Genomic DNA, 56,498 nt, shown 5'->3' with positions numbered 1-56,498 from the left:
GGGCAGGCGTTCATTTCCTATCCGATCTACGAAAACCTGGCGCAGCCGATCAGCAGTGCCGACGTGTACTACCAGATGAAGCTGTCCTACACCGGCCCTGCGCGCCGGGCCGGCGAAGCGGTGATGCTCAAGGACGCCGCCAACCCGTTGCAGCAGCCGCGCCGTGGCTGGCAGTACTTGCCTGGCCAGCGTCGGGTAAAACTGGCACCGAACCTGGCCTACGACACGCCTAATCCAGGCACTGCCGGTGCGGGCACCTACGACGATGTCTTTGTGTTCAACGGTGCGCTGGACCGCTACGACTGGAAGCTGGTGGGCAAGCAGGAAATGATCGTGCCCTACAACACCTACAAGTTGACCTACGCCCAGGACCCCAAGTTACTGACCACCGCCAATCACCTGGCCCCCGACTACGTGCGTTGGGAAAAACACCGGGTCTGGGTGGTGGAGGGCAACCTCAAGGCCGGTGCGCGGCACATCTATCAGAAGCGTCGTTTCTATCTGGATGAAGACAGCTGGACCGCTCTGGCCTCCGATCAGTACGACGCCCGTGGTCAGCTGTACCGAGGCTCCTTCGCGTTCCTCAGCCAAAGCTATGACAAGCAGATCCCGGATTCCACGCCCTTCATGATCTACGACCTGGTCGGTGGCTCCTACAACATCAACGGTGTGGTGGGGCCTTACGGCGGCATCAAGTACATCGATCCGCTCTCCAAGGCGCAGTGGTCGCCGGAGTCCCTGGCGGGGTCCGGCATTCGCTAAGCGAACACCTGGTTTGAACGTCGGGCTGCACGGTTGTGTGTCCCGGCGCGGCTATCCGAAGAGGACGCGGTATGTGTTCGTACAAAAGGTACCTGCAGTGGGCGCTGGGCATCTTGTTTGCAATGTTGCAGGGCCTGACCCAGGCGGCCGGTTATGTCGATGTGCTGGATCTGCCGGCCAGGGCCAGCGCCCTGGCGGTCAGCAGCCCGTTGTCAGGCATGGCACGCGCAGGCGACCGACTGGTCGCGGTCGGGCAACGTGGCCACATTCTCTATTCCGATGATTCCGGCAAACACTGGCAGCAAGCCGTGGTGCCGGTGAGTGCCGATCTCACGGCGGTGAATTTCCCTTCTGCCATGCAGGGCTGGGCGGTCGGCAACGACGGCGTGGTGTTGCACAGCAGCGACGCCGGGGCGACCTGGCGCAAGCAACTGGACGGCCGCCAGATCGGTGCCTTGCTGGTCCAGCGTTATGGGGCGTTGGCCAGTGCAGAACCCGGCAACGAACAATGGCCACTGCTGGCTGCCGAAGGCCAGCGACTGGTCGAGCAGGGCGCGGATAAACCCTTGCTCGACGTCTGGTTCGCCAACGACCACCTCGGCTATGTGGTCGGTGTGTTCAACCTGATCCTGCGTACCGAGGACGGTGGCCAGAACTGGACAGCGTTTCAGGACCGCACCGACAACCCGCAGGGCTTCCACCTCAACGCCATCGCCTCGACTGGCGATGGGGTGTACATCGCCGGCGAGCAGGGCCTGTTGCTCAAATGGGATGAGGCTCAGCAGCGATTCGCCGCCGTGCAGACACCCTATCAGGGCAGTTTTTTCGGTGTGCTCGGCAAGCCCGGCGAAGTGATTGCCTACGGCTTGCGCGGCAATGTACTGCGCAGTGCGGACGGCGGCCTCAGCTGGACTGCGCTCGACAGTGGCCTGCACGTCAGCATCACCGCCGGCATCGTCGACGCCAACGGCCATTACCGCTTGTTCACCCAGGGCGGGCAGAGGCTGGTCAGTCAGGGGGCTGGCGCAGACATGCGCCTGGTGCGGCAACCCGAACCGTCACCGGTGGCCGGCGCTGCTCAGGCCGCCGATGGCGCGTTGGTGGTGGTTGGCAGTCGTGGTGCACAGGCACTGCCCAATAAATAAGACCTCGAACCCTTAGAGCGAGAACCCAGACATGGGCAATATCAAGCAAGACACCATGCCGGTGATCCGCGACGTGCGTGACTTCGACCGCCACTCCGGTAACCGGATGGAGCGGCTGGTGTTCAACTATCGCCCGCTGTTCATGCTGCTGATGGCGCTGGCCACTGTGGTGCTGGGCTACATGGCCGCAACGCGCCTGGAACTGCGCCCCAGCTTCGAGAAAATGATTCCGCAGAGCCAGCCGTATATCCAGAATTTCCTGGAGAACCGTCAGTCACTGCGCGGTTTGGGTAACTCGGTGCGCGTGGTGGTCGAGAACACCCGGGGCGATATCTTCGATCCCGCCTACCTGGACGTGCTCAAACAGGTCAACGATCAGTTGTTCCTCACCGAAGGCGTTGATCGCGCCTGGATGAAGTCGTTGTGGAGCCCGGCGGTGCGCTGGACCGAAGTCACCGAACAAGGCTTCCAGGGTGGCCCGGTGATGCCCGATACCTATGAGGGCAAGACTGAACAAATAGAACAGTTGCGTCAGAACATTTCCCGCGCCGGACTCGTCGGCAACCTGGTGGCCAGTGACTTCAAGTCGAGCATGCTGATCGTCCCGTTACAGGACAAGGCCGCGACCGGTGGTCAGCGCATCGACTACCACGGGTTCTCGCAGATGCTTGAAGAGCAGTTGCGCGACAGGATCGAGTTCGCCGGCGACAGTGCCGCCCGCAAATCTGGGGAGGAGGGCAAGGGCCAGTACAAGGTCCGGGTGATCGGTTTCGCCAAACTGATGGGCGACCTGATCGACGGCCTGATTCAGGTGATGATGTTCTTCGGCCTGGCCGTGATCACCTCGCTGGTGATTATTTTTCTCTACACCCGCTGCGTGTGCAGCACCTTGCTGGTGGTCGGCTGTTCGCTGGTCGCAGTGATCTGGCAACTGGGCATCGTTGCCTGGCTGGGCTATGCCATCGACCCGTACTCGGTGCTGGTGCCTTTTTTAGTCTTCGCCATCGGTGTGTCCCACGCGGCGCAGAAGATGAACGGGATCATGCAGGACATCGCCCGGGGCACCCACAAACTGATCGCCGCACGCTACACCTTTCGCCGTCTGTTCATCGCCGGCGTCACCGCGCTACTGGCCGACGCCGTGGGTTTCGCCGTGCTGATGCTGATCGACATACCGGTGATCAAGGACCTGGCCATCACTGCCAGCATCGGTGTCGCGGTGCTGATCTTTACCTCGCTGTTGCTGATGCCCGTGGCGCTTTCCTATGTCGGCGTCGGTGCCAAGGCTGCTGAGCGCGCCTTGAACATCGACACCCGGGCGGATGGCCACAAAGGCTTTGGCAAATTGTGGGACTGGCTCGACCGTTTCACCACGGTCAAGTGGGCCACGGGTGCCGTACTGATCGCACTGCTGATGGGTATCGGCGGCTTCGTGATCAGCCAGCACCTGAAGATCGGCGACCTCGAGAGTGGTGCACCGGAGTTGCGTGCCGATTCTCGCTATAACCGTGACAACGCCTACATCACCCGACACTACGCGTTATCCAGCGACCTGTTCGCGGTAATGATCAAGACGCCTCCGGAAGGCTGCCTGAACTACAAGACGCTGGTTCTCGCCGACCGTCTGGCCTGGGAACTTCAGCAGTATCCGGGCGTGCAGGCGACCGCCTCGCTGGTCAATGCCGTGCGCCAGATCACGGCCGGGACCTATGAAGGCAACCCCAAGCTCAACAGCATCCAGCGCAATCAGGACGTCTTGAACTATGCCGCGCAGCAAGCCTCGGTCAACTCTCCAGAGTTGTTCAATACCGACTGCTCGCTGATGCCGGTGATTGCCTTTCTCAAGGACCACAAGGCCGAGACTCTGGATGCGGTGGTCGGGATCGCCGAGACCTTTGCCCGGGAAAACAGCAGCGATGACCGCCAGTTCCTGCTGGCTGCCGGCACCGCCGGTATTGAGGCCGCGACCAACATCGTGGTGCGCGAGGCCAATCGCACCATGCTGCTTTACGTCTACGCGGCGGTGACGCTGTTCTGCCTGATGACCTTCCGCAGCTGGCGCGCCACGTTGGTTGCGCTGTTGCCGCTGGTGCTGACTTCGATCCTCTGCGAGGCGTTGATGGTGGTCATGGGCATCGGGGTGAAAGTGGCGACCCTGCCGGTGATCGCATTGGGCGTGGGGATCGGTGTCGACTACGCCTTGTATCTGCTCAGTGTGCAGTTGCATTACCAGCGTCAGGGCTTGCCGCTGGCCCAGGCCTACCGCAACGCCGTGTCGTTTACCGGTCGGGTGGTGGGTTTGGTAGGCATCACCCTGGCGGCCGGCGTGGTGTGCTGGGTCTGGTCGCCGATCAAGTTTCAGGCGGACATGGGCATCCTGCTGACCTTCATGTTCCTGTGGAACATGCTCGGCGCGCTGATTCTGATTCCTGCCCTGTCGTATTTCCTGCTGCGGGGGGCGTCGCTTGATCGTCGCCCTGTTCCGGAGGCCCCTCATGGGCACGCCGATGCAACCGCGCCAACCCAACCTTCGGGCATGCGTCACGCCCGGACTCTTGCGGAGTAAGCCAACGATGTCTGATTACAAAGCCCCTTTGCGTGACATGCACTTCGTCCTCAACGAGGTCTTCGAGGTGTCCAGGCTATGGGCCCGACTGCCCGGCCTGGCCGAGGTGATCGATGAAGAAACAGCCGCCGCGATCCTTGAAGAGGCCGGCAAGATCAGCGCCGAAGTGATCGCGCCGCTGAACCGCAGCAGCGACGAACAAGGCTGCACATGGAGCAACGGCACGGTGACCGCCCCGGACGGTTTTGTCGCGGCGTACCAGGCGTTCGCCGAAGGCGGTTGGGTCGGTGTGGGCGGCGATCCGCAATTCGGTGGCATGGGCATGCCCAAGGCCATTTCGGCCCAGGTCGAGGAGATGGTCAATTGCGCCAGTCTGTCGTTTGGCCTGTACCCGATGCTGACCGCCGGTGCGTGTCTGTCGATCAATGCCCATGCCAGCCAGACGCTCAAGGAACGTTACCTGCCGAACATGTACGCCGGCACCTGGACCGGTTCGATGTGCCTGACCGAGGCCCATGCGGGCACCGATCTTGGCTTGATTCGCACCCGAGCCGAACCTCAGGCCGACGGCAGTTTCAAGGTCAGCGGCAGCAAGATTTTCATTACCGGTGGCGAACACGACCTGAGCGAAAACATCATTCACCTGGTGCTGGCCAGACTGCCGGATGCGCCTGCCGGCCCTAAAGGTATTTCGCTGTTTCTGGTGCCCAAGATACTGGTCAATGCCGATGGCTCGCTGGGCGAGCACAACGCGCTGTCCTGCGGTTCAATCGAGCACAAGATGGGCATCAAGGCATCCGCCACCTGCGTGATGAACTTTGACGGCGCGACCGGCTGGATCGTCGATGCGCCGAACAAAGGCCTGGCCGCGATGTTCACCATGATGAATTACGAACGTCTGGGCGTGGGCATCCAGGGGGTGGCGTTGGGTGAGCGTTCGTATCAGAACGCGGTCGAATACGCCCGTGACCGTCTGCAAAGTCGTTCGCCGACGGGCGCACAGAACACGGACAAGGCTGCCGATCCGATCATCGTGCACCCGGATGTACGGCGCATGCTGTTGACCATGAAGGCCTTGAACGAAGGCGGGCGGGCGTTTTCCAGCTACGTGGCCCTGCAACTGGATACCGCCAAATACAGCGACGATGCACCAACCCGCACCCGTGCCCAGGAACTGGTGTCGTTGCTGACCCCGGTGGCCAAGGCATTTCTTACCGACATGGGGCTGGAAACCACGGTACATGGCCAGCAGATCTTCGGTGGTCACGGTTACATCCGCGAGTGGGGGCAGGAGCAATTGGTTCGCGATGTGCGGATCACTCAGATCTACGAAGGCACCAACGGCATCCAGTCACTGGACCTCGCCGGGCGCAAGATCGTTGGCAGCGGCGGGGCGCTCTACCGTTTGTTCGCCGCCGAGATTCGCCACTTCATCGCCAACGCCAGCACTGACCTCGGCGAGTTCTGCAAGCCGTTGAGCGCCGCCGTGGACACCCTCGACGAGTTGACCGCGTGGCTGCTGGATCGGGCACAGAACAACCCGAACGAAATCGGTGCCGCCTCGGTCGAGTACCTGCAGGTGTTTGGCTACACCGCCTATGCCTACATGTGGGCCCTGATGGCCAAGGCGGCCATGGGCAAACAGGCCGACGATGATTTCTACGCCAGCAAGCTGGGCACCGCACGTTTCTACTTTGCCCGTCTGCTGCCGCGCATCCACTCGTTGAGCGCTGCGGTCAAGGCCGGTAGCGAATGCCTCTACGCGCTGGACGCCGTGCAGTTCTGAGCACTATGCAAATGACTTCCGATGCTGCATCGGGAGTCGTTTGCACACGTGTGTGGCGGGAGCATCGAACGTGTCGAGGGAACGTCTTGACGGTGTCTTCAGGCTTCTTGGGAGCGCTTGACCGGGAACGACACGAACGGCTTGATCTCCTTGAGCACGAACATGCTTTGCATCTCCTTGATGCCGGGTAACTGACGGATGACCGACATCGCGAAGTCGGCAAACGAGTCGAGATCGCGTGCCACTACCTGCAACAGGAAGTCAGCATCGCCACCGATGCTGTAGCACGCCACCACATCCTCCAGCTGCATCACTTCCTGCTCGAACTTCCGGGCCTCGGCTGCGCTGTGATGGTCGATGCTCACCCGAATGAACACCATCACTCCCAACCCGATCCTGCGTCGGTCAAGCACCGCCCTGTAACCCTGAATAAAGCGATGTTCTTCCAGCTGTCGGACCCTGCGCCAGCAGGGCGAGGCAGACATGCCGATCTGGTCGGCCAAGGTCTGGTTGGTGATCCTGCCGTCCTGTTGCAAGGCTGTAAGGATTTTGACATCTGTCAGATTCAGCGTCTGATCGGTCATAAATTCCGCGTCCCTGTGGTAAAGAGGTAGATCCTACCAGAAGTCATCTTTCCAGCAATTAAAATAGAAAATTTTTCTCCTGCTAAAGGGGATAAGATTTTTTCAACTTCTGATGTTGGAGTTGCCACGCTTTAGCCTCTACGTACAAACCGATGCCGGACGCGTCGTTGAATAAATAAACCACAGTTGATCGCTTCCTTTTCCGGAGGGCGCGATCCCAAGGTGATAAATGATTCTTCATCTGGTTTTTTTCAAGTTTGATGAACCCTTTCAATGGTGCGACGACGAAGTCATCGATGCAGAAGCATCGACACGTCAGCACCCACTTCATATTAACGAAATAGTCGGCTGGGCGTGTGGCAGGAATATTAGTCCGCGCAAACAGGCCATGGACTTTGTGGTGATGGGGTTATTTGAAACTCAAGAGACGCTCTCCGCGTTTCTGACGCACCCCAATCATCTGCAGGGTGTAATGAAGTGGCAAAAAATTGCCAGTTGGCAGGTGGTTGATGTTGATATTGGTAGTGACACTACGAAGTTTGTCGGGTTGCTCGATGGTTGGGCTGACTTCGGTGTGACAACACTCGAAAAACTGAAGGTTTATTGACAGTCGTGGAGGATTCAATGAATTTCGATGCTGCCGTTCACAAATGCGTGATTGTCGTCGACAAAGCGCTGGGGCTGGGGCATGCAGCCAATGCCGTCAGCGTTATCGGTGTCAGTCTGGGGCGCTCGGTAGAAGGTTTGGTCGGACCTGACATGCAAAGCCGTGACAATGTTAATTACCCCGGCGTCATCTACGCACCGTTACCGATTCTGCTATCCACCAATGAGTATTTGCAGGAGCTTCAAGAGAAAGCGCTGGCGGATGATGAAATCCACATCATGCCATTCAGCGCCTTGGCGCAATCCTGCAAAACCTATCAGGAGTATGAGGCGCGTATCTCCGAAGCCGACAGTTCAGCCATAGAGTTGGTTGCCATCGGCTTGATCGGACCAAAGAAAACAATCAGTAAGTTGACCGGTAATCTTTCGCTGTTCAAATGACAAGGAGGTTGTAGTGTACGCTTTATTCAAGCCTGAGCTTCTGGAGTTGGCACGTACCGTTCATCAGCAACATGCAGTATTTGAGAGGGATGGTATCTCGGTCGGGGAGTTGAATGATATTCAGCTTGGGCGTATTAAAAATATACTGCGTCATGTCAAAGCGTATTCGCCTTTTTACCAGGATAGATTGTCTGTTTTATCGGACAGTTCGATAGATGAACTTGACTGGAATGCGTTCCGGAAACTGCCGTTCACCACCAAGAACGATTTGCGCGAGGCGGGCCATGGCATGGCGTCGGCGCCATTGACGGACGCCTGGATCTACTACGAAACCACAGGTACTACCGGAGCGGCGACACCCTGTCCGCGCAACGAGCATGATTCGATATTCAATAACACGCCCCTGATCCTTCGTTACAGCGAGCTGTTTCGTGCCCACGGTCAGCACCATATTGTCGGCGTGATGGGGCCTACGGAGTTGCACTCGACCGGCGATACGTTTGAAGACGTCTGTCGCAGTCTTGGCCACACCGTCGTGAAAATGTGGCCGCGATCGCCCGTCGTCGGGCTGGATCGTGCAGTCACGCTGATCAGGGAGCTGAAGATCACAGCCTTGGTCTGTACACCGGCAGTCGCCATCAGCCTGGCCCGGCATCTGATCAAAAAGGGCCAGCGCCCCTCGGATCTGGGCGTAAAGCTGATCTTCACCCTGGGTGAACTGACCACCCCTGCGTTGCTGCGCAATATCGGCGATGTTTGGGGCAGTGCCGTGTACAACTGCATGTATGCCTCGCAAGAGTCGTCGATCCTGGCCGCCTGCGACAAGGACGGCAATCTCTGCACAGTTCCCTTGAACGTGGTCTATGAGGTGGTCAACCCGCTGACGGGGAAAGTGCTGGAGCCTGAGAACTCGAGAATGACCGGCGAATTGGTCATTACCCATCTTTACCAAGGGCAAAAGCCGCTGATTCGCTATCGCACCGGGGATATGGTCAGGGCTCAGGTGATGGGCAAGGGGCATTGGCAGATCATTCCTATCGGTCGGGTCAGGGATACGTTGGTCATCAACGGCCACAATCACTGCGCCTACGACGTTGAGGCTGCACTATTCGAGCATCTCAAAGGCTGCCTGGATTACCACATCCAGGTGGAAACCGTGGGCGGTGACGATCAGTTGAGCGTCACGTTGGAGTTGCAGCAGAACACCGCGTTCGACAACGATCTGGAGGCTGTTGCCAGCTCCATGGCGGCCAGGCTCGGCGCCCGTGTCCACATCGCCGTTGGCCCCACCGATGCCGTTACCGGCACTGCGGCGATGGTCAGTTGGAAGGCTGCAAGGCTCCATGACAAGCGCAGCGGTAGCGACAACAACGAGCGCGAAACCGCATTGAACATTGCCGCGCGGAGGGCCTGATCATGACTGATGTGTCCGGCAATACTCCCGTTGCTCAGCGCAAGCCTCATCCTTGGGTGTATTTTGACGGTCAGGTTGTCGCCGCTGCAGAAGCGCTGATACCGGTAACGACCCAGGCATTCAATTACGGCACCGCTGTCTTCGAGGGCATTCGTGCCTATGTCGCCAGTAACGGTGAGTTGAATGTCTTCAGGCTGGATGATCACCTGAAGCGGCTGGAGAATTCAGCCAGGTTGCTGCAGTTGGAAAACCTGCCGCGTCGCGCCGAGATGAAGGCAATCATCCTCGATTTACTGCGACGTAACGAGGCCTCGACCGAGAGCTATATCCGGCCCCTGGCCTACAAGAAAGCGTTGCTGCCTGGGGTTGGTTTTGGTGTGAAACTCTCCGGGGTCAGCACTGGCCTGGTGATCAATACCCTGGGCATGGGCGCCTACATGCCTGCCGGCGGAATTCGCTGCGCCATCTCGAGTTGGCGGCGTATTCCTGATGTTTCGCTTCCCGCGCGGGCCAAAATTACCGGCAGCTATGCCAATTCGGCGTTGGCCATGGAGTCGGCGCAACGCAATGGTTTTGACGATGCGTTGATGTTGAACGTGCACGGCAATCTGGCCGAGTCGACGACCTCCAATGTCTTCGTCGTGAAAGACGGTTGTCTTATCACGCCGCCGTTGAGTGCCCATATTCTTGAGGGCATTACCCGCGATTCGGTGATTACCCTGGCCAGGGAAGAATTGGGATTGAAAGTCGTCGAGCGAGATATTTCGTTTTCCGAACTGTTTTCAGTCGACGAGTGTTTCCTGGCCGGTACCGGCGTCGAGATCGTACCTGTGACGCAAATCGATCACTACGTGCTGCAAGAGAGCGGGGTGGGTGAAATAAGCGCTGCGATCAGGAGCCTCTACCAGGAAACGGTAAGAGGTCGGAATAGCAAATACGCCCATTGGTTGAGCCCGGTATCCAATTGATCGCTCTGGAGAGTCATGACTATGGACAGTAAATTCTTGAATTTGGGCGTTGGCGATTGGCGCGATGTGATGATTCACACCCTGGGTCCCCGCGGGACCAGCAGTGAAGCAGCCGCCGGCTTTTTCAGTGACTGGTTTGGGCGTCGATATCCAGGCTCACGCGTACAGGTCAATCTCAGCGACTCTTACGAGCATGCCCGCTCCAGCATGGACGAGCATGTTCCAAGGGTGATGATCGTGGCCAATGCCTACCCGCAGATTCATAACTTCTACATGGACCCGCGGTTAAGCCTGGTGGCGACTTTCGTGTTCGATACGCCGCTGTATGGATTGGCGAGCAAGGGGCCGCTGACGACTGCAAAACTGACGGTCGCCACCCATCCCGCGCCGCTTCTCCTGATCAAGGAGCTCTTGCCTCAGGGGCTGGAGGTCGACTCAGTGATCCTTGCACTTTCCACCAGCGCCGCCGCGGCAGCCGCAGCCAGGGGCGAGGTCGATGTAGCACTGACCACGGAAGTGGCTGCCAACATCCACGGATTGCAATTTATCTCGAGCACCCGTCCGATCCGGATGCTCTGGTCTGTCTTCGCGCTTACTCGCTGGAGCGCACTGCCGACTGAAGCCAATTTGTACTGCAGTTGATCGAAAAGCCCTGCCTGACCCGGTTCGGAGGCAGGGTGACCCTTGGACTATTCGAATACACGTTGAGGTCATGATGACTGTCTTGAAGCTTCACACCATCGATTCGACCCCTGAAAAAAGCAAAGCGCTGCTTCAGAGCTCCATCGACAACTTTGGCTGGATCCCCAATCAGAGCGCCTACATGTCGGAGTCTCCTTCGTTACTGGCTGCCTATCAGCGCGCGCATGATCTGTTTATCGACAGTTCGTTGAACGAAGAAGAGAAAGCCGTGGTGTGGATCACCACCGGTGTGGAAAACCGCTGTGACTACACGGTCCAGGCCCACGCCTTCATTGCCCTTTCCAAAGGCGTGGATGAGCACGTCGTCGACGCCATCGCCCATGAGCCAACCCGCCTCAATGCGCGATTGATGGCGTTGCGCAGTTTTACCCTGGAAGTGATTCATTGCCGCGGTTGCCTGAGCAGACAGGCCATTGATGCTGTCTTGCAGGCGGGCTTCAGCAAACAAAACATGCTGGATGTGGTTCTCGGTGTTTCACAGAAAAACATGTCGACCATCTTGAACGCTATCGCCAGCACCGAAATCGATGAGCGCTTCAAATGGGATGCCTTTCAAGGGTTCAAGCAAACGGCCGAGGCGTAAACGATGCTTCATCTGGACAGCGATTCAGTCAAAGGACTGTTGAGTTTCGAGTTGTGCCTGCGGCTCAGCGAGGAAGCCTTCAGATTGCACTCTTCAGGCCAGGTGGAGCAGCCGTTGCGTACGATCGTCAAGGGCGGCGAGAACGAGTTGATGGGGGTCATGCCCGCTTACATCAAGTCCGGACCCTATCAGGGGTTCGGCTTGAAGTCGGTGGTGGTCCGGTTGGGGGCTGAAGTCCGCGGTCCCTCGCATATGGGGAGCGTGTTGATCTATGACGAGGCTGGAGTATCCCCGGTCGTCGCGGTAGATGCCGGGGCGATCACTGAAATCCGCACGGCCGCGGCGTCGGCACACGCGACCCGCATGCTTGCGGCGCCTGACGCCAGCCGTGTGGCCATTCTGGGCACTGGCTTGCAAGCCCGGGCTCATCTGCTGGCAATGCGCGCCGTCAGGCCGGTCAGGCACGTTTCTGTATGGGGGCGTAGCGAGGCGGCGTGTCGTGAGTTTGCGTCCTGGAGCGAGCGCCACTGTGATTTGCAGGTAGCGATTTGCGCCACGGTTGCCGAGGCGGTGCGCGACAGCGACATCATCTGTACCACCACGGCAGCTCGCGCGCCCATTCTGGTCCGTGCCGACCTACCGGAACGCTGCCATATCAACGCAATCGGCTCTTCGGCTCTGGGGTTTCAGGAGTTGCACGAAGATGTGTACCAGGGTGCCGCGTTATTTACGGACTGCAACCGATCGGTTTTTGCGGCGTCCGAGTGTGTGATGAAGGCCGTTAACAAAGGCCTGTTGAAAGGCCAGGAGGCGGGCACAGAGATCGGCACTGTCAGCGCCGATCGCGTGTTGGTTCATAAGGAGGGTGTGACGATTTTCAAGTCGGTCGGATTGGCTGTGCAGGACCTGGTCTTTTCCCGGGAAGTCGTCAGGCAGTGGGTTGCTTCATCCAGTTGAAACCGTTGATAACCTTGCTTGCCGGAAGCGGAAACCGTCGAGCAAAACAATAATAAATGACCTGAGGAACGCGACATGCTCGATATGACACAAGTACTTACCTATTCGGCAGCTCTGGGTATCGCTGCCGCCATTCCCGGTCCCGGCATGGCGGCGCTGGTGGCGCGGAGCGTCAGCGGTGGCGCGTTATCGGGTTTTTGTCTGCTGTTTGGGCTGATCCTCGGCGATCTGACTTACCTGTCATTTGCCGTATTTGGCCTGGCGATGATCGCCGAGCACTTCAATGCCTTGTTCCAGTTGGTACGCTGGGCGGCGGCTCTGTACCTGTGCTATCTGGCCTGGCAGTTCTGGTTCGCCAACCATCAGGAGATTGAAGTCGGCAAGCCGGTGAAGAAGAAGGAGCTGTTGTCGGCGGCGATATCCGGCTTGACCATTACCCTGGGCAACCCGAAGACCATTGCCTTCTATCTGGCGTTGTTGCCGCTGGTGATCAACCTCGAGACGGTCTCGTTGCAGACCTGGGGGCTGATGCTGGTGCCACTGACCATTCTGGTTCTGCTGGGCGTTGGCGCGCTGTTCATAGTTGGCGCGGTGCGCATCCGGCACCTGCTGTCGAGCCTGCGAGCGCAACAGCGGCTGTTTCGCGGCGCGGCGGCGATCATGGTGGCGGCTGCAGCAGCGATGCTGATTCGTTGAGGCGCTGAGTGGCCGTGGCTGCACCCCGCAGGGAAGTGTTTCGCCTGCGGCGCGGTCACGGCGCTACTCATTGTCGGCGCTTCAGCTCAGAGCTTGTAACCGATCTGTCGCAACAGGTTTTTGCGCCACAGGATGTCTTCGTCGCCTTCAATGTCCTTGGCGCAAAAACCATCCACCACACCGAGGATCGCTCGCCCTTGTTCCGTTTCAGCGAGAATGACTTCCGTTGGGTTGGCCGTCGCACAAAAGATACGGCACACCTCTGGAACCATTTTGAGGGTGTTCAACACGTTGAGCGGATAGAAACCGTCGCCGAGGAACACGATGAAACTATGGCCTGCGGCGATGGCTTTCGCGTTTTTTTGCGCCAGTTCGATCATGGCGCTGTCGGTGCCGGACCAGCGCACCAGGCATTTGCCGGAGGCTTCACAAAAGGCCAGGCCAAACGTGATGCCCGGCACGCAATTGACTAATGCTTCATGAATGTCCTCGACGGACTTGATGAAGTGCGTCTGCCCAAAAATGAAGTTCGTCGCTTCCGGCTTATCGATTTTCAACGTGATGAGTTGCATCTCAAGCGCCTCCTTCCACGATGCGTTAATCAGAGCCTGACTACAGACCAAGCATAGTGACTGATTTGCAGCGGCGCCGTTTGCTGTCGATCGCGGCGTCTCATTCGGGTCGACGAACTGCTCTGACCTTGCCGCTGTTTCCGCCTCCGCAGAAGAACTGATCGGCACCATCCGATTCGAGCCCCGATACGCCGACGCCAGAAGGCATTTTTAGGCTCTCCAGAACCTCACCCGTTCGAGGATCGACGTGCCTCAATTCGCTTTCGTCACCCTCCCAGGTGCCGTGCCAGAGTTCTCCGTCGACCCAGGTGACGCCAGTGACGAAACGGTTGGACTCGATGGTGCGCAGAATCGCCCCGGTCTGGGGATCGATCTGATGAATTTTCCGGTCCCGATACTCGCCTACCCAGAGCGTCCCTTCGGCCCATGTGAGCCCTGAGTCACTGCAGCCGGGCGCCGGGATGGTGGCGAGCACGCGACCGGTTTTCGGGTCGATCTTCTGGATGCGATCCTCGGCGATCTGAAACAGGTGTTGACCGTCGAAGGCCGTGCCGGCATGCGCGGCGACATCGATTGAGCGCAGGGTATTCCCGCTTGCGGGATCGAGGGCGTTCAGTTTGTCTCCGGAAGCGAACCAGACCTGTTGGCCGTCATAGGTGACCCCATGCACATGGTCGACGCCCGGAAAGGGTCCATATTCGCGGATAATTTCGGCTGCTGAGTGTTTCATGTCTTCCACCCTGGTGGTTTGGTCGTGGAGTGATCCTAGTCACTTGGAAGTGGAGCGGGGAGTAACAATGACGTCGCGAAACCCGGCACCGACGGCGTCATCCAGCGACGCGCTCGCCCGCGACCAAACCACTGGACCTTGCCGGCCGCCGCCAGCGAGTCGAGTGCTCGCTGCACGGTGCGCTGGCTGGCGCCAAGCGCCAGCGCCAGGGCTGAACTCGACCACGACTCACCGTCGGCGAGGAAGGCGAGCACCGCCGCCTGTTTCTCCTCGACGGGCCGTGCCAGCACGACGACTTCCGGTGCGCCGCGCGGCACCAGCGCAAACCCGCGCTTTGTAGCGGTCACGCCAGCGACTGTCCGCAGCGCCGCGCGAAGTCGCCCGACCTCGACGCGTAATCGCGCGCGATGCGACTCATCGTCAAGCTTCAATCGGAAGGCTCGGGCGATAAGCGTTTCCCTCGGCACGTCGGCGGGCCACGCTTCGCCCAGTGCCCGGACGAGCGCGAACAGCACCGGGCGCCTTGCGAGCGAGACCAGTGTGTGTGCGTCACGCACGAGATGACGGCAGGCGTCCACGACGAGCGCCTTTGACGCCAGTAGCGCTTCAACGTCCTCAAGCAGCAGGAGCCGCTCCTCGCCACCGGTAATCAGGCGCGCCGCAGGCGTATCGAGGAGCAGGCGTGCGCTGTCGACCTCGGCTGTCAGCGCAGGGATATTAGCGTGGCGTGCAGCATGCTCGGCCCGAGTGAGCGCTGCCCGTGCCGCCTTCGCTTGAAGGCGGCGCATCGCGATCCCCGCGACGACCAACTCGTGGGCAGCCCTCGATGCAGGCGGTAAAGGCGTGGGATCGAGTTCGGCGAGCCTGTGCTCTGCTTCGTCGAGGTGACCGATCAGGAGCAAGCGCCGGATCTCGAGATACCGGGCATGCGCGGCATTCACCCGATCACCGTGTTCTTCGAGTGTCGTCCGTGCTGCATCGAGTGCCTTGGCAGGCCAGCCAAGGTCGCGCGAAGCGAGCGCAATCTCGGCCTCGGCGACCACGCACCGAGCACGGGCCAAAGCCTCTTTCGGACCGAAGGCCCGTGCCGCACTGCGCAACAGAGCCTTCGCGCGAACCAGCTCACCGAGCTGCGCCATGGCGATGCCGCGTAACGCGAGTGCCGGCGCATCGTCGCGCAAGGCCACCCGGTTCAGTGCGCCGAGGGGATCACCCGCCGCGAGCGCACGCGCCGCGGCCGTTATCAGCGAATCCATCAGAATCGCGCCACAGCTGTCACTCCTACCCTCCGATACCCGCTGCTTAGTCTATCTCACGACTACCAAACAGCCTGGAGGGTAAAACAAGCGCTGAGTCAGGTTCTGCCTTCGCAGGAAGGCATTCAGAGCGTGCTGACGCCTGCCAGAGGCAGGCTGAATCGCTGTTCACAGGTGCAGCACCCTGGAACTGCTGCGGTATAGGCAGGCCGAAGGAGGTTATTGGCGCCGCCCAGGTGGTGTTCCCGGTGCCAGCGTGAGCTCCGCGCAAAGGCCACCGCCTTCGCGGTTGCTCAAGGTCAGCGAACCGCCGATAGCCAGCGCCAGTTGCTGGGCGATGGCCAGCCCCAGTCCGGTACCACCGGTGGTGCGGTTGCGCGAGCTTTCCACCCGATAGAACGGCTTCATGACCTCGGCCAACTCGTCCTCGGCGATCCCCGGTCCGCGATCCAGCACTTTGATCGACAGGTTGCCAGCGCTCGATTGCACCACCAACTCTGCTGCGCCGGCGAACTTCAAGGCGTTGTCCAGCAGGTTGACCAGCACCCGCCGCAGGGCGTGAGGGCGGGTATCGATCACAGCGGCGTTTCTGTCGGTCAGTTGCACCTGTTTGCCCATGTCCTGATAGTCAAAGACCAGGCTGACGAGAAAGGAATCAAGATCAATGCGACAACTGGCTTCGGTGGCACCATGCACGCTGCGGGCATAGGCCACGCCTTCGCGCACCAGGTGCTCGATTTCTTCCAGGTCCTGCCAGAGCTTGTCCTTTTCGGCTGAATCGTCCATGAATTCCGCCCGAAGTTTCATCCGGGTGATGGGCGTTTGCAGGTCATGGGAAATGGCGGCGAGCAGTTGCATTCGTTCCTTGAGATAGGCCGCGATGCGCTCCTGCATGGCATTGAAGGCCACGGCAGCGTAGGCAACTTCGGTCGGGCCGGTTTCATCCAGGTGAATTTGGTGGGTGTTGGGGTCGAGGGTCTCCACGGCGTGGGACAAACGCGTCAAAGGGCGGATGGCAATTCTCACGGCCAGCCAGGTACAGCCGATCAACAGCAGCAACTGGCCGAGCAGGACCACCGGCAGCCACGGCGAGAGCGGCATGATCGAGGGCCGGACGTCGATTGTCAGGGGGGTGCCATCGGACAGCCGCAGGTGCGCCTGATAATGTTTCTGCGGGCCTGGGATGTCACGGAATGTCAGTGAAAAGTCATGGCCGACGGCATCTTCGATGGAGCCCACGGAGACTGGAACGTCGTCCTGTTGCATCGGTACACCGGGCTCACCTTCGCTCAGCAGGTAGCCATAGTTGCGCCGTTCCAGACGTTGCAACCAACTGGCGCGCTCCTCGGCCGGCAAGCGGTCAAGGATCGCAACCGAGGTGGCCACGTCGTTGACCAGGTTGCCAAGCATCGTCGATTTTGCGCTCTGGTAGCGTTCGTAGTACTGGGCGCCGAAGGACAGACCCTGAGCCAGAATCAGGCCGATCAGAAAAATCAGCGAGAGCCGTGACGCCAGCGTGCGCGGCCAGTGCAGCGAGAAATTCATGACGGTGCACCGAGGATTTCCACCGGCAGCGAGAACACGTAGCCTTCGCTGCGCACGGTCTTGATGTAGGCCGGTTCGCGGGCATCATCCAGCAGGCGTTGGCGCAGGCGGCTCACCAGCAAATCAATGGAGCGATCGAACAGATCGGCATCGCGGCCCTGGGTCAGGTTGAGCAACTGGTCGCGGTTGAGCACGCGCTGCGGGTGGTCGAGGAAGACCCTCAGCAGGCGGTATTCGGCGCCACTCAAGGCGACCATGGTGCCGTCCTCATCGAGCAAGTGGCGGGCCGAGGTATCCAGGCGCCAACGACCGAAACCCAGCAGTCGACCACTTTCGGTGACCATCAGGTTCGGCGGCAGCATCCGCGTGCGTCGCAGTACCGCATTGATGCGGGCCAGCAGTTCGCGGGCGGCGAACGGTTTGACCAGGTAATCGTCGGCGCCCATCTCAAGGCCGATGATGCGGTCGGTTTCGTCGTTGCGGGCGGTGAGCATCAGTACCGGTGTGGCTTTGTGTTTGCCGGCACGCAGCTCGCGGCACAGCAGCAGGCCGTCGTCGCCGGGCATCATGATGTCGAGCACAATCAGGTCGACCGGTGTGGTCTCGAGGAAGGAACGCATCTGGCGCCCATCGGCGACCACTGTGGTGCGCAAACCATTCTTCTTCAGGTAGTTGCCTACCAGCTCTCTGATCTCGCGATCGTCATCGACAATCAGAATGTGATCGACATGATCCATTGCCTCAACCTCTGTGTGTATGCGGTTTTCGTGCAGTCTATCGAGCCTGGATGAGCTTGCCCAAAGGCCTTTGTATTGCAGTGTATCTGGCGCGGGCTGGATACACAGCGACGCAAAAACTCCGATTTTGCAGACGTATGTATCGCTGTGTATCGCATGCAGGCATTGATACGTGCCGATTCACAGGCGGCTGTTTGCAACACAGACGGGATACCTCCAGGGCGTTCAATAGGTTCGATCGAGGCACTGCCACACGCCTTGGAACATTGAACGATTGACCCATTGCGGCGATGAGTAAAGCCCATCAACACCAAAACCCTCTACATCGCGCGCCAACCCTTTGCAGGTGATCCCATGTTTCTCATTGCATTTCTGGGCGGGATTTTGACAGTCCTCAGCCCCTGTATCCTTCCGGTTGTGCCTTTTCTGTTCGCTCGGGCGGACCGTTCGCAGTCTTCGGTGTTGCTCACCTTGAGTGGCATGGTACTGACCTTCGCCTTGATCTCAAGCCTTGCGGTGCTCAGCAGCGAGTGGGTAGTGCAAGCCAGTAACACCGGACGCTACCTGGCCTTGATCGTCATGGCGCTGTTCGCTCTGTCGCTGATTTTCGCCAGGGTCGGGAGTTGGTTGGCGCGGCCGTTCGTGAGGCTCGGTAACCGCCTCGATCCCGCCTCGCGCAAAATGACCGGGCCGCTGGCGTCGGTGCTGGTCGGCGTGGCAACCGGATTGCTCTGGGCTCCGTGCGCGGGGCCGATCCTCGGCGTGATTCTGACCGGTGCGATGGTGCAAGGCGTGAACGTGCACACCAGCCTGTTGTTGCTGGCTTACGGTCTGGGGAGTGCATTGTCGCTGGGAACGCTGATTTTCGCCGGCCGTGGCCTGGTCAATCGTTTGAAAGCTTCGATACCGGTTACCGCCTGGTTGAGGCGTGGCGCGGGGTGTGCTGCGCTGCTGGCGGTGGTGGTGATTGCCAGTGGCATTGATAGCCGATTGCTGGCCGGCACCTCATCGCGCAGCGTCACTGCCGTGGAGCAAGGCTTGTTGGAAAGCGTGCCCAGGCTCGTCGATTACATCGTCAGCAAAGTCAGTGCACAGTCATCCCGGGAGCCAGGGAGTAAAGGTCCCATGCCTTCATTGGCAGGTGCGGTGGAGTGGTTGAACTCGACACCATTAAGCAGTGAGTCACTGCGTGGCAAAGTGGTATTGGTGGATTTCTGGACCTATGACTGCATCAACTGCCAGCACACTTTGCCCTATGTCAATCAATGGGCGAAGCAGTACGCAAAGGACGGACTGGTCGTGATCGGTGTGCACACGCCGGAATACGGCTATGAAAAAATCATCAGTAACGTCCGTCAGCAGGTCAGGCAACTGGGTATTGGCTACCCGGTCGCCGTCGACAACAACTACACAATCTGGCGCGCATTCGATAATCAGTACTGGCCGGCCCATTACCTGATCGACGCCAAGGGGCAGGTGCGCTACAGCCATTTCGGGGAAGGTAACTACGCCGAGCAGGAACAAGTGATTCAGGGATTATTGGAGGAGGCGAAAGTGGCTGGCGGGGCGCAGTAATAACCCCTGATGGGTGCTGTGACCGTTGAAATGCGTGACCCGGCAAATGCCGGGTCTTTTTGCCTGAAGGTTTGGCCGCTTTGTTCTATCCTGAAAATTGAACACAAACCTCAGGAGGAGGGCCCTATGGCAATCGAAAAGAAACGTGAACAGTACGAAGATGTCGACGAGGAAAAACCGGATGAAGCAACCCCGGAAGAGAATCCGCCAGATCCAACCTGGAAGCATCCGGACGACGGCAAAAGCCTTTCAGATCTCGACCAGGAATGGCCTCTGAAACCCTGAGCCATTTGCAACCCTGAGTCATCTGCCTTTTGCACAATGCCCGCGGCCAGTCCCGGGCATTGTGCTGTCATCGTTGTGCTAGTCCAATGCCGTCGTGGTCGCTGCGGGTCGTGTGCGTACCAGCACGTTATAGCAAACCCGTGGAATGCCCGGCAGGCGGTTGTCGAGCAACTTGCTCAAGGACTCACCCTGATACAGATAGGCGTCGCCAAAGTCGCTGCCGAGCATCGTCGGATGGGCAACGATTTCCAGCAGTCCGTCTGCCGGTGGCCTGGTGTTGCGCAAGTCCATCGGGGTACAGACGTAGTCCGCCGTGGCACCGGCGAGGCGGTGTAAACGCCGGTTGAGCAAGCTCTTGAATACTCGCTTGGCCAGGCTGAGGTTGTGCCCCAGATTGCGCGCCAGGCGAACGGGGACTCCTTGGCGGGCAGCAAAACGCGCGACGATCTCACCGATCGGCCAGATAGTGTGAACATGCTGGTGGGAATCGAGATGGCTGGGCTGCAGGCCATTGTCCAGGCAGTGCTGCCATTGCGCTTCGAGCTCCTTCAGCACTGCATCGTGTTGCTGGCGGCTGAGCCACAGGCGGTGGCGGGGCAGGTTCAGGTCGAACTCGCCAGCCGTGTCGCAAAAGCTTGGCAGCTCGAGAATCGCCCGGCTCAGGGGCCGGCCGTACGTGAGGTTGAAGTGCAGGCCGACGCGGCCCTTGAGCAGTGGCTGTTGCGCCAGCTCACAGGCCGCTGCGAAGGCCGGCATGTTGGCCATGACGGTAGCGGAGCTGATCACCCCGGCCTGGAAGGCCCGCAGGATGACTGCGTTTTCGTTCAGGCTGAGACCGAAATCGTCAGCGTTGACTATGACTTGGCGAGGCATGTTCATCCTCCATGGGGTGTGCAGTGGGCGCGATTTTTTTATCGACGCCGGTCACGACGGGGGAGCGGGTTAAACGTGCGACAGCTGCCGCACGTTTGGCTCGCCACTGTTGCAGCCTCGGTTTGATGTGCTGCCAGCCCTCGTCCAGACCCCAGCGAATCCACTCATCAAGCAGCACTCGGCCGCTGCCCGGACCGGCATATTGCGGCAGGAACACCAGGTTGTAGTCGTAGAGCCGCCCCTGTTCCAGCAAGCCTAGACGATAGCTGATGCAACGTCCGTCAAGTTCCTTGGCGGCGAGGGTGGTAAATCTGGTTCTCGAGCCTAGGCGTGGTGCCGTTCACGCTGTTGCTGCCTCATGTGGACCTGTTCCGGACCCGTGTGCTGAGCGTGGTGATCGGCTTCATCCTGGCTTCGGCGTTCTCGGCCATCGTGGTCTACGCTCAAGAACAAGTACCGGCGACGTCGGGATGATTGCCGGGATGTTCTTCGGTCTGATGTTTGGTTTCGGCGGAAATTGGCCGCCAGGAAGCTCGAGGCGATTGCTGTTTGATCGTTTCTTTGGCGTGAAAGGAGGGGAGTGTTTTCGCCCCGTTTTTATGTGAATCTCTGTGCATGCTACTTGGTCGGAGGGATCCTTATGTTGCGTTTGTTATTGCCTGTGCTCTGCGCGCTGGTGGTCTGGCCCAGCATTACCAGTGCCGACGAAAAAGCCGCGGCTTATCTGCTAAGTCCGGGTGACGTCATTTCGGTTTCCGTTTGGGGCGAAGATAAGCTGAAGCAGGAGGTGCATGTACTTCCTGATGGCAGCATTACCTTCCCGCTGGCAGGACGAGTCGATGTTGCGGGGCTTGATGCCACTGCAGTCGCAAAGAAAGTCGCTGCCAGGCTCAAGGAGTTCATACCCGATCCGAACGTGAGCGTTGTCGTCACGAGCACCACAGGCAATCTCGTCTATGTGCAGGGTAAGGTGCTGAAGCCCGGCACCGTACAGATGTCAGGTCCAACTGCAGTGCTGCAAGCATTGAGCATGTCGGGCGGGCTCGACAAATTCGCCGACAAGGATGACATCAAGGTCGTGCGCCGCAATGGGGCTAAACAAGAGATCCTGCCCGTCCATTACAGCGATTTGATGTCCGGGCGTGACATGTCCACCAATATTCAACTCCAGGCCGGCGATACGCTGGTCGTGCCTTAGCCTTGCGCGATGCACTAAGGATTATCTTGCCCGTGCTGCGAACGGCCGGAGTTGCGACGGCTATCCTGATCTTGCCGTGCTCCAGTGTGGCGTTTGCTGCTACTTGGCAATCAGCAATCGTTGTGCCTTCGACTGTCGAGTACGACAGCAACCCGCTGCTTGTTACAGAAAACAAGAAGGGTGTGACTCGTACGATCATCGCCCCCGATTACACGCTTGTCGGTACTTCAGACCGGGATCAGTGGCGGTTCGGTCTTGGTATGAATCTGGTGCGTTCGTCTGATACCTCCATCGTTTCGGACCGCGAAGACCCCAACGTGCAGTTAGGGTGGCTGCGCGAGACCGAGACGGGTGGTTTTGGACTCACGGCGAAGTATGTCGAGAGCTCAACGCTCTCCACTGCGGTTCAAGCAACCGGCGTGATTGCCCCCGATGGTACGCAAAAGCTAACCTCGTTCGGCGGCAACTGGCGTACCGCTCTCAGTGAGCGAACGACCTTGGTTAACGAAACCGACTACACACATGTCACTTACGACATCAATACACTGACCAACTATAACGAGCTTTCGAACCGCCTGAGCTTTAACTACGCATGGAGCGAGCGTGTGGAGCTATTCACGCGTTTTGGCGTGAAGCGTTATGAGCCGCAGCAGGGATCTGCGGTGTCTTCCTCAAACAGTTACACCCCCACTGCCGGCTTGAACTTTGAGATCTCCGAGCGGCTCAAGGGGTCGCTTTACGCAGGTGTCAATCAAGTCTCTGGCTCGAACAGCCGCCCCCGTGGCCAAGGCGGTTTTTCGTTGCACTATACCGGTGAGCGTGTTGATACAAGTATCGACGCCAGTCGTAGTACTGTCGCCAGCGGCGACGGCGGTTTTGTCGAGGCTGATATCCTGAGCGGTACATGGAGTTATGCCCTCGACGACACCAGCCGTACCGGTTTTGATACCTCATGGCAAAAAACCAAAGGGCCAACGCCTAATACCCTGCGCAATGTCGGTGTCTGGTTTAGCCGGGAACTCTCGCCTTTTTGGGTGGCGCGCCTATCCTTCATGTACAAAGAACGCCAGCAAAATGGCTTGCCGGATGCCACCGCAAACGTCGTCGGGTTGACCTTGACCTATAGTCACCCCAACTTCTGAAATTCAGCTGGGTGATAAATATGACCTCTGAATACGAAATGTCGGTCAACGACTACATTGCTGTCATCAAGCACCATGCCTTGCTGTTGATCCTGAGTTTCGCGGTAATACTCGGCCTGAGCGTAGTGGTCGCGATCTCTATCCCGCCCATCTTCGAGTCATCTGGCACTATTCTGGTCGAGTCTCAGCAGATTTCGCCAGACCTGGTGGCGGCGAACAACAATACCTTTGCCGATGAGCGCATCGAAGTCATTCGCCAGCGCGTGATGACCCGTGAGCATCTGGAAGCGATCATCGACAAGTACAATCTTTTTAATTCGCAAAGCAGGCAGTTGAGCGTTTCCGAGAAAATCGATGAAATGCGCAATGCGATTACCGTCTCCTTGGTCAGTGCTGTCGTTAAGGGGCGCGGAGAAGTGACGATTGCTTTCCGTCTTTCCTTTGAGCACCGGCAGCCAGAGATTGCCAACAAAGTGGCCAACGAACTGGTGACGCTGTTTCTGGATGAAAACATCAAGCAGCGCACCGAGCGCGCCAGTGAAACAACAGAGTTTCTGACGCAGGAGGCGGACAAGCTCAGGGTCGAACTGGAAGCCCTGGAAAACCGCTTGGCAGACTTCAAGCAAGCGCACAGCAACGCGCTTCCCGAGCATCAGGAGTTGCGCATGAATATGTTGTCACGCGCCGAAACCGAGCTCAAAGAGGTCGACCGTGACTACAAAACTGCCCGTGAGGAGTTGCGCTTCAATGAGTTGGAGCTTTCCGCAGCAGCGACCAAGCATGCAGTGCCCGGCGCGGCGGGTGATAAACAGCAAGATCTGGGTAGCCTCAAGGCGGAGTACACCCGGTTACTGTCGCTGTATACCGAAGCCCACCCCGATGTGCGTGCCGTCAAACGCAAAATTGCTGCACTTGAGGCTACCAAAGGTGTTGGTGCTGGTGGTGCAGCGGCTCCAGTCAATCTGGACTTTGCCAAGGCTCAGGCCCGGATCGCTGCCGCAGAAACACGTATCAAGTCGCTGGCCGATCAAAAGCAGGAAGTACTCAAAAAAATAGCCGACTACGAGGCGCAAATTCTTGAGACGCCGCAAGTCGAGCGCGGCTTGGTCACACTGATGCGTGACTATGAAAACGCTAAAAAGAAATACGAGGAAATACGCACCAAGGAAATGAGTGCGAAAATTTCCGAAAGCCTGGAGCAGGAAAACAAAGCCGAGCGTTTTGTTCTTCTGGAATCGCCATTGATGCCTGAAAAGCCGATACGGCCGAATCGTAAAAAAGTGGTTGCCATGGGCTTTGTTCTCGCTCCGGTGGGCGCTGGCGCATTGGTGATGCTCCTTGAGATGCTGAACCAGCGCGTGCGCGGAGCTGAAGCCTTGGCCAGTGTGCTGGGTCGACGCATATTGGTTGCGATTCCCTACATATACACCAGAGCGGAATTGGCACGCCGTAAGCAGTGGCGAACGCGATTGATCGTCAGTGGAGTGGTGATGATCGTGCTCTTTTTGGTGCTCCTGCACTTCTTCTACATGCCTCTGGACCTCCTGATGTTTAAAGCTCTGGGCCGGTTTGCATAAGGAATATAGCCATGGAAATAATCAAGCCCGATACCGAGAATTCCGAGCAACAGCCTTCGTCAAGTCTCGTGACAATACCAAAAGCCATGACAGTGACCGGGCAGTCTGCAAGTCTGAATGCGCTGAGCTATGTGCAAACCAGAGTTGTACCGCTGCGGCCAGATCATCTCGAGCGCAATCGCATTGTGGCGTACAACAAGAATTCGAATATGGGGGGGGCTTTCGATCTGCTGCGTACGCAAGTTCTGAAAGTCATGGAAGAAAATGGCTGGCGCACGCTTGCTATCACCTCGCCAACTCCGGAGGCAGGCAAGACGGTATTGGCTATCAACTTGGCAATGAGCATCGCCCATCACACCACCAAGACGGCGCTACTGGTGGATTTCGACTTGCGTCGTCCGATGGTGGGTGCCTGCCTGGGTCTGCCGATGGAGAAATCGCTCAATGAATTGCTGGATGATGAAGCGGAACTGCAAGAGGTTCTGGTCAACCCGACCTTGCCGCGTTTTGTAGTCCTGCCGACGCGAGAGCCGATCCCGCTCTCCACCGAGGTGCTGTCATCGCCCACAGTGAGCCATTTGATTACTGATCTGCGCGAGCGCTACGACTCGCGTATCGTGATTTTCGACTTGCCGCCGTTGTTGAGTTCGGACGATGTTATTACCGTCTTGCCTAAATTCGACTGCGTCCTGCTGGTGGTCGCCAACGGTATGAACAGCAAGAAAGAGATCGAGGAAAGCCTTTATCATCTGGGGACAGCCAATCTGATTGGCACGGTACTGAACAAAGCCGAGCGCCCAAGCCGCTCTTATTACTAGAGCGTCACCCTCAGGTGTTCGGCGTTATGCGCCAGCGCCGACTTTCAGTGCCAAGGGTACTTCTGCTCCCAGCTCCAGGCGTGCGCCACGATCTGTTCAAGTGAGGCAAATTGCGGTTGCCAGCCAAGTAATGTGTTGGCCATGCGGGGATCGGCCACAAGGCGTGGCGGATCGCCGGCGCGGCGTGGCGCTTCGCTCACGGAGATATTCTGGCCGGTCACGGCGCGTACCATGTCTATTACTTGCTGTACTGAGAAACCTTGACCGCTTCCGAGGTTGAAAGCCGTGCTTGCACCACCTGCCAGTAAATAATCCACGGCAAGTGCATGAGCTGCAACGAGGTCGACAACGTGGATGTAGTCGCGAATGCAAGTGCCGTCAGGTGTGTCGTAGTCACGGCCATAGACGGTGATGGTTGTGCGCCGACCGGAGGCAGCTTGCAGTATCAGTGGCAGCAGGTGGGTTTCCGGTTCACGGCGTTCGCCTAACTGTCCTTCTGGGTCTGCTCCGGCGGCGTTGAAGTAGCGCAGGCAGACCGATTTGAGCCCGTATGCACGGTCGAAATCTTCAAGCATCTGCTCAACCATCCACTTGCTGCGACCATAAGGGTTGATCGCGGCCTTGGGATGCTCTTCGTCGATAGGTACATACACCGGGTCGCCATAGATGGCTGCGCTCGAGGAAAAAATGAAGTTTTTAACCCCGGCACGAACCACGGCTTGTAGCAGCGTAAGGGTTCCAGCCAGGTTATTTTGGTAATACTTGGCAGGTTCAGTGACGGATTCGCCCACCTGCGTAAATGAGGCGAAGTGGAACACGGCGTGAAAGTGCTGTCCCGCAAACAAGACGTTCAGGGCTTGTGCGTCGGCGATGTCCAGTTCGACCAATCTCCCGCCCATCAATGCGCCGCGATGGCCTGTTGAAAAGTTGTCTGCCACCACCGGTTCGTGACCTGCACGCAGTAGTTGCTTAACCATATGCGAGCCGATATAGCCTGCGCCACCAACAACCAAAAATTTCATCCTGATCTCCTGGAAACTGTTGCTGTGCAAGCACAGATTGGTACGCCAGTTCGATCCACCTGATCATTACGTTAAGAGACAGGTTAGCTATTGATTCGCCATCGTGCTGGATGATGCTGTATTGACAGGGCCTGGCTGTGCGTTGCCTGAGGTTGTAGCTTGCGTGACGCCTTTTTTCAAAAACAACCAGTTCGACGCCTGCAAGCCGTCGAACTTGATCGTGTAGCGTCCATCAAGGTAGGTGGCGGGTAGCTTCTTCATTTGTCCAGGGATGCCGTGGCTGAACAGCGTCAAGCCTTGCGGCGCCTGGATTGTCAGGGTGCCTTCGAGGGGCTCGACATAAAAAGGTGTTTTGCTGTCGTCTTTGGGGACGGCACGGGTACCCAGCGAAATCAGTAAATCCTGCGATCGGCCGACAGGCGCGTCGTCCAGGCTTTGCACCACCACACTGGCATTAGCGGTCTTCACTTGAACCTGGATGTTGCCAAGGCTGATCGACTCGCCGCCTATCCAGCCGGTTGCTGCTTGGGTGCGTGGCGTATTGATGGTGTAGATGCCTAGTTTCCAGTTGCGCTTCAACTCGCCAGTGTCTGTCGTCGACTCGCTGGCATTGGCGTCCAGCAGCGACTGGTTGGGGTCATGAAACACCTGTGCATTGCTCGGGATAGCACTCTGTTGCAACCAGGGCAATTGCGGCGTCTGTGGCATGGCGATTTCCAGCTTGCCTTTTTCCATGGCTGTGCGCAGTAGAGCCGCGTTGGCGGGTGTGATGCGTTGGTTGAATAGAGTGCTTGGCGTCGGCGCGAAGACATAGGTCGTTGTTGCTTCGCGAACGTCTGCACGGCGATAAAGCAAGGCGGCGGCGGGCAGGGTGGCCAGCATTGCAGGGTCGTTATAGGCGTGCCAGTTGTCGGCAGTTATCCATTCGCCGGTTAGCGGCTCCTGGCTGTAGGCATATTGCATCAGCGCATCCCAGCCTTGGTGGCTGGCGGTGCCGGCCATATAGAGTGGCAGCGAGTGACGGTCAGGTGTCGGGAAAGGTTCAGTGTTCCACTCGGTGACGGTCAGGGGTTTGCCTATGACCTGGCCGGCGGCAATCCAGTTCAGTAAACCGTCGCTGGTGAGCGGGTTTTTCTCTAGCTGCCCAGAGCCACCGTAGCTATGGACGTCGATCAGGTCGCCGGCGGTAAGGGCCGGTAAGGAGCTTAGGCTGTCGCCGCCCCAGCTACTGGTCGTGGCGATGGGTACCTTCACTCCTGATTCACGTAGGTGCTGAATCATGTCTACGTCGAAACGTCGCTCCAAATCGTTAAGGAACAGCTTGGCGGGGCCTGGTTCCCAGGAGCGCCAGGTCTGGCTTGCAGATAGATTGTGCTGGTTCGCAAAGGCCTCGGCCTCGGCCATGTAGATCTTGTTGTGCTTTGGCACTCGTTTGTCTGGTAACAGGGCGTTGCCAAAGTGCTGGGTGACATCGTTTTCGTTGGTAATCAGTACGGCGGCGATCGCCGGATCGTCTTTGTAAGCGAGTCCGGTGTAGGTGTTTACATGGGTCAAATAGGCTTGGGCAAAGCGCTTCATTGCCTGCTGAATGCTGATGTTTACATAGGCATAGCCCTTCAGATCGGCGTTGTTCTGGCCATTCTTTGGCATTTCATCGAAGCCATAGATGTTGTCGTTTGCAGTCAAGGCTCGCTCGACGTGCATATCGAGCCATACATAAATGCCCTCGTCTTTGAGGCACTTGATCCACCAGTCGATTTTTTTCAGTGAGTCCGGGCTTAGCTGCTGAGTGTCATGCGTGAGATTGCTGTCGCGAAAGATGTTTGGGCTGACCCACGGGGAGTCATGGTGGTGCAGTCGTACGAGATTGAAACCGAGTGCCGACAGACGTTTGGCCTGCAGCTTGATTGCATCGTCTGGCGTACGAAACAGCGCATAGGCCGTCAGGTTAGTGCCCCAGAAGCGCGCTGGGGTGTTGTCTGCGAATAACAGTTGCTCGCCGGATACTTTGACGAAGCCGCGCTTGCCTGCAGGTTTTTCGTGAGCGTTAAGAAAGGACAGATCGACCGGCGAGGTTTTCCAGTCGAGCGTGTCACTCGGCCAGTTCCTTGTGTCCGCCAGCCCGAAGCGCTCGGTTGTGGTCGGACCGAGTACCACATCGCCAGATAGGCTCAAGGTGGCTTTGAAATTTTGGCGGCCGGGTTTGATCGTGTTCTTGTAAAAAAAAGCACGCACCTGAGATTTATCACCCGGTTCAAAGTACACACTTGCCAGTGCAGGCTCAAAACGCATCTCGATGCGTCGGCTTTGTGTATTCCCCCAGGACCAGCCGCGGTTGTCGGGTAGCAAAGCCGGCTCACCCATTTCTCCATCGTAAAGGGCAGGATCGAACTTGAAGACGATGCCTCCGCCCATCACGTCCGGCATCATGCGGTGTGCATCCAGGGCAATGTTCCAGGTCAACTTCTGCTCGTCTTCCTTCTGAATTTGCGCAGTCAGGTCGAAATCCAGGTTTTTGTTCTTGCCTGCAAGGGAGTAGCTATAAGGGGTGTTCACCTTGAACGCGGTCGGCAAATCCGTCCATTCCCAGTTGCTCCCCCAGAAGGCGAATGAAGAAGAAACTACAGGGTTGCCACTGCGCGCCAGCATTGGCAGACCGCTGCGCTCATCAACGCTGGAGACCCAGTCCGACGCCCAGGTGCTAAACGGCCAAACAGCAAGGAGAACCACTAGCAGCCTATGGGCGCGGTGAACAAAAGAGGTCATGAGCGTTACCAGGTTTGAAGGTTGGCGCTCGCAGTGCTTGCGGTCTCGGTGCGCTTGAGCCTGCGCACCATCTGAGCATAGGCCACACCCAGTCCGGCCACCGACCAATACACCACGGGGATCACCGTGATACTGCTAACGGTAAAGATGGTCACCAGTATCCCGGCCAGTACCGCCAACAGTGCACGTCCGAGTCGGCGCGCCTCATCGTCTTTGTTGGGGACCGAACGCATTGCTCTGCGGATGCTGAGCAGCACAGTGGCGAAAAAAACCACGAATAGCGTCAATCCGATCAGGCCGATGTCCAGCGCCAGGGCGATGTAGGTATTCACAATATCAATGATACCTTCGCCCTGAATCATGGACTGCATCTCAGGCGCGTTGCGGTAATCGAAAGAGCCCAGCCAAGGGTTGCGCTGGATGACGATCACTGAGTTATCAATCAAGCGCTGCCGGTATGTGATGTTCTCTGCGTCTACCGTACCGATGAACGGTAGCAGATCCAGGAATTTCTGCCCGCCAGGCACGATGGCCAGCAGCAGAAGGGCGAGCACTCCGGCGATTGCAAGAAGCATCAGGCGTTTGACAGCTTTACGGCCGGTGGCGATGAACACGGTGATCATGATGGCAGCACCGATCCAGGGGCCACGCGACAGCGATGCAAACAGACCGCCAGCCAGCAAGAGCGCGCCGAGGCATTGCTGCAATCGGCTGCGTACGCTCTCGCGCAAGAACAGGTAAAAGCCGATGGCCACGCTAATGACGTAACCCAGTGCGATCGCCTGGCCGGTGGTGGCGCTGGCGCGTAATGAATCACCACGACTCAAGTAGTTGGACAATTCCCAGTGTATGTCCAGGGCAACAATCAGCGCGTTGTACAGCAGCCAATGGCGGGCAAATTCGACGAGACCAATAAGCGCCAGCACCATGGCGGCGAGTACAAATCCCAACAGGGCATCCTTGAAGTCGCTGAGTTCCTTCAGTGCCCTGCTGGCAACGTAGTAAGGCAAAAAAACGTCTATGAACAGGTAGAGCGTCTGGCGCAAGGTGTCGGTCAGCGTGGTCTCACGCAGGTAAAGCAAGCTCGTCAGCAGGAGGTAGGCCGCTAGCAGTTTGTCAGGCCAGATGCGTCCGAACCTCAGTGTGCTTGCTTGCCTGCGTAGCATGAAAAAAGCCGGCAACCACAGACACAATGCGAGCAGTTTGTCAGGCCAGGTGCGTCCGAAGCTCAGTGTGCTTGCTTGCCCGCGTAGCATGAAAAAAGCCGGCAACAACAGACACAATGCGAGCAGACGAATATGGTTAAGTGCAAAAAAATAGTTGATCAGGCCGAAGCCGGGAATCTGTGCCGGGGCCGGCGGGATGAGAAACAGCAGAAGGAAAAACAGTGCCAGAGGATTGCGTTCGCGTTGTCGTGCGACGGTCAAAATGACAGCGGCAATTCCCGCGTACACCCAGAAACTGTGCGAGACAAAGGCCAGTAGCGTCAATGCGAACCACAGATTGCGGCGACGAGTGAAGTCGTGGAGTGGGATCAGGTCTACTGCTGGTCGACGCGCCAAGGCAAAGACGATGCCAGCTAAAACTAGAATGACGATTAACGCGCGAAAGTGCTCAGGCATGGATTATTGAACTCATGGATTGGTGAGCAACGGCTAGTGAGATGACCAATTGTAGCTATAGTAACGTGCGTACCATTTGAGTTCGGGGTCGATGTCATGCCTCCAGTTGATTTATCGCCATCGTTGAGCCTTCGCAGGCGAGCGATATCTGCTGGGGCATGGAATCTGGGTGCGCTTGTTGCCTCTCAAGCATTTCGCTTGGGCGGCAACCTTGTAATGGCCCGTCTGCTGATGCCGGAAATTTTCGGCGTAATGCTCATCGCCACCACCGTTTCGATGGTTCTGCACTTGCTTGCCGATGTCGGTTTGCGCCAGAACATTATCCAGAGCCCGCGTGGCGACGATCCCGTGTTTCTCAATACCGCCTGGACAGTGCAGATCCTGCGTGGCGTTGTCCTTTTTGCTGCGACACTGCTAATCGCGGGCTTCACCTGGTTTGCGCAAGTCATCAATCTGTGGCCGGCCAATTCCATCTATGCCGCACCGGAGTTGCCGCTGGTGTTGGCCTTTACCGGCTTTACCGCGATCATCTTTGGGCTCCAGTCGACGAAATTCGACTTGGCCGTTCGCGATTTCCAGCAAAAGAAAGTGGTGCTCCTCGAGTTTGCGGCCCAGCTGGCGGGGCTGCTGGTGATGCTGGTCATCGGTTACTTCACCAGGTCCATCTGGTCGCTGGTGATTGCAGGTCTGGTCTCCGCCATGGTCGGCACTGTTATTGGTCATCTATGGTTTCAGGGCCCGCCTAACCGTCTGCAGTGGGACCGCTCTGCGCTTAAAGAGTTAGTCGTCTTCGGCCGTTGGATTCTGTTGTCTTCGGCAGTGGGAGTATTGGCCATGTATGGTGATCGCATCTGGTTCGGCGGCGCCATGTCGGCCACTGAACTGGGCGTCTACTCCATTGCGGTGCTGATTTTGGGCACTCTTCAAACCGGAGTGCTCAGGTTGGTCGGGGCCGTGGCCCTGCCGGCCTTCAGTGAAGCCTCAAGAAGTAATGACAGCACCCGGCTCCGCGTTTTGTATTACCGCTTCAGATTGATTTTCGATCTTGCTTTGCTGTTTGTCTGTGGACTGTTCTTGACCGTCAGTCCGCTCATCGTTGGTTGGTTATACGATGAGCGTTATGCCGCTGCCGGCACCATGATGGCCGTTCTTTCACTTTCTTTTTTCACATTGCGCTACACGGTGGCGCATCAAGTTTGGCTTGCCTTGGGACTCACAAAGTACCAAGCCATGGATAACATTATTCGCATTGTCTCGTTATGGGGGCTACTGCCGCTGCTGCTGGCGATTGGCGGGGTAAAATATGCGATTTGGGGCGTTGCCCTGCATACGTTCCCTACGCTTGTCCTGATTGTTTATGTCAATTGTCAGGTGGGGCTGTTCGATCTCAAGCGTGAACTGGTGGTGCTGCCAATGCTGGCAGTGGGGGCTTTGTGTGGAGAGTTAGTGTTGGGCGTTGCTAAATGGCTTTGATTTGATCTATGTCTTTTGCTGTTTTCAATGCTGTGACAGACCGTCTTCAAACGCAACCTCGATGGCGTGGAGATTTGAACCATGAGTAAACTTGATTTGGATGGAAAATTGCTTGACTGGAAGTGCATTGAATTTGAATAGGCACCTCTTGTTTTCAGCGGTTTTGGAGGCGATCTAATGAAAGTGACTTTTGTGTTGCCGGTGGTGAACATGTCGGGTGGAATTCGCGTCGTTGCAATTTACGCTAAGGCATTAGATGAGTTGGGGGGGCAATCTAATGATTAGTGCCCCTCTTGATGTGTTAGTAGTTAACTACAATACAGCGACGCTGCTGCAACCCATGTTTAATGCGTTGCGCGAGTCAAATAGTGCGGATCGAACGCGCTATTTAGTGGTGGACAATGCCTCTGCCGATAATTCACTGGAGTGCCTGGCAACTATTTGCCCAGAGGCATTGCTGCTGGCCAATGAAGATAATGTTGGCTTTGGTCGTGCCAACAATCAATTGGTTGAGCACCTGCAGGGCAAGTACGCGTTGCTCCTCAATACCGATGCCTTCGTTGCTGCTGATACCCTGAGCAAGACCCTCGATTACATGGAGGCTCACCCTGATTGCGGAGTCCTCGGCGTTCGGTTGGTTGGGCGAGAGGGTGATTTGCAGCCCTCCTGTCGCTATTTTCCGACGCCGTTGAATGTCTTCCTCTCACGTACAGGGCTTGAGCGCTTTTTCCCTGTGGTGAAGAGGGTCGACGACATGGACTGGGATCATGCCTCGGTCCGTGAGTGCGACTGGGTACCCGGCTGCTATTACTTGATCCGCCGTGAAGTCATCGATCAGGTTGGCTTGTTCGACCCGCGCTACTTTCTTTACTACGAGGAGGTCGATCACTGCAAACGCGTTAAACAGGCCGGTTGGAAGGTGGTTTATTACCCGCATACCACGGTGGTGCATATCGGTGGTGAAAGTGCCAAATCGGTTGTCAAACTCAATGTGGTCAGTCGACAGATACCCAGGTTACAAATCGAAAGCGAGCTTTTGTACTTTCGCAAGCACCACGGTCTACTGGGGTTGGCCTCACATATGTTGCTGGTGAGCCTGGGGGATCTGATTCTGGCGCTCAAGGCTCTATTGAAAGGCCGCGGCCGGGCGGCCATAGGGGCGTGTTGGCAGCATGCTCGTGAGACTTGGGCGTTGCTGCGCGATACCCGGTTTGCTAGCCAACCAACACGGTAGATCAACTTATGTTCGAGAATATACGTGCGGACTTGCGTGCATACGCTGGTGATTGGGCTGCTCAGGGGTTCTGGGTGATGCTGGTTTATCGCTTTGGGCGCTGGCGCTACGGAGTGCGCCCAGCATTCTTGCGTAAGTTTTTCTCCTTTATATACAAAGTGCTCTTCAAATTGGTGCAGATCGTGACGGGTGTCGAGCTGCCGTGTGAGGTGGTGATCGGGCGCAACTTCGTCATCGATCATTTCGGCGGAATCGTGATCAGTGGTTATGCTCAGTTCGGCGATGATTGCCGCATCCGCAATGGCGTGGTCGTGGGGCTCAAGAATGTGGAAGAGCCGATTGCCCCGGTGATGGGTAACAATGTTGATATTGGTGCCGGGGCCAAGGTGCTGGGCAATATCCGCATTGGTAACAACGTCGTGATTGGTGCCAATGCCGTGGTGCTGACAGATGTACCGGACGACTCGGTGGCAGTGGGCGTGCCTGCGACTATCAAGAAAAGGCAGCGCGCAGAAGCAAGGGAATGCTTATGAGCCCTCCGGTGGACGATATCGGGCAGTTTTACATCGCTGAGTGAACTCAATGGCTACTGGTATTGGTGTCGTTGTTATCGGTCGCAATGAAGGCCTACGGCTTGAGCGTTGCCTGGCTTCGCTGGGCGGTGCGGCGCAGAAGGTTATTTATGTCGACTCTGGATCAACGGATGGTTCAGTCCAGATGGCACGGCGGCTTGGGGTCGAGGTGGTTGAGTTGGATATGTCGATTCCCTTTACGGCTGCGCGCGCGCGCAATGAAGGATTTGCCTGCGTGCAACGTTTATTGCCGGCGATGCGTTATGTGCAGTTTGTCGATGGTGATTGTGAGGTTGTCGGTGGCTGGCTGCCCCGGGCGCAGGCCTTTCTTGATGCACAGCCTGAGGTTGCGGTGGTCTGTGGACGGCGTCGTGAACGTTTTCCACAGCGTTCGATTTACAACTTGTTGTGTGATCTTGAATGGGATACCCCGATAGGTGAGGCCAAGGCGTGTGGTGGCGATGCGCTGATACGGGCTGACGCCTTCGCCGCAGTGTCTGGTTTTCGAGCGGATCTTATTGCCGGGGAAGAGCCTGAGTTGTGTGTGCGTCTGCGTGCGAATGGATGGAAGGTCTGGCGCCTGGCTGACGAAATGACCTTGCACGATGCGGCCATGACCCGCTTCGGCCAATGGTGGCGGCGTACCCTGCGTGGTGGTTATGCCTTTGCCGAGGGCGCATTTTTGCATGGGGCCGCACCGGAGCAACATTGGCAGCGTGAGTCGCGCCGGGCCTGGCTCTGGGGCTTGGGTGTCCCGCTGGCGACTATGATCGCGAGTTTGATGCTGGGATGGTTTGGGCTGCTTGTGCTGCTGGTCTATCCACTGCAGGTGGTGCGCTTGGCTCGCCGGGGCGATAGATCAGCGCGCGAAAACTGGCTGCAGGCCTTCTTTCTGGTGCTGAGCAAATTTCCCGAGATGCTCGGCCAAATCAAGTTTCTGTTGCACAGATTTGGCGCTGGCAAGACGGCGTTGATCGAATACAAGTGAGACGGCTATGAATGATTGGCTGATACTAAAAAGCGTGTTTTCTTTACATGCAGGGTATTCCTTCAGGGCGTTGAAAAATAAGCTTGTATTACTGATTTTAGTTGGAAAAAACTGGTCCGAGCTGAAGTTGTTTTTGTGGCGTATGTCGAATGCCCTGGGCAAGACTGGTTTTGAGAAGTTGGGAGGTGATTGTGTCGGTGTTGTTCATTGGCCGTACATCAGTAGATGCTGGCGATCTCAGGATAGACTTAGTGTATTGGCCTCGCATTACGAAGTCGTCACAAAACGCTGTCCACAGCTATTGCTTCTGGGACGAAATGACAGCTTGATGTTGAGTGACTTGTCGGAGTGCTCTGTGGGTTGTTCCTTGGTTCTAGATCGTCCGGTATGGTTTATGCGTGAAGGGGAGTTGGTGCTGAATTTGTTTCAGGGTGATTTGCGTATTGCATCAATAGCGTTCACCTTGTGTCGCACGGAAGTTGAATTATGTATTTTTATCGGTGCCGTTCAAGGGATACACAAAGGCGTAGAGAGTGATAGGTCTTTGGAAATTTATAGAACACTGACAAAAGATTTTGAAGGCCTTCGCCCAAGAAGTCTTCTGATCGAAGCCATTAAGTATATTGCAAACAGTGTTGGTGTTGAAAAGATTTATGCGATAGGGGATGGCTATCGTCATCATCGTCATCCGTATTTTGGGGCTGAAAAAGCTCAAGAGCTGGCGGCTAATTATGATGTCATATGGTTGGAACATGGAGCGATTCCGTCCGGGCGCGAAGACTTTTTTGAAATTCCCATGGTGTTGTCCAAAAAAGCGCTTGATTGTATTCCTTCAAAAAAACGTGCCATGTACCGCAGACGTTATGAGCTTCTAGATGATATTTTTGCAAGGATAGATAGTGTGTTAATAGGCAGCTGTGCAACTAGCATGAGCGCTAATTAGTTCGATGCTTTACTGTGGGGTCTGGTGGCATGAAACTGCAGTAGTCACTCTTGGTCAGTTGGCGGGCGGCACTGTTTCAACTATTGATTTCGAAGTGTATATAAGGTGTCGGAGCGAAAATTCCAGGTGGGGTATTGCTCGGAGAAAATGCAAGGACCGGAATAAACGCCGTGGTGCTTGTTGACGTTCTTGATAATTGTACTACTGTAAAAGTACCTGTAGTAATAGTTCACTGCAACGACATCTAAGCTGGTTCTTATGCGTATCGCTTATTTGATCAATCAATACCCCAAGGTCAGCCATAGCTTCATTCGTCGCGAGATTTTGGCGTTAGAGCGCCAGGGCTTTGTGGTGCAGCGCATTGCTCTGCGTGGTTGGGATGCCGAGTTGGTGGATGCCGAGGACGTGTCCGAGCGCAGTAAAACTTTCTATGTGCTGCAGGGCGGAGTCAAAGAGCTGTTAGTGCCTGTGCTGCAGGTACTGCGCGCCCAGCCGCGACGCTTTTTTTCGGCGTTGTGGCTGGCGCTACGTATGAGCCGGCATGCCGATCGGCCCTGGCCGTACCATTTGGTCTATTTGTCCGAGGCATGTCGCCTGCTGTTTTGGTTGCAGGCGTTCGGCGCCGAGCATGTGCATGCGCATTTCGGCACTAACTCAACCGAGGTGGTGATGCTGGCCAATGCACTCGGCGGGCCAGCGTACAGTTTTACGGTGCACGGCCCGGAAGAGTTCGACAAACCGCAGTTTATTCATTTGGGCGAGAAAGTCCGGCGCGCGGCTTTTGTCGCGGCTATCAGCTCTTATGGGCGCAGCCAGCTGTTTCGCTGGGTAGCTCATGCGCACTGGGCAAGGGTAAAGGTGGTGCATTGTGGTCTGGAGCGGGCGTTTCACGATGTACCTGCAGTTGCCGTGCCGTCCGTACCGCGGTTGGTCTGCGTGGGTCGTTTGTGTGAGCAGAAGGGCCAACTGTTGTTGCTTGAGGCCGCCCGTATCCTGGCAGCGCAAGCCGTGGTGTTCGAGATAGTACTGGCCGGCGATGGGGAAATACGTGCGCAAATCGAAGCCCTGATTGCACTGCATGGCTTGCAAGCACAGGTGCGAATCACTGGCTGGATTAGCAGTGAGCAGGTGCGGGCGGAAATTCTTGCGGCGCGGGCCTTGGTGTTGCCGAGCTTCGCCGAGGGCTTGCCGGTGGTAATCATGGAGGCCATGGCCTTGCGCCGGCCAGTACTGACGACCTATGTGGCGGGCATTCCCGAGTTAGTGCTTCAGGGTGAGAACGGTTGGTTGTTTCCCGCTGGAGCTGTGGATGAGTTGGCGGCGGTGCTGGCCGACTGCCTCGCGCAACCTGTCGAGGTGTTGCAGCGGATGGGCGAGGCGGCTTATCAGAGAGTGCTGGAGCGACACGATATCGATACCGAAGCGGCCAAGTTGGCTGATTTGTTCAGGGCGCAAGCATGATCACCTTAATTGATTGGCTGTTCAGCACACTGCTGGTGCTCATGGTCCTGCCGGTGTTGGTGCTGTTTGTGCAGGTGCTGCTGGCCTGCCTGCCTGTGCGGTTGCGCTCGTCGGCGCAAAGATCGCGGCTGCGGGTGGCGGTGTTGGTACCGGCACACAACGAATCCTCGATGATCGTCGCGACGTTAAATACCATTCGGCTGCAGTTGCTCGAGGGCGATCGCTTATTGGTGGTGGCGGACAACTGTTCTGACGACACGGCCGCGCTGGCCCGCACGGCGGGCGCCGAGGTGGTGGAGCGCAGCAATGATCAGCAGTGTGGCAAGGGTTATGCGCTGGACTTTGGGGTGCGTCATTTAGCGAGCGTTGCGCCGGACGTCATGATCGTTGTCGATGCTGATTGCCAGGTGGGTGAGGGCTTCATTGAGCGTTTGGCGGTGTGTTGCATCGACTCAGGACGGCCAACGCAGGCACTTAATTTAATGCTTGCTCCAGCTGGTTCCGGGCTAAAAGTGCGGTTTGCCGAGTTTGCCTGGCGTGTGAAGAATCTGGTGCGGCCGCAAGGTTTGGCTTGGCTTGGTTTGCCCTGCCAGTTAATGGGTACGGGAATGGCTTTCGTCTGGCGGGATCTGGCTTTGATCGATTTAGCCAGTGGCCACATCGTCGAAGATTTGAAGATGGGCTTCGATTTCTGCCGCAACGGCAAGCCGCCTTTGTTTTGCCCCGATGCCCTGGTGACCAGTTATTTTCCGCGCAGTGATGAAGGCTTAAGTATCCAGCGTACGCGCTGGGAGCATGGTCATCTCGGGGTAATCCTTGGTGATGCGCCAAAGTTGTTTGTAGAGTCGATCAGCCGGCGTAACTGGAACCTCCTGGCTATGACGCTGGATTTAATGGTCCCTCCGTTGGCCTTATTGACTTTAGCGTTGGGGGCTGTTTTTAGTCTGTCATGGTTGGTGTTTATGCTGTGTGGAACTTTGGCTCCAGCATTAATCGCTTCTGCCGGGGTGGCAATATTGATTGTGACTGTCTTGCTGGCATGGAGCCAATTTGGTCGCGAGATTATATCTTTTTCAGCCTTGTTGTATGCGCCGTTCTACGCGGTGAAAAAAATACCCTTGTATCTAGGTTTTCTGCTTAAGCGCCAAGTTGAGTGGGTGCGTTCGAAGCGAGATGACAATTAATGTGCGCTTTTGCCTGGCAGCACAACTGGCAAACGATTATCCAGAAACTCAGGGTGGTCAGTGATCTCGATGATGAGCAAGGATTGATTGATGCTTTATCCAAGCCTGAGGCGGCGACAGTACTTGGATTCGTCAATGCCTTTGCCATGAACCTGTTGGCGGGCAACACCGATTACTATAACGCGCTGTCCGCTGCTGACGTGTTACTACGGGATGGCTCCGGCATGGCTATCCTGTTTCGCCGACTCGGCTTGGTGCCGGGGCTAAATATGAATGGCACGGATTTTATCCCCAAATTACTGGCCGCGTTCAAGGGCCGGCGCGTGGCTTTTTGGGGCACTGCAGAGCCCTTTTTAGCGAATGCGGTGCAGCGTAGCGAAGCGGTATTTGCGGTCAATGTAGTTTCTGCTCACCATGGTTTTGCTGAGGTGGATGCCTACATCAACCTTGCCCGGCAACTGCAGCCAGAATTGGTTGTGCTGGGCATGGGCATGCCCAGGCAAGAAGCCGTTGCTGCCAGGCTAGCTGCCAGCGGCGTGCCATGCCTGATAGTGTGCGGTGGGGCGATCCTGGATTTTCTCGGTGGCAAGGTTGTTCGGGCTCCGCAATGGGTGCGTCGCCTTGGTTGTGAGTGGGTATTCAGGCTGATGATTGAGCCAAAGCGGTTATTCAGTCGCTATGTGGTTGGTAATCCAATGTTCTTGTTGCGCACGCTGATCTGCAGAGATGCGCCTACATTAAGGAAACCCTGAAATACATTACCCGAAGGGTGAAGGCGGTTCGTCCGGCCTCTGCGTTGATGGCGATGCTGCGCGTGCATCTGTTGCAGAACTGGTTCGGTTACAGCGATCCGACCGTGGGGAGGCATTGTACGAAAGCACTACCTACACCTTCCGTCGATTGGCAAACACGATAAAACCAAACAACGCGGAAGAAAATAACCATGCTGCCGCAGGAAGCGGAACCGCACTCCGTTGATTGATATAAGAATTGGCTGTCCCAGCCAGACCTATACCCTGGACATGCCGACCAACCCTGGACTGGCCATTGGCAAGCGCCGCAATTAATCTGTTAAATGAAGAAGCATTGGCGCACGGCCCAAGGAAGCTGACCCACTCGCCGAGAGCGTTGACCCCATTGTTAAGCACGCCCTTGGTAGCAAAGCTCTGCGTGTGAGAATCACCGGAGAAGTCGGTGTGAAAGCCAATGGCGTTGCCACCCACGCGCTCTTCGATCAGCATGCCTGGTTGAGGTCCTAAACCCTCGCCAGAGTTGCTCATGCAATTAGATTTATAGACCAAACTGGCCGCCTGAGCACTAGAAACAATCGCACCATTCAGGAGCATTAATAACAAAACGGATTTAATAAAAAGTGTCAGGTGCATAACATCGCCTCCCTGAGCAGAGGAGTATTCTTTTGTCGGACGAAGGAGTCTTTATCAAGTTAAATTGAGCATAGTAGGTACATAGCTGCTACGTCAATAGTACGTCGCCATGATAAATATAAATAGAAAATCAGTGTGATTTCGTCAAGATAACGTCGCAACAAACACGTCAGTCATCAATCAAGCGGACTCTATCCGCATGAAATAGCTTCAGGCTTGAGCATCGCCCGCAACAGGGCGGTCTCAAAGACCAAATGCAACACGCGCCCCGCACCGCCTTTGGCCTTTCCGCTCAACGTGAAACGGGGCGGATGCATGGAGCGCTTACGGAAAACTGACCCCCCCCTGCCGATTGAAATTTGACCCAAGGCGCGTTGCTGATACCCAAATTAGCGTTTGATCACTCGGAATGGGGCTCGACCTTGGCACGAGGAGCGTGGTTCAGATCAGGTCTCATGAAGGGAATAGGTCTAGAGTGCGCTCAACCTCATCGGGGTCGATTGTAAAGCCATCGCCCTCTGGCGTTCCCACCACAAAGCCAAAATTCTGGTGATCGCGATCCGTTAGATACTTGTAATAACAGATGAAACGATTCGGGGGCTGCAGAGCCAGCAGTGAGCCACCAGGTTGAAGTACATTGACACCATGTACGAGATGACTCCCCTCGACCCCCACCACGGTTTTTGCTCCTGCGCAGGTCGCTACGATGGTCGGAACATCGGTTTTCGAAGGGTCGAGAATGCGAAAACCTCTGCGGTTATGCAGACGTTCAGCGAGTTCCATTTCATTGTGTAACAGCCGCAATTCACCGTTGCCACCTCGCAGAATGAAAACTCCGGGGTGGGAGCTGTACCTTACGTGTGACAGTAATTTTTCACCCATCGCGCGAAAGCGTAAATGCCTATTTCGATTTTGACTTAGATCATCGAATATCACGAGCTCACGAAAAAACGCATTGCGCAAACGAACCGGTGTTATGCCAAGCCAGTCCTCATATTCGGGAGTCTGGGGAAATAGGGGAGACCTGGTGGATGGCGCGGTCGTCACCGGAACTCCTTCGTCGCATGCTAATGGGTAAGTTACACAGTCTTCCATCAGCCAGGAGCCAAACCATTTGTTTCCACCTGCTGTACAGTAAATCGCCCCGCGCTCCATCTCGGTTTCCACGGAGATTTTTGGAAGCCAACCAGACCTGGGAGATAAGCAGGATTTTGCGTTGCCCTTGTAGAGTGTTCCATCTATCAGCCAGACATCTTTAAGCAGGTGGCCTCGTGTTGGACCATGATCAACGCTGCCTATTCCTTCCATTGTACGACGGGGGTGTTCGTAAGGAAAAAAGCGTTCTTCCTCCCATCCTGTCACACGTTCGAGTTGATTGGGCAGGAAAAAAGCCGGTGGAGAAATTGATGTTTCGCCAAGCGCAATATCCCAGGTTTTCACCGCCGCACTTTGCGGGGTTTCCGCCGGCTTTCGCATAACCCGCGCTCTTACAATATGCCGGTATGCAGCAAGGCTCCATGTTGTCCGGTGGCTGCTCGTTAACACGCGTAATTCCGACATATCATGTTCACTCTCATCTGCCTCTACAAAAAACAGTAAATGGCGCGAGCGCCTAAACTGCATTTTTTAACATCAGAAAGCTGCTCAGGTAGATATAATTCTCTCCACAATGGGCGGGGACTTCAAATGAGCATAACGACTACGTAACCTGTCGAGAAGAAGTTCGCTTGGGCTCTTGGCACAGTAGAGATAAATTTTGTATAGCCCGCCAAACCCCATATTAATATAGCGAGTCGCCACTTCCTCATCGTTTTGCCCGTCCGGCAAACCAAGATGAAGTGTCAGATTTTTTCCCTCGACAGCAAATAACGGTGTATGCCAAAGGAGTTGGGCTGCACCCACCTTGGGTAGCCGGACAAACATATAAGCGTGGTTACCCAGTGTATCAATATCACCGCCACGTCTCCTTTTCCATTCGAGAAGTCCGTCGTCTGGACGGGCCAGGCAAGTACCGATGTCATAATAGTCAAAGCCATTGTTTATTGCCCACTCAAGCTCCATAAATGTAGTGATCGAGTTGACTTCATTCAGCCTTTTGGCATCTGAAAAAACCGCCTCAGGATAGCCAGCACGTATCATGCTCCAGTAGCGCTTTCCGGCCCGAGTAATGACGCACGCAAGTTGGCATGCAACAATTTCGTCTTCCAACAGTATTAGATCGAGTCGGCCGAAAGTCTTTGCGATCCTTGAAACTTCATGTGGGGCAATTTGCGAGGCGGCAGTGCCATGCCTTGCGATGGCATAGGGTTGAAGCATTTCCCTGTCGGCTCTTTCAATTTCGTCATCCGTCAGCGCCTGCTTCATTCGGTAACGCGACTGGTTCTTGCGTATGTTTCGACGCAACTTACTATCGTATCCCGCCGTGATATCGTCAATGGAGCGACCCAGCGGCACGATAGCACTCAGAAAGTGAGGTACATACAACGCGCCCAAAGTTGGCATTTCACTGACTAGAACCGTACGGTTCGATTTATCCGATTCCGATTTGCTGTCGGCCACAGGAGACTCCACCCCCATGAGAACCTTGGCCATCTCCCGCTGTGCTCTTCTTCCCACATAGAGGATGTCGTAAGGACTGTCTGTGCGCAGCTTGAATCTGACAATCTCCCAGCGCCAGAAACAGGCTCGCCCAAGTATGTCTCGCAGCCAGGCTACAGTTTTTCTTAGCTCAAATCGTATTGAGGGAGATATGAGTTTTCGGATCGGCACCGCTAAATACGCTTTCATTTCCGGCACTCTGTGAGGTTTATGAGTCGCTTACAAGACTGACTAATAGGCTCGCTTGCCGGTGAAGGCAAACAGCGTTCGCAGAAGAATGACGAAATCGAGCCAGAGCGACCAGTTGTTGATGTACTCAATGTCAGACTCAACACGCTGAATCATCTGCTCTATATCTCTCGTTTCACCGCGAAAGCCACGCACCTGAGCCAGGCCTGTGATGCCTGGCTTGATATTGTGACGCGCAAAGTAGTCCGCGATGCCATGCGAGTACTGCACATCATGCTGAATAGCATGCGGGCGAGGCCCCACCAGGGACATTTCCCCCATCAAAACGTTGAACAACTGTGGTAGTTCATCCAGGCTGGTTCGCCGAATAAAGGCTCCAACCCTGGTCATGCGCGGATCATTCTTTTCTGCCTGCTTGACGATGCCGTCTTCCAGCTGATGGACGACCATGCTTCTGAACTTCCAGATACGGAAAACTCCACTCCACCCCATGCGCTCCTGTCGAAAGAACACCGGTCCAGGGCTATCGACCTTGATGGCAATCGCTATAGCCACCAGCAATGGAGCCGCAAGAAGCAAGATAAGAAAAGCCAGGACTTTGTCCTCAAAATTCTTCAGAAACAGACGCATCCCCATCAGCGGAGTTTCAGACAAAGTCAGCACGGGAATACCGGCAATTTCACGAACGCTGTGATTGATCAAACGCAGTGAAAAAATGTCAGGCACCCAATTAATAGCAATGTGCTTATCAAGCAGCTTTAAGTAAACATCCTTAATGACCTCCGAGCCATCCAGAGGTGTAACGAAATATACGGTACGAATGGAATGTCGCACGATTAACTCATCTAGGTCGGAGATATTACCCAGTATCGGCAAACGTTGCGTGCTTTCTAAGCCCTCCTTCCCCCGATCATCGCCCGCCTCAATCAACACGCAACCGACCACCCGTTCACCAAGCCAGGGATTATTGCTTATTTTCTGGTGAAGGAAGCTAGCCAGCTCCCCCGAACCAATAATAAGAGCGGCTTCCAATTGATTCGGGTGGGTCAAGAGTTTCTTCTGCACTTCGAGTGTCGCCAGGTGCAACAGCAACTGAGCGAAATATCCAACGATAAATAACTGCGCAACCAATAAGCGTGAGTACTGTTCACTTTGTTTGGTCAGAAAGGCCATGACAACGAGAAAACCAAAAGCAGCAAGCCACGCCTTCAAAAGCTTAAATGCTTTGACGGTAAATCCAACATTGCTTCGGTAAATAGCATAATGGTCGTACACGACGGCCAACGCCCCAAGCAGCAACAGGAGCATGATGACATAAGCCTGCGTTATAACGCCGATATGATAGTCGATTAGATACCATGCGACACCGATCACAGCAACAAAATCGAGACCGGCCTGAATAGCGTTACTGGTACTGCTTCGTCGCTGGAGTATGGAGCGGCTACTGCTGGGTTCGAATATCATAATTAGACCTCATTAAACTGAGAATCCAAAACGCTTATCTTTCAAACAATAAAAAGGCAATGAAAATATAATTATTAATTAACTTGTCAGCGTTGAATGATCCATCAGCAGTGCACCGCAGCTTCGATGATTCGCACCACATTGGCAGCTCTCCTGGTGCCAGAGCCTTGAGCAGGTCGTCCTGAACCATCAGCGCCAGACCCTTCTCGTAATACTTGCTGGCCTTCTCAGCCGGCGAGGAGCAGGCCGCCAAGCCAGCAGAACAGACTGCAAGGAGCGCGACCCAGGCGTCTTTGCCAACCTTGCTCAAATACATCTTCATCAAATTCACCCCCCTTGGAGGTCAATGCGGAATATGAGCCGCCAGCCGTGACACAACCAATCTCATAAAATCTTGTAAGCGCTTAATCTGCAGCAGTAGGCGCTTCGCAGGCTCTCCACATCACATAATCATCCAGTCCTAGACTCACTTCGGCCTGGACGTCCAATCGACTCTCACTAGCACGCCACTCATCCAGGAGATCCTCCCTGATCGATCAGTCGTTATCCGCTCCCGTTTCAGCAGCTGAAAGAAGCTTTCTGCTATGTCGGGGTATAGCCCAGCGTGGACAAACCATGTCAGCAAACTGACATGATCCTTATGTTGAAAAATGGTCAGGAGTTAGGCGATCTGCCATCAAGTGCCGTCAGACAGCGGCTCTGCCTGTGGTTGAGGCGTTTCAGACACTGTAAAGAAAGCGATAAACGGTCGTAAGGCTTGAATTACAAGGGTTAACAAGATGTAGGTGTGTCATTTTTGAGTCATCTGTTTTTTGACGCTTTTGCACGTTAGATGGCATTTCTTGCGCTTTAAGGGCGTGCTGCTCGTGTCAAAAAATGGCCAGTAATGATCTCTCCACACCGATCAGGAGCGAGAGAGGACTCATGACGAGATACCTGAAGGAACTGCTGCTGGTTTTGTACGTGCTGAAGAGCGTTGGCTGCTACCTGGAACGCTTGAGTGCCATGGGCATCGGGTTAACACCGTCGGTCCGCGTGAGCCGGTCAGCGCTGCGTCCGTCGCCAATTGCAGAGCCGACACCAACGTGACCTTGCGTTATGGCGGTACGCGCACGGACTACACACGCATCAATTCGACCTTGCCGTCGATCTGGCAATACGCAAAAAGGCCGGGCTGCACACGGTCTACATCGACGCCTAACGCCCGGGCGGTAATCTGCAAAACCTGACGACCGACCTTGAGCGCAAGGATACCGACGAATTCGTCCAGTTCGACCAGACCAGCGTGCGCGACCGCGACATGGACCGCTCCAGCCACTACAACATCTTCCCGACACCGCTCCAACTGATGGGCTATGACCTGGCGGTGATCGAACCGATCTACGGCAAGCCGCTGAGTCAGCCGACCGATGACGATTTCACCTTTAACTATCGCTTTAATGCGCGAAGGGGAGACTTGGGCGTTCAATCCTGTCCGCTATCCTTGATCTCACCTTCTGTTGAACGAGCGTTCTCATGCTTGAAGTGCACGGCGTGTTCAAAAGCTACGCCACCCCGCAAGGCCCGCTGGCGGTGTTGCAGGGTGTCGACTTGCACCTGGCACAAGGCAGCAGCCTGGCGCTGATGGGCGAATCGGGCAGTGGCAAGAGCACCTTGTTGCACTTGATTGCCGGGCTCGACAAGGTCGATCGCGGCAGCATCTGCATGGGCGATCAGCGCCTCGAGCAGATGAACGAAGTGCAACTGGCGAACTGGCGGCGCACTGAAATCGGCTTGGTGTTCCAGCAGTACAACCTGATTGGCAGCCTGCGGGTCGAGGACAATCTGGCATTTCAGGCACGCCTCGCCGGGCGTCATGACCTGCGTTGGCAAGCGCACCTGGTGCAGCGGCTGGGGCTGGGGGATGTGCTTGGGCGATACCCGGAGCAGTTGTCCGGTGGTCAGCAGCAGCGGGTTGCCCTGGGGCGGGCCCTGGCGTCGCGTCCGCGCCTGCTGTTGGCCGATGAGCCAACCGGCAGTCTCGATGAACACACCAGCGACGAGGTGCTCGACTTGCTGCTGGAGCTGCTCGATGACAGCCCCAGCAGTTTGTTGATGGTCACTCACAGTCCACGGGTCGCCGCACGGCTGGCCGAAAAAGTGCTGTTGCACGGTGGACGCCTGATCGACGCAGGCCAACGCTGATATGGACGTTCTGCGTGAAACCTTGCGAGCGCTGCTCAGCCATTGGCGCCAGCACCCGGTGCAGTTTTTCAGTGTGCTGACCGGGCTCTGGCTGGCCACCGGCTTGCTGACCGGGGTGGAGGCGCTGAACAGTCAGGCGCGAGACAGTTACGCTCGCGCCAGTCAACTGATTGGCGGTGAACCCCAGGCCAGCCTCAGCACGCCGAATGGTGCGACCTTCTCTCAGGCGTTGTTCGTCGACCTGCGCCGGGCCGGTTGGCCGGTGTCACCGGTGTTGCAGGCGCGAATTCAACTCAAGGGGCATGAAGACCTGCGCTTGCAGTTGATGGGTATCGAGCCGTTGTCGTTGCCCAGTGGTTCGGCGCTGGCCGGACAACACCTCGACATGGCGCAGATGGCCGATTTTGTCGGCACGCCGGGCCGCACCTGGATTGCCCCGTCAACCTTGCAGGCACTCGATCTGCGTGAGGGCGCTCAACCGCAAAGCCTCAACGGGCAGACCTTGCCGCCGTTGCACAGTCAGGCTGATATGGCCCCCGGCGTGCTGCTGGTGGACATCGGAGTTGCCCAGCAGGTGCTGGGTTTGCCGGCACAGGTGTCGCGACTGTTGTTGCCCAAGGATTTCGCCGCCACCGGGCCTCAGTTACCCGCCGAGTTAGCCGGTCAGTTGCAGCTCAAGCGCAGCGGTGAGGAAAACAATCTGGCGCGGCTCACCGAAAGCTTTCACCTGAACCTCGATGCGCTGGGGTTTCTGTCGTTTGTGGTCGGCTTGTTCATTGTCCACGCGGCTATTGGCTTGGCGCTGGAGCAACGTCGTGGACTGTTCAGAACCTTGCGCGCCTGTGGGGTCAGCGTGCGGAGGCTGATCTTCTGCTTGAGCCTTGAATTGGGTGGGCTGGCACTGCTCGGCGGATTGGCCGGAGTAGTCAGCGGCTACCTGTTGGCCAGTCTGCTATTGCCGGACGTTGCCGCCAGCTTGCGTGGTTTGTATGGCGCCGAAGTGGCGGGGCAGTTGAGCCTCAGCCCGCTGTGGTGGTTCAGCGGGCTCGGCTTGAGCCTGCTCGGCGCACTGCTGGCCGGGGCGAACAGTTTGCTGCGGGCGGCGCAACTGCCGTTGCTGGCGCTGGCCAACGCGCAAGCCTGGCATCAGGCTCACGCGCGTTGGTTGCGGCGTCAGGCCTGGGTAGCGGCAGTCGCTGCGGCGATCGGCCTGATCGCGTTGCTGTGGGGTGACAGCCTGGCCAGCGGTTTTGTGCTGATGGCCGCGTTGTTGATCGGTGCCGCATTGAGTTTGCCGGTGCTGCTTGACGCTGTGTTGAATCGGCTTGTGCGGCGCAGCCGGTCGGTACTGGGGCAATGGTTTCTCGCCGATTGCCGTCAGCAGTTGCCTGCCCTGAGCCTGGCCTTGATGGCGCTGCTGTTGGCGCTGGCGGCCAACATCGGTGCCGGCAGCATGACGGCCGGTTTTCGCCAGACGTTCAGTGATTGGCTGGAGCAACGGCTGACCGCCGAGCTTTACGTCAACCCGCAGAACCCGGCACAGGCCACCGAACTGCAGCAATGGCTGCCGGAACAAAAGCTCAACGCAGTGTTGCCCAGCTGGCAGGTCGCGGTGTCGTTACAGGGCTGGCCGGCGGACCTTTACGGGGTGATCGACCATCCGACCTATCGCGAGCACTGGCCGTTGCTTGAAGCGTTGGGTGAGCGTCCCTGGGATCAGTTGGTGGTGCACGACGCTGTGATGCTCAGCGAACAACTGGCGCGTCGACTCAAGCTGCGACTCGGTGACCACCTGAGCATTCCCACACCTCAAGGCGCGTGGTCGCCGCAATTGATCGGGATCTATGCCGACTACGGCAACCCCAAGGGGCACTTGCTGGTCAACGCTGAACACCTGCAGCGTTACTGGCCGCAACTGACGCCGAGTCGCTTCAACCTGCGTATCGATCCGGTGCAAATCCCGGCGTTGCTGACGGCGCTGCAATCGCGTTTTGCCCTGGACGACAGCCGCATCGTCGATCAGGCCCGGCTCAAGGGCTGGTCGACGCAAGTGTTCGAACGGACCTTCGCGGCGACGGCGGCGCTCAACAGCCTGACCCTCGGCGTGGCCGGTGTGGCGCTGTTCATCAGCTTGCTGACCCAGAGTCAGAGCCGTCTCGGGCAGCTGGCGCCGTTGTGGGCGCTGGGTGTGACGCGCCGACAATTGATGCTGCTCAACCTCGGGCAGACCTGGTTGCTGGCACTGCTCACGCTGGTGGTGGCGTTACCCTTGGGACTGGCGCTGGCCTGGTGCCTGGACACAGTGATCAACGTTCAGGCATTTGGCTGGCGTTTGCCGTTGCGGGTGTTCCCGTTGCAACTCGTGGAATTGATGGGGCTGGCAATGTTGGCGACGTTACTGGCGTCGGCCTGGCCATTGTTCAAGCTCTATCGTACGCAACCGGCGGACCTGCTGAGGAGCTTTGCCCATGAGGATTAACTGGGCCGTCGGTGTGTTGTTGCTGGTATTGACTGGTTGCGATGACTCGTCGACGCACAACGAAAGTTTCGCCGGGCTGGGCAGCGACGCGGCGGCGTTCAAGCAGGTAACGCCGGGCCGGGTATTCAGCTTCCCGGCCGATCACGGTGCGCATGACGGTTACCGCGTTGAATGGTGGTACATCACCGCCAATCTCAAAGATGGGCAGGGCCGGGAATTTGGCGTGCAGTGGACGTTGTTTCGCAACGCCCTGAACGCCGGGCCTGAGCAGCCGGGCTGGGCCAGCCAGATCATCTGGCTCGGTCATGCGGCGGTGACCTCGGCGACCGTTCACCACGCCGCCGAGCGTTATGCCCGCGGTGGCGTCGGCCAGGCCGGGGTTCAGAACGTACCGTTTGCGGCGTGGATCGATGACTGGCGCCTGAACACTCAAACCGACACCGCGAACCCTTTGGCCGAAATGCAGATGCAGGCCAGCGGCAAGGGCTTCAACTATCGGCTACGACTCACTTCCAGTCGGCCGTTGGTGCTGCAAGGCGAGCAGGGCTTCAGTCAAAAATCCGAGCAGGGCCAGGCGTCGTACTACTACAGCCAGCCGTTTTTCCAGGCCAGCGGGAGCCTGGAAATCGACGGCACAACGTATCAGGTCAATGGCCCGGCCTGGCTCGACCGTGAGTGGAGCAGCCAGCCGCTGACGGCGAACCAGACCGGTTGGGACTGGTTTTCCCTGCACCTGGACGGTGGCGCGCAGTTGATGCTGTATCGGATGCGGCAAAAGGAAGGAGTGGCATACCTGACTGGCACCTGGATCAACCCGGATGGCAGCACGCTGCGCCTGTCGCGAAACGACATCAGCCTCACGCCGTTGGGGTCTTCCAAAGTGGCCGGCCGGAGTTTACCGACAAGCTGGTCGATCAAGGTCCCGGGCAAAGGCCTGGACATCACCAGCAGCGCGCTGAACCCTCAGGCCTGGATGGATTTGCGCATTCCCTACTGGGAGGGGCCAGTGCAGTTGAGCGGCAGCCATGCCGGTAACGGGTATCTGGAAATGACCGGGTACTGATCCAGGGCGCCGCCCGGTATCTTTGCGCTTTTGCTCAGGGACGCAGCTCTGATCGAACTGGTTCGTTTTTTTTCGTTACAACAATTTTGCGGAAACAGGGTGTCCAGATTAATTCAGAATTTTTCAACGGACAGAACGTTTGCGTTGCATTAAAATCCCCCCGTTCGCCCAGTGTCGGGGCTCTTTACCGGTGCATGGATTGCCAGGCCATAACACTGGGCGAACACCTTCCTCCAGGCGCGATAAACAACATTTCATGATGTGCCTCATCGCACCGATAGCCTTCTAGTAACCCCTCTCGTTAAAAAGCACCCTGTTCAAGTAACTGGCTGAAGACTTCCAGTTCGGTTTTTTCCAGATCGGATATCACGATAAAACGCATGTGATTGTGTTGCCACGCGACCGCGTTGTAGCCGCGGATGGACTGACTTTTCCGGGGCTGATCGGTTTCTGTCGTCGGCATCATGAACACGTTGATGATGTGCTTCGCCCGCCCGTAAGACAGCGCAGCGGTCGTCTGGTGTTGCAGGTAATCCAGGCGCCCGCCGAGTAAAGGGAAACCCTGTGCCGAGAAGTCGAACACCGGCGGTGAAAAGTCCAGCTTGCCGGTAAACCAGGGCTTGACCGTGTGCCGGTCGGAGGACACGACATCGTTCAAGTGCTGGGCCATCAGCGAGCGCACATGGCTGGACACCGCTTCCTCCAGCCAGGGTTGCTCAGGCGAAGGCGTGGCCACATACAACACCAGGGCCATGGCCAGCGCGACCGCAGAAAAAACCGGCGCCAGCCACTTGCGTGTGGCATCTCTCAACGCCTGCCACGGAGAGGCCGGTGACGGCAGATTGACGAAGACCTGTTGAATCAGCGCATCGGGCGCCGCGTAATACGGCGCATAGGCTTTGACGCTGGTGATCAGCCGTTGCATTTCGTCATGCACGCGTTGGCAGTCGACGCAGTGCGACAGGTGCCCGGCAACGTTCGCAGTGGTCGTTGCATCCAGTTCATGGTCCAGGTAGCCATGAATCAATTCATGGCAGACCGTGCAGTTGATCTCATTCATGGCCTTGCAACTTCAGTAGTTCCAGCTTGAGCATGGCGCGAGCCCGGGCCAGTCTCGACATGACGGTTCCCAGAGGTATGTCGACCACCTTCGCGATGTCCTTGTAAGGCATGTCCTCCAATTCCTTGAGGACGATCATTTCGCGAAAAGCAGGGGGCAGGGCGCGCAGTGCCTGTTGAACCCGTGCGGCGTCTTCGGCCTGCATGGCGAGCAGTTCCGGTGTCTGGCTGTGGCTCAGGGCAAAGTTGTCTGGCGAAATTTCATCGCCGATGGCGACCCATCGATGGCTGGCCGAGCCCTTTAGCCAGTTGTAACTCTCGTTGCGTACGATCGTCAGGAACCAGGCCTTGGCATTGCCATCGGCAAAGCGATGCAGAAATCTAAACGCCTTGAACGCACTTTCCTGCACCACATCATGTGCCGCGCTGTCACTGCCGGTGAGCCAGCGCGCGAGGTTGTAAGCGGCATCCATATGCGGTGCAAGCAGCTCCTCAAATCGCTTCATAGTGCCCCAGCCTTTGCCCCCTATAACCCGGATTCGCTGCGTTTTATTCCCGGAATGAAAAATATTTTTTTCCCGGGAATAAAACCCTGACCGGCTCGGTTGTACATCCTGTCAGTTCATCAATGTAGACCGCTACGAGGGCGTTCCCATGAACATTCGTCCGGCATCACATGAAAAACGTACAGACGGCCCCCTGGACCCCGACCGCAGGCACCTGCTCAAGTGCTCGGCGTGGGCGGGTGCCGGTGTCATCTGGGCATTGAGTGGCGGCATTCCCCGAGCGTTCGCTCTGGGCGAAGATGGCCAGGTGAAGGACCCGAAAGCGCTGGACAGCACCTTCCACTTCGTGCAAATCAGCGACTCGCACATCGGTTTCAACAAGGAAGCCAATCCCGAACCGCTGAAGACCTTGCAGGTCGCCATCGACAAAGTCATCGCGCTGCCGAAAAGGCCTTCGCTGATCCTGCACACAGGGGACATCACCCACCTCTCCAAACCGGAGGAGTTCGATACTGCCGCGTCTGTGCTCAAAGGCCTGCCTTCAACCGTGCACTACATTCCGGGCGAGCACGACACCCTCGATGAGGGCGGCGGCAAGCTCTACCTCGAGCGCTATGGCAAAGGCACCAAAGGCAACGGCTGGTACAGCTTCAACGACCATGGCGTGCACTTCATCGCGCTGGTCAACGTCTTCAACTTCCAGGCGGGCCACGAAGCCACACTCGGTGCCGAGCAACTGGCCTGGCTGCAGGATGATTTAAAGGCGGTGAGCACCAGCACACCGGTTGTGGTGTTCACCCACATTCCGTTGTGGACGATCTATCAGCCGTGGGGCTGGGGCACCGAAGACGGCGATCAGGCCATCGCGATGCTGCGTAAATACGGTTCGGTGACGGTCCTCAATGGCCACATTCACCAGGTTATCCAGAAGGTCGAGGGCAACATCACCTTCCACACCGCACGCGGCACGGCTTACCCGCAACCCGCACCCGGTGTCGGGCCAGCTCCGGGACCGATGACCGTGGCAGCCGATCAACTGCGCAATTACCTTGGGATAACCGAGGTCAAGGCGACGCAGGGCGATCATCCATTGGCATTGATCGATTCGACACTCGTTTAGGGGAGCGCAGAGATGAAGCATTTACTGCGGGTACTGGCCTTGGGTTGGTTGATGGTGTCGATACCGGCGTGGGCGGAAGGGACCAAAATCGACATCAAGGAATTCATGTTTGCTCCCAAGGACGTGACGGTAGCGGTGGGCACCACCGTGACCTGGGTCAACGACGATCAAACGGTCCATACGGTGATGGAAACCCACAAGGTCTTTCATTCAGCGGCGCTCGACACCAACGACAAGTTTTCCTACCAGTTCAATACGCCGGGGACGTTTGAATACTACTGCGCACTGCACCCGCAGATGGTTGGGAAGATCATTGTCAGTGCAGCGAAGTGAGGGGCGTTGCAACACAGAAAAATGGGTGACCCCAGTGTTTGGTAACGGTCAATCAAGTGAACGCAAAGTTCGAAACAGCAAAGATCCAATGTGGGAGCGAGCTTGCTCGCGATAGCGGTGGAACAGTAAACATTGATGCTGACTGTAAAACCGTCATCGCGAGCAAGCTCGCTCCCACAGTGGACTTGCTTCGTTTCACTGAATGCATTTCCTTGGCTGACCGTTATTAAACCCAAGTCGCCATCACCAACACGCAGAACCTGTGGCGAGGGGGCTTGCCCCCGCTGGGTCGCGAAGCGGCCCTAAAATCGGTGATCGCATTGCATCAGGAAAAATACATCCGTCGGTTTTACGACTGCTTCGCCCGAGCGCGGACCGGCCGGCGGGGGTAAGCCTCCTCGCCAAAAATGCCCGCCAGACCAAAGATTTGCATTAACTGACGTGCATTTTTCTACGACGATCCGCCGACCTATCAACTCAGCGACGGCACATTAAGCGCGGCGCAGCACTCCTCAATCGACCTCCGCTGCGTATCGGCATACAGCGCCAGTTCATCAATAGTCGACCGCCCCAGCGCTTGTTCAAACGCTTGCCGATTCGAATGCTCGCCGTAGTGAGTCTGCGCGGCGTCACCGAGGTTCGACTGGAAAATCCCCGCTGCGCTGACCGGCAGAAAGTCTTCGTACACCAGCGGCACGGCGCGGATGTACCCGGCATCGAGCAAGCCGTGCAACGACGCTGTCCCGAGTTCGTCGCTATCAGCCGCCAGGCCTTTTTCGGTGACGAAGTAGCGGAAGTACGCCAGGCCTTGTTCGCGCATTTCGTTGTAGCTGTCCGGGAAGGCTTTGAAATGCTCTTCCATCAGGCTGTTGTAGCGCGCTGCGTTGGCTTCGTTGGGGAAGTCGTTGAGTGCGTCGCGCGCGGCGTTGAGCAGGCGGTCGTAGAGTGCGCGGCCTTCAGGCGTCAGTGCGGCGCCGCGTTGTTCTATTTCACCGAAGCGGGCGCTGTGGCTGCCGTGGGCCTGCTGCTGATCGGTGAACGCAATCGGCTCGTCCAGCGCTTTGAAACTGGTCTGGCGCAGCAGGATCGGGCACTGGCGGCGCGGTGGGCCTTCGATTACCGCTTTAGGCGTGATGCCGTGTTCGGGCATTTTGGCCTGCACGATGTCGATGTCCAGCGTGCGCGGCGTCAGGTGGTTGATGTGCGGGCCTTTGAAGGCGACCACGTCGGCGATCAACCGATGCTGGGCGCTGAGTTGCTGGTATTGCGCGGCGGTGACGGTGGCGCGGTGGTGCCAGCGGAAGGTTTCCAGAGCCTGTTCGACGAAGTCCTCGGCTTGTTGCTCGTTGAGTCCGCCGTGTTGTTCGGCCTGTTCGATCAGCGCCAGTGCCTGCGCGGTGAAGATCGAACGCTTGGCCAGCACCGATTCGGCAAACGCACGCAGTTCGGGGTTTTCGATCAGCTCCAGGCGCAGCAGCGAGGTGAACACCCGGAACGGGCTGACTTGCAACGACGCTTCATGCACGGCGCGGAACGCCGTGGAATGCACCGGCACCCCGGCCGGCGTCAGGTCGTAATAGCCGACTGGCTGCATGCCCATCACCGCGAACAGACGGCAGAGGGTCGCCAGCTCTTGCGCGGTGCCGACGCGGATCGCCCCGTGGCGTTCCAGGTCCAGGCGCTCGATTTCGCCTGTGCTGCGTAACTGTCGGGCAATCGCCGGATCGCTGTCGAGCACCTGGGCGTTGGTCTGCGCCACCAGTTCCATCAAGGCGCCGTACAACGGCACTTCTTCGCGGTACATGTCTGACATCGCCCGCGAGAAGCGTTGGCGGATCAGGTCTGGGCTGACGACGTTGTAGTTGCTCATAAACACGAATCCCGGCGCAGTGACAGTGGAGTAGGCCGATTCTGTTCGGCACAGGCGACGCTGACAAACGAAGTTTCTTCTGAACTTCATTCTGCAAACGACTGCTGTGATCAGCGCAACATCTGATCCACCAGCTCGATCCAGTGCCGGACCGGTGTCCGTCCGGCACTGGCGAGGTGGCTCTGACAACCGATGTTGGCAGTGACGATCAGCTCCGGCCGGCCGCTTTCCAGAGCATTGAGCTTGTTGTCGCGCAGCTGCCGGGCGAGTACCGGTTGGGTCAATGAGTAGGTGCCGGCCGAGCCGCAACACAGATGACTGTCAGGCACACTGGTGAGGTTGAAACCGAGACGGGTCAGTAGTTCTTCGACTGCACCGCCGAGTTTTAGCGCGTGCTGCAAGGTGCACGGGCAGTGGAAGGCGATTCGTCGTTCGGTGGCCGCGCACACTCGCTCCAAGGGTTCGTTGCGCAGGATCTCCACCAGGTCTTTGCTCATCTCGCTGACCCGTTTGGCTTTAGCCGCGTAGGCCGGATCGGTCTTGAGCAAATGCCCGTAATCCTTGATGAACGCACCGCAGCCGCTGGCGGTTTGCACGATGGCTTCGGCGCCGTTTTCCAGCGCGGGCCACCAGGCGTCGATGTTCTGGCGGGCGCGATTGAGCCCCTGTTCCTGAGCGTCGAGGTGATAGTCCAGCGCCCCGCAGCATCCGACCTGGCTAACGGTGCAGACGCTGATCCCCAGTCGATCGAGCACCCGCGCTGCGGCAGCATTGGTGTTCGGTGACAAACCCGGCTGCACACAACCTTCGAGTATCAGCACTTTTCGCGGATGCACCGAGGTTGGCCATTCCCCCGCAGACGGAATGTCATGCGGCAGTTTGGCTTCGAAGTCGCGCGGCATCAGCGGCCGGAAGGTCGCACCGATCTGCAACAAGGCTTTGAACAGTCCGGGGTTCGGCGCCATCGCCCGCAAGCCCTGGCGCAACACGCGCTGGCTCGCCGAGCGCGGCACCGCCTGATCGACCACGGCGCGGCCGATGTCCAGCAGGTTGTGATAATCGACCCCGGAGGGGCAGGTGGTTTCGCAGGCCCGACACGACAGGCAGCGGTCCAGGTGCAATTGGGTCTGGGCGGTGGCGGGGTGGCCTTCGAGCACTTGCTTGATCAGGTAGATGCGCCCACGCGGGCCGTCCAGTTCATCGCCGAGCAACTGATAGGTCGGGCACGTGGCGTTGCAGAACCCGCAGTGCACGCAGGTGCGCAGAATGCTTTCGGCTTCTGCCGCGCGGGGCAGGCGTTTGGCCTGTTCGCTGAGGGTGGTCTGCATGCTTCAGAACTCCGCGTACATCCGGCCAGGGTTGAACAGCCCCTGAGGGTCGAGTTGGGCCTTGAGCTGTTGGTGATAGCGCAACAGCGCCGGCGCCAACGGCTGGAACGGGCTGTCGCTGACGCCGTGGCTGTAGC

At 57.2% G+C, this 56,498-nt stretch carries 52 protein-coding genes and 4 pseudogenes (2 of these 56 cut by a window edge); 35 read left to right on the top strand and 21 right to left on the bottom strand.

What is annotated here, in order from left to right:
• The 4 genes from AC1DIG_RS04260 to AC1DIG_RS04245 all read left to right on the top strand — a co-directional run.
• A protein-coding gene (locus AC1DIG_RS04260) for a DUF1329 domain-containing protein (protein ID WP_477766289.1) crosses the window boundary here: on the top strand, window positions 1-762 show its 3' portion. The gene continues 597 nt to the left of window position 1, outside the view; 762 of the gene's 1,359 nt are visible here — the last part of the coding sequence; its start codon lies off the left edge, out of view; its stop codon occupies window positions 760-762.
• A gap of 71 nt (window positions 763-833) precedes the next feature.
• On the top strand, window positions 834-1,907 hold the full coding sequence (locus AC1DIG_RS04255) for a WD40/YVTN/BNR-like repeat-containing protein (RefSeq protein WP_477766288.1): 1,074 nt from the start codon (window positions 834-836) through the stop codon (window positions 1,905-1,907).
• 31 nt (window positions 1,908-1,938) lie between these two features.
• Window positions 1,939-4,473, top strand: a complete 2,535-nt coding sequence (locus AC1DIG_RS04250; protein ID WP_477766287.1) for an efflux RND transporter permease subunit — start codon at window positions 1,939-1,941, stop codon at window positions 4,471-4,473.
• A 7-nt stretch (window positions 4,474-4,480) separates the two neighbouring features.
• A complete protein-coding gene (locus AC1DIG_RS04245) occupies window positions 4,481-6,259 on the top strand; it encodes an acyl-CoA dehydrogenase C-terminal domain-containing protein (RefSeq protein WP_477766286.1) in 1,779 nt (592 codons plus the stop codon).
• A 98-nt stretch (window positions 6,260-6,357) separates the two neighbouring features.
• On the opposite strand, the gene AC1DIG_RS04240 is transcribed toward AC1DIG_RS04245, so the two are convergent.
• Window positions 6,358-6,843 (bottom strand): Lrp/AsnC family transcriptional regulator, encoded by a 486-nt coding sequence (locus AC1DIG_RS04240; RefSeq protein WP_477766285.1) that lies wholly within the window; start codon window positions 6,841-6,843, stop codon window positions 6,358-6,360.
• 229 nt (window positions 6,844-7,072) lie between these two features.
• On the opposite strand from AC1DIG_RS04240, the gene AC1DIG_RS04235 reads away from it, so the two are divergent.
• The 8 genes from AC1DIG_RS04235 (at window position 7,073) to AC1DIG_RS04200 (ending at window position 13,210) form a co-directional block, all read left to right on the top strand.
• On the top strand, window positions 7,073-7,450 hold the full coding sequence (locus AC1DIG_RS04235) for a Dabb family protein (protein ID WP_477766284.1): 378 nt from the start codon (window positions 7,073-7,075) through the stop codon (window positions 7,448-7,450).
• Window positions 7,451-7,467: 17 nt separating this feature from the next.
• Window positions 7,468-7,890, top strand: coding sequence for a DUF2000 domain-containing protein (locus AC1DIG_RS04230; protein WP_477766283.1), 423 nt, complete (start codon window positions 7,468-7,470; stop codon window positions 7,888-7,890).
• A 13-nt stretch (window positions 7,891-7,903) separates the two neighbouring features.
• Window positions 7,904-9,304, top strand: a complete 1,401-nt coding sequence (locus AC1DIG_RS04225) for a phenylacetate--CoA ligase family protein (RefSeq protein ID WP_477766282.1) — start codon at window positions 7,904-7,906, stop codon at window positions 9,302-9,304.
• Between the two features lie 2 nt (window positions 9,305-9,306).
• Window positions 9,307-10,272: a branched-chain amino acid transaminase gene (locus AC1DIG_RS04220; protein WP_477766281.1), complete on the top strand. Its 966-nt coding sequence runs from the start codon at window positions 9,307-9,309 to the stop codon at window positions 10,270-10,272.
• A 21-nt stretch (window positions 10,273-10,293) separates the two neighbouring features.
• A complete protein-coding gene (locus AC1DIG_RS04215) occupies window positions 10,294-10,914 on the top strand; it encodes a bacilysin biosynthesis protein BacA (RefSeq protein ID WP_477766280.1) in 621 nt (206 codons plus the stop codon).
• Window positions 10,915-10,987: 73 nt separating this feature from the next.
• Window positions 10,988-11,557 carry a carboxymuconolactone decarboxylase family protein gene (locus tag AC1DIG_RS04210; RefSeq protein WP_477766279.1) on the top strand — a complete coding sequence of 190 codons (570 nt, stop codon included), beginning with the start codon at window positions 10,988-10,990 and terminating at the stop codon, window positions 11,555-11,557.
• A gap of 3 nt (window positions 11,558-11,560) precedes the next feature.
• The gene (locus AC1DIG_RS04205; protein WP_477766278.1) at window positions 11,561-12,514 is read left to right on the top strand and encodes an ornithine cyclodeaminase family protein; all 954 of its coding nucleotides are present in this window, start codon (window positions 11,561-11,563) and stop codon (window positions 12,512-12,514) included.
• Between the two features lie 75 nt (window positions 12,515-12,589).
• Window positions 12,590-13,210 (top strand): LysE family translocator, encoded by a 621-nt coding sequence (locus tag AC1DIG_RS04200; protein WP_477766277.1) that lies wholly within the window; start codon window positions 12,590-12,592, stop codon window positions 13,208-13,210.
• An 86-nt stretch (window positions 13,211-13,296) separates the two neighbouring features.
• Here AC1DIG_RS04200 and AC1DIG_RS04195 read toward each other — a convergent pair whose 3' ends face one another.
• The 5 genes from AC1DIG_RS04195 to AC1DIG_RS04175 form a co-directional block, all read right to left on the bottom strand.
• Window positions 13,297-13,782, bottom strand: a complete 486-nt coding sequence (locus tag AC1DIG_RS04195) for an adenosine-specific kinase (protein ID WP_477766469.1) — start codon at window positions 13,780-13,782, stop codon at window positions 13,297-13,299.
• 100 nt (window positions 13,783-13,882) lie between these two features.
• Window positions 13,883-14,512 carry a Vgb family protein gene (locus AC1DIG_RS04190; RefSeq protein WP_477766276.1) on the bottom strand — a complete coding sequence of 210 codons (630 nt, stop codon included), beginning with the start codon at window positions 14,510-14,512 and terminating at the stop codon, window positions 13,883-13,885.
• Between the two features lie 35 nt (window positions 14,513-14,547).
• Window positions 14,548-15,768 carry a helix-turn-helix domain-containing protein gene (locus tag AC1DIG_RS04185; protein WP_477766275.1) on the bottom strand — a complete coding sequence of 407 codons (1,221 nt, stop codon included), beginning with the start codon at window positions 15,766-15,768 and terminating at the stop codon, window positions 14,548-14,550.
• A 219-nt stretch (window positions 15,769-15,987) separates the two neighbouring features.
• A complete protein-coding gene (locus tag AC1DIG_RS04180) occupies window positions 15,988-17,313 on the bottom strand; it encodes a sensor histidine kinase (protein WP_477766274.1) in 1,326 nt (441 codons plus the stop codon).
• A complete protein-coding gene (locus AC1DIG_RS04175; RefSeq protein ID WP_477766273.1) occupies window positions 17,310-18,050 on the bottom strand; it encodes a response regulator in 741 nt (246 codons plus the stop codon). The genes AC1DIG_RS04180 and AC1DIG_RS04175 overlap by 4 nt, the downstream gene beginning before the upstream one ends.
• 354 nt (window positions 18,051-18,404) lie before the next feature.
• On the opposite strand from AC1DIG_RS04175, the gene AC1DIG_RS04170 reads away from it, so the two are divergent.
• Window positions 18,405-19,625, top strand: a complete 1,221-nt coding sequence (locus tag AC1DIG_RS04170; RefSeq protein WP_477766272.1) for a cytochrome c biogenesis protein DipZ — start codon at window positions 18,405-18,407, stop codon at window positions 19,623-19,625.
• Window positions 19,626-19,751: 126 nt separating this feature from the next.
• Entirely contained in the window at window positions 19,752-19,910 is a 159-nt protein-coding gene (locus AC1DIG_RS04165) for a hypothetical protein (RefSeq protein ID WP_477766271.1), read from the top strand.
• A gap of 78 nt (window positions 19,911-19,988) precedes the next feature.
• On the opposite strand, the gene AC1DIG_RS04160 is transcribed toward AC1DIG_RS04165, so the two are convergent.
• Both AC1DIG_RS04160 and AC1DIG_RS04155 read right to left on the bottom strand, forming a co-directional pair.
• Entirely contained in the window at window positions 19,989-20,783 is a 795-nt protein-coding gene (locus AC1DIG_RS04160) for a carbohydrate deacetylase (protein WP_477766270.1), read from the bottom strand.
• Window positions 20,755-21,093: pseudogene (locus tag AC1DIG_RS04155) on the bottom strand (GNAT family N-acetyltransferase); the annotation flags it as partial. The gene AC1DIG_RS04160 and the pseudogene AC1DIG_RS04155, both read right to left, overlap by 29 nt.
• Between AC1DIG_RS04155 and AC1DIG_RS04150 the strand changes: the two are divergent.
• The 5 genes and pseudogenes from AC1DIG_RS04150 to AC1DIG_RS04130 form a co-directional block, all read left to right on the top strand.
• A pseudogene (locus AC1DIG_RS04150) lies at window positions 21,093-21,298 on the top strand (MFS transporter); the annotation flags it as partial. The pseudogenes AC1DIG_RS04155 and AC1DIG_RS04150 sit on opposite strands and share 1 nt — an antisense overlap.
• A 125-nt stretch (window positions 21,299-21,423) precedes the next feature.
• Window positions 21,424-21,981, top strand: coding sequence for a polysaccharide biosynthesis/export family protein (locus AC1DIG_RS04145; protein ID WP_477766269.1), 558 nt, complete (start codon window positions 21,424-21,426; stop codon window positions 21,979-21,981).
• 26 nt (window positions 21,982-22,007) lie between these two features.
• Window positions 22,008-23,123 (top strand): hypothetical protein, encoded by a 1,116-nt coding sequence (locus tag AC1DIG_RS04140; RefSeq protein ID WP_477766268.1) that lies wholly within the window; start codon window positions 22,008-22,010, stop codon window positions 23,121-23,123.
• A gap of 20 nt (window positions 23,124-23,143) precedes the next feature.
• Window positions 23,144-24,700: a GumC family protein gene (locus AC1DIG_RS04135; RefSeq protein ID WP_477766267.1), complete on the top strand. Its 1,557-nt coding sequence runs from the start codon at window positions 23,144-23,146 to the stop codon at window positions 24,698-24,700.
• An 86-nt stretch (window positions 24,701-24,786) separates the two neighbouring features.
• Complete coding sequence (locus AC1DIG_RS04130; RefSeq protein WP_477766468.1) at window positions 24,787-25,518, top strand: CpsD/CapB family tyrosine-protein kinase; 732 nt, start codon at window positions 24,787-24,789, stop codon at window positions 25,516-25,518.
• A 44-nt stretch (window positions 25,519-25,562) separates the two neighbouring features.
• Here AC1DIG_RS04130 and galE read toward each other — a convergent pair whose 3' ends face one another.
• From galE to AC1DIG_RS04115, 3 genes are all read right to left on the bottom strand, one after another.
• Complete coding sequence (gene galE / locus AC1DIG_RS04125) at window positions 25,563-26,540, bottom strand: UDP-glucose 4-epimerase GalE (protein WP_477766266.1); 978 nt, start codon at window positions 26,538-26,540, stop codon at window positions 25,563-25,565.
• A gap of 87 nt (window positions 26,541-26,627) precedes the next feature.
• Entirely contained in the window at window positions 26,628-29,306 is a 2,679-nt protein-coding gene (locus tag AC1DIG_RS04120; RefSeq protein ID WP_477766265.1) for a glycoside hydrolase 5 family protein, read from the bottom strand.
• A 5-nt stretch (window positions 29,307-29,311) separates the two neighbouring features.
• A complete protein-coding gene (locus AC1DIG_RS04115; RefSeq protein WP_477766264.1) occupies window positions 29,312-30,928 on the bottom strand; it encodes an O-antigen ligase family protein in 1,617 nt (538 codons plus the stop codon).
• 96 nt (window positions 30,929-31,024) lie between these two features.
• On the opposite strand from AC1DIG_RS04115, the gene AC1DIG_RS04110 reads away from it, so the two are divergent.
• The 9 genes and pseudogenes from AC1DIG_RS04110 to AC1DIG_RS04070 form a co-directional block, all read left to right on the top strand.
• Entirely contained in the window at window positions 31,025-32,401 is a 1,377-nt protein-coding gene (locus AC1DIG_RS04110; RefSeq protein ID WP_477766263.1) for an oligosaccharide flippase family protein, read from the top strand.
• A 277-nt stretch (window positions 32,402-32,678) separates the two neighbouring features.
• Entirely contained in the window at window positions 32,679-33,635 is a 957-nt protein-coding gene (locus AC1DIG_RS04105) for a glycosyltransferase family 2 protein (RefSeq protein ID WP_477766262.1), read from the top strand.
• 8 nt (window positions 33,636-33,643) lie between these two features.
• Entirely contained in the window at window positions 33,644-34,168 is a 525-nt protein-coding gene (locus AC1DIG_RS04100; RefSeq protein ID WP_477766261.1) for a serine O-acetyltransferase, read from the top strand.
• A 49-nt stretch (window positions 34,169-34,217) separates the two neighbouring features.
• A complete protein-coding gene (locus AC1DIG_RS04095; protein ID WP_477766260.1) occupies window positions 34,218-35,195 on the top strand; it encodes a glycosyltransferase family 2 protein in 978 nt (325 codons plus the stop codon).
• Between the two features lie 7 nt (window positions 35,196-35,202).
• The gene (locus AC1DIG_RS04090) at window positions 35,203-36,138 is read left to right on the top strand and encodes a DUF535 family protein (RefSeq protein WP_477766259.1); all 936 of its coding nucleotides are present in this window, start codon (window positions 35,203-35,205) and stop codon (window positions 36,136-36,138) included.
• Window positions 36,139-36,396: 258 nt separating this feature from the next.
• On the top strand, window positions 36,397-37,599 hold the full coding sequence (locus AC1DIG_RS04085; RefSeq protein WP_477766258.1) for a glycosyltransferase family 4 protein: 1,203 nt from the start codon (window positions 36,397-36,399) through the stop codon (window positions 37,597-37,599).
• Window positions 37,596-38,783 carry a glycosyltransferase family 2 protein gene (locus AC1DIG_RS04080; RefSeq protein WP_477766257.1) on the top strand — a complete coding sequence of 396 codons (1,188 nt, stop codon included), beginning with the start codon at window positions 37,596-37,598 and terminating at the stop codon, window positions 38,781-38,783. Before AC1DIG_RS04085 ends, AC1DIG_RS04080 begins: the two co-directional genes overlap by 4 nt.
• Window positions 38,783-39,535, top strand: coding sequence for a WecB/TagA/CpsF family glycosyltransferase (locus tag AC1DIG_RS04075; protein ID WP_477766256.1), 753 nt, complete (start codon window positions 38,783-38,785; stop codon window positions 39,533-39,535). The genes AC1DIG_RS04080 and AC1DIG_RS04075 overlap by 1 nt, the downstream gene beginning before the upstream one ends.
• Window positions 39,534-39,665: pseudogene (locus AC1DIG_RS04070) on the top strand (transposase); the annotation flags it as partial. The gene AC1DIG_RS04075 and the pseudogene AC1DIG_RS04070, both read left to right, overlap by 2 nt.
• A 2-nt stretch (window positions 39,666-39,667) precedes the next feature.
• On the opposite strand, the gene AC1DIG_RS04065 reads toward AC1DIG_RS04070, so the two are convergent.
• The 5 genes from AC1DIG_RS04065 to AC1DIG_RS04045 all read right to left on the bottom strand — a co-directional run bounded on the left by AC1DIG_RS04065 (window position 39,668) and on the right by AC1DIG_RS04045 (window position 44,741).
• The gene (locus AC1DIG_RS04065) at window positions 39,668-40,168 is read right to left on the bottom strand and encodes a hypothetical protein (RefSeq protein ID WP_477766255.1); all 501 of its coding nucleotides are present in this window, start codon (window positions 40,166-40,168) and stop codon (window positions 39,668-39,670) included.
• Window positions 40,169-40,621: 453 nt separating this feature from the next.
• Window positions 40,622-41,728, bottom strand: coding sequence for a glycosyltransferase 61 family protein (locus AC1DIG_RS04060; RefSeq protein WP_477766467.1), 1,107 nt, complete (start codon window positions 41,726-41,728; stop codon window positions 40,622-40,624).
• A gap of 84 nt (window positions 41,729-41,812) precedes the next feature.
• A complete protein-coding gene (locus AC1DIG_RS04055; RefSeq protein ID WP_477766254.1) occupies window positions 41,813-42,955 on the bottom strand; it encodes a hypothetical protein in 1,143 nt (380 codons plus the stop codon).
• Window positions 42,956-42,997: 42 nt separating this feature from the next.
• On the bottom strand, window positions 42,998-44,419 hold the full coding sequence (locus AC1DIG_RS04050) for an undecaprenyl-phosphate glucose phosphotransferase (RefSeq protein ID WP_477766253.1): 1,422 nt from the start codon (window positions 44,417-44,419) through the stop codon (window positions 42,998-43,000).
• Between the two features lie 34 nt (window positions 44,420-44,453).
• Window positions 44,454-44,741, bottom strand: a complete 288-nt coding sequence (locus AC1DIG_RS04045) for a hypothetical protein (protein ID WP_477766252.1) — start codon at window positions 44,739-44,741, stop codon at window positions 44,454-44,456.
• Window positions 44,742-45,343: 602 nt separating this feature from the next.
• Between AC1DIG_RS04045 and AC1DIG_RS04040 the strand changes: the two genes are divergently transcribed.
• From AC1DIG_RS04040 to AC1DIG_RS04020, 5 genes and pseudogenes are all read left to right on the top strand, one after another.
• Window positions 45,344-45,508 (top strand): hypothetical protein, encoded by a 165-nt coding sequence (locus AC1DIG_RS04040; protein ID WP_477766251.1) that lies wholly within the window; start codon window positions 45,344-45,346, stop codon window positions 45,506-45,508.
• Window positions 45,469-45,872: pseudogene (locus tag AC1DIG_RS04035) on the top strand (sulfatase-like hydrolase/transferase); the annotation flags it as partial. The gene AC1DIG_RS04040 and the pseudogene AC1DIG_RS04035, both read left to right, overlap by 40 nt.
• Before the next feature lie 62 nt (window positions 45,873-45,934).
• On the top strand, window positions 45,935-46,603 hold the full coding sequence (locus AC1DIG_RS04030) for an ABC transporter ATP-binding protein (RefSeq protein ID WP_477766250.1): 669 nt from the start codon (window positions 45,935-45,937) through the stop codon (window positions 46,601-46,603).
• A 1-nt stretch (window position 46,604) separates the two neighbouring features.
• The gene (locus AC1DIG_RS04025; RefSeq protein WP_477766249.1) at window positions 46,605-49,082 is read left to right on the top strand and encodes an ABC transporter permease; all 2,478 of its coding nucleotides are present in this window, start codon (window positions 46,605-46,607) and stop codon (window positions 49,080-49,082) included.
• Entirely contained in the window at window positions 49,072-50,145 is a 1,074-nt protein-coding gene (locus AC1DIG_RS04020) for a lipocalin-like domain-containing protein (protein ID WP_477766248.1), read from the top strand. The genes AC1DIG_RS04025 and AC1DIG_RS04020 overlap by 11 nt, the downstream gene beginning before the upstream one ends.
• A 301-nt stretch (window positions 50,146-50,446) precedes the next feature.
• On the opposite strand, the gene AC1DIG_RS04015 is transcribed toward AC1DIG_RS04020, so the two are convergent.
• Together AC1DIG_RS04015 and AC1DIG_RS04010 are read right to left on the bottom strand one after the other, a co-directional pair.
• Complete coding sequence (locus tag AC1DIG_RS04015) at window positions 50,447-51,205, bottom strand: anti-sigma factor family protein (RefSeq protein ID WP_477766247.1); 759 nt, start codon at window positions 51,203-51,205, stop codon at window positions 50,447-50,449.
• Window positions 51,198-51,710 carry a sigma-70 family RNA polymerase sigma factor gene (locus tag AC1DIG_RS04010; protein ID WP_477766246.1) on the bottom strand — a complete coding sequence of 171 codons (513 nt, stop codon included), beginning with the start codon at window positions 51,708-51,710 and terminating at the stop codon, window positions 51,198-51,200. Before AC1DIG_RS04010 ends, AC1DIG_RS04015 begins: the two co-directional genes overlap by 8 nt.
• Before the next feature lie 148 nt (window positions 51,711-51,858).
• Here AC1DIG_RS04010 and AC1DIG_RS04005 point away from each other — a divergent pair, with 148 nt between their 5' ends.
• Complete coding sequence (locus AC1DIG_RS04005; RefSeq protein WP_054596721.1) at window positions 51,859-52,830, top strand: metallophosphoesterase family protein; 972 nt, start codon at window positions 51,859-51,861, stop codon at window positions 52,828-52,830.
• 12 nt (window positions 52,831-52,842) lie between these two features.
• Entirely contained in the window at window positions 52,843-53,163 is a 321-nt protein-coding gene (locus tag AC1DIG_RS04000; protein ID WP_477766245.1) for a cupredoxin domain-containing protein, read from the top strand.
• 472 nt (window positions 53,164-53,635) lie between these two features.
• On the opposite strand, the gene hglS is transcribed toward AC1DIG_RS04000, so the two are convergent.
• The 3 genes from hglS to glcE all read right to left on the bottom strand — a co-directional run.
• Window positions 53,636-55,033 (bottom strand): 2-oxoadipate dioxygenase/decarboxylase HglS, encoded by a 1,398-nt coding sequence (gene hglS / locus AC1DIG_RS03995; RefSeq protein WP_477766244.1) that lies wholly within the window; start codon window positions 55,031-55,033, stop codon window positions 53,636-53,638.
• A 110-nt stretch (window positions 55,034-55,143) separates the two neighbouring features.
• Entirely contained in the window at window positions 55,144-56,361 is a 1,218-nt protein-coding gene (glcF, locus tag AC1DIG_RS03990) for a glycolate oxidase subunit GlcF (protein ID WP_477766243.1), read from the bottom strand.
• Between the two features lie 3 nt (window positions 56,362-56,364).
• Window positions 56,365-56,498: the final stretch of a glycolate oxidase subunit GlcE gene (glcE, locus tag AC1DIG_RS03985; protein WP_477766242.1), read on the bottom strand. 925 nt of this gene lie beyond the right edge of the window; only the last 134 of its 1,059 coding nucleotides appear in the window; its start codon lies beyond the right edge, outside the window — the gene reads right to left on this strand; its stop codon occupies window positions 56,365-56,367.

The organism is Pseudomonas sp. 05N431 (assembly GCF_056397005.1).
This window is presented reverse-complemented; position numbering and strand designations above follow the sequence as displayed.

Bases quoted from the DNA above. Each gene is read 5' to 3' on its own strand.
- AC1DIG_RS04135 (WP_477766267.1), top strand. From the start codon at position 23,144: ATGACCTCTGAATACGAAATGTCGGTCAACGACTACATTGCTGTCATC.
- AC1DIG_RS04175 (WP_477766273.1), bottom strand. From the start codon at position 18,050: ATGGATCATGTCGATCACATTCTGATTGTCGATGACGATCGCGAGATC.
- AC1DIG_RS04080 (WP_477766257.1), top strand. From the start codon at position 37,596: ATGATCACCTTAATTGATTGGCTGTTCAGCACACTGCTGGTGCTCATG.
- AC1DIG_RS04245 (WP_477766286.1), top strand. From the start codon at position 4,481: ATGTCTGATTACAAAGCCCCTTTGCGTGACATGCACTTCGTCCTCAAC.
- AC1DIG_RS04050 (WP_477766253.1), bottom strand. From the start codon at position 44,419: ATGATATTCGAACCCAGCAGTAGCCGCTCCATACTCCAGCGACGAAGC.
- AC1DIG_RS04025 (WP_477766249.1), top strand. From the start codon at position 46,605: ATGGACGTTCTGCGTGAAACCTTGCGAGCGCTGCTCAGCCATTGGCGC.
- AC1DIG_RS04160 (WP_477766270.1), bottom strand. From the start codon at position 20,783: ATGCCTCGCCAAGTCATAGTCAACGCTGACGATTTCGGTCTCAGCCTG.
- AC1DIG_RS04105 (WP_477766262.1), top strand. From the start codon at position 32,679: ATGATTAGTGCCCCTCTTGATGTGTTAGTAGTTAACTACAATACAGCG.
- AC1DIG_RS04255 (WP_477766288.1), top strand. From the start codon at position 834: ATGTGTTCGTACAAAAGGTACCTGCAGTGGGCGCTGGGCATCTTGTTT.
- AC1DIG_RS04205 (WP_477766278.1), top strand. From the start codon at position 11,561: ATGCTTCATCTGGACAGCGATTCAGTCAAAGGACTGTTGAGTTTCGAG.
- AC1DIG_RS04040 (WP_477766251.1), top strand. From the start codon at position 45,344: ATGACGAGATACCTGAAGGAACTGCTGCTGGTTTTGTACGTGCTGAAG.
- AC1DIG_RS04010 (WP_477766246.1), bottom strand. From the start codon at position 51,710: ATGAAGCGATTTGAGGAGCTGCTTGCACCGCATATGGATGCCGCTTAC.
- AC1DIG_RS04110 (WP_477766263.1), top strand. From the start codon at position 31,025: ATGCCTCCAGTTGATTTATCGCCATCGTTGAGCCTTCGCAGGCGAGCG.
- AC1DIG_RS04120 (WP_477766265.1), bottom strand. From the start codon at position 29,306: ATGACCTCTTTTGTTCACCGCGCCCATAGGCTGCTAGTGGTTCTCCTT.
- AC1DIG_RS04215 (WP_477766280.1), top strand. From the start codon at position 10,294: ATGGACAGTAAATTCTTGAATTTGGGCGTTGGCGATTGGCGCGATGTG.
- AC1DIG_RS04045 (WP_477766252.1), bottom strand. From the start codon at position 44,741: ATGAAGATGTATTTGAGCAAGGTTGGCAAAGACGCCTGGGTCGCGCTC.
- AC1DIG_RS04210 (WP_477766279.1), top strand. From the start codon at position 10,988: ATGACTGTCTTGAAGCTTCACACCATCGATTCGACCCCTGAAAAAAGC.
- hglS (WP_477766244.1), bottom strand. From the start codon at position 55,033: ATGAGCAACTACAACGTCGTCAGCCCAGACCTGATCCGCCAACGCTTC.
- AC1DIG_RS04115 (WP_477766264.1), bottom strand. From the start codon at position 30,928: ATGCCTGAGCACTTTCGCGCGTTAATCGTCATTCTAGTTTTAGCTGGC.
- AC1DIG_RS04145 (WP_477766269.1), top strand. From the start codon at position 21,424: ATGTTGCGTTTGTTATTGCCTGTGCTCTGCGCGCTGGTGGTCTGGCCC.
- AC1DIG_RS04190 (WP_477766276.1), bottom strand. From the start codon at position 14,512: ATGAAACACTCAGCAGCCGAAATTATCCGCGAATATGGACCCTTTCCG.
- AC1DIG_RS04235 (WP_477766284.1), top strand. From the start codon at position 7,073: ATGATTCTTCATCTGGTTTTTTTCAAGTTTGATGAACCCTTTCAATGG.
- AC1DIG_RS04130 (WP_477766468.1), top strand. From the start codon at position 24,787: ATGACAGTGACCGGGCAGTCTGCAAGTCTGAATGCGCTGAGCTATGTG.
- galE (WP_477766266.1), bottom strand. From the start codon at position 26,540: ATGAAATTTTTGGTTGTTGGTGGCGCAGGCTATATCGGCTCGCATATG.
- AC1DIG_RS04060 (WP_477766467.1), bottom strand. From the start codon at position 41,728: ATGTCGGAATTACGCGTGTTAACGAGCAGCCACCGGACAACATGGAGC.
- AC1DIG_RS04085 (WP_477766258.1), top strand. From the start codon at position 36,397: ATGCGTATCGCTTATTTGATCAATCAATACCCCAAGGTCAGCCATAGC.
- AC1DIG_RS04240 (WP_477766285.1), bottom strand. From the start codon at position 6,843: ATGACCGATCAGACGCTGAATCTGACAGATGTCAAAATCCTTACAGCC.
- AC1DIG_RS04165 (WP_477766271.1), top strand. From the start codon at position 19,752: ATGGCAATCGAAAAGAAACGTGAACAGTACGAAGATGTCGACGAGGAA.
- AC1DIG_RS04195 (WP_477766469.1), bottom strand. From the start codon at position 13,782: ATGCAACTCATCACGTTGAAAATCGATAAGCCGGAAGCGACGAACTTC.
- AC1DIG_RS04095 (WP_477766260.1), top strand. From the start codon at position 34,218: ATGGCTACTGGTATTGGTGTCGTTGTTATCGGTCGCAATGAAGGCCTA.
- AC1DIG_RS04170 (WP_477766272.1), top strand. From the start codon at position 18,405: ATGTTTCTCATTGCATTTCTGGGCGGGATTTTGACAGTCCTCAGCCCC.
- AC1DIG_RS04100 (WP_477766261.1), top strand. From the start codon at position 33,644: ATGTTCGAGAATATACGTGCGGACTTGCGTGCATACGCTGGTGATTGG.
- AC1DIG_RS04020 (WP_477766248.1), top strand. From the start codon at position 49,072: ATGAGGATTAACTGGGCCGTCGGTGTGTTGTTGCTGGTATTGACTGGT.
- AC1DIG_RS04090 (WP_477766259.1), top strand. From the start codon at position 35,203: ATGAATGATTGGCTGATACTAAAAAGCGTGTTTTCTTTACATGCAGGG.
- AC1DIG_RS04000 (WP_477766245.1), top strand. From the start codon at position 52,843: ATGAAGCATTTACTGCGGGTACTGGCCTTGGGTTGGTTGATGGTGTCG.
- AC1DIG_RS04055 (WP_477766254.1), bottom strand. From the start codon at position 42,955: ATGAAAGCGTATTTAGCGGTGCCGATCCGAAAACTCATATCTCCCTCA.
- AC1DIG_RS04075 (WP_477766256.1), top strand. From the start codon at position 38,783: ATGTGCGCTTTTGCCTGGCAGCACAACTGGCAAACGATTATCCAGAAA.
- AC1DIG_RS04030 (WP_477766250.1), top strand. From the start codon at position 45,935: ATGCTTGAAGTGCACGGCGTGTTCAAAAGCTACGCCACCCCGCAAGGC.
- AC1DIG_RS04185 (WP_477766275.1), bottom strand. From the start codon at position 15,768: ATGGATTCGCTGATAACGGCCGCGGCGCGTGCGCTCGCGGCGGGTGAT.
- AC1DIG_RS04180 (WP_477766274.1), bottom strand. From the start codon at position 17,313: ATGAATTTCTCGCTGCACTGGCCGCGCACGCTGGCGTCACGGCTCTCG.
- AC1DIG_RS04250 (WP_477766287.1), top strand. From the start codon at position 1,939: ATGGGCAATATCAAGCAAGACACCATGCCGGTGATCCGCGACGTGCGT.
- AC1DIG_RS04230 (WP_477766283.1), top strand. From the start codon at position 7,468: ATGAATTTCGATGCTGCCGTTCACAAATGCGTGATTGTCGTCGACAAA.
- AC1DIG_RS04220 (WP_477766281.1), top strand. From the start codon at position 9,307: ATGACTGATGTGTCCGGCAATACTCCCGTTGCTCAGCGCAAGCCTCAT.
- AC1DIG_RS04005 (WP_054596721.1), top strand. From the start codon at position 51,859: ATGAACATTCGTCCGGCATCACATGAAAAACGTACAGACGGCCCCCTG.
- AC1DIG_RS04200 (WP_477766277.1), top strand. From the start codon at position 12,590: ATGCTCGATATGACACAAGTACTTACCTATTCGGCAGCTCTGGGTATC.
- AC1DIG_RS04015 (WP_477766247.1), bottom strand. From the start codon at position 51,205: ATGAATGAGATCAACTGCACGGTCTGCCATGAATTGATTCATGGCTAC.
- glcF (WP_477766243.1), bottom strand. From the start codon at position 56,361: ATGCAGACCACCCTCAGCGAACAGGCCAAACGCCTGCCCCGCGCGGCA.
- AC1DIG_RS04065 (WP_477766255.1), bottom strand. From the start codon at position 40,168: ATGCACCTGACACTTTTTATTAAATCCGTTTTGTTATTAATGCTCCTG.